Consider the following 40,967-nt stretch of genomic DNA (forward strand, 5'->3'; position numbering starts at 1 on the left):
ATACAATAGAATATCTTGGAATTTGGGAACAGTTAAATAATCCAGATTTTAACCCCCTCGAATTCGAGGGGTATTTAAAAGAGGCGGGTAGTAACGCTTTTACTTTATCACCTCAAAAATGGCAGAAAACCACTAATGCAGTAGGACTATTTGTAAAGTTGGGTAGATATGGTGGCACATATGCTCATAAAGATATAGCTTTTAAATTTGCTTCATGGATATCTGCAGAATTTGAACTTTATATAATTAAAGACTACCAAAGACTTAAAGAAGATGAAAACTCAAAATTATCTCTTACTTGGAACCTTCATAGAGAAATATCTAAAATCAATTATAAAATTCATACAGATGCCATCAAAGAGTATTTATTAAAAGACCTTACAGATGAGCAGTTATCATTTAAATATGCAAGTGAAGCAGATATGCTTAATGTGGCACTCTTTGATAAAAGAGCAAAACAGTGGCGTGAAGAAAATCCTGACTTAAAAGGAAATATGAGAGACTATGCAAGTCTTGATGAACTATTAGTACTTGCTAATATGGAATCCTACAATGCAATTTTAATTGAAAAGGGATTAGAGCAAAAAGAAAGAATGATAGAACTTAGAAATCTTGCAAAGACCCAACTTATATCTTTAGAAAAATTAAACCAATCAGATATAAAAAAACTACATAAGTAAGATGACAAAATGCATCGGTCATTTTCGAGACCACTCAGCCACTGCACGCTCTTGGCCGCTAGGGCAAATCGTCCTACCAGCTATGTCTAACGAAATAGGGTTAGGACTTCGCGTGGTGGGTCTTCCCAAAGCCAGAAGGGCTAGCACAAAACTAAGCGAGAAAACTCAGGAGAGTTTTCCAGAGGACACTGGTAAAAATGGTTAAATCGACTCATTTTGAATAAACTCATTGCCGCGTGACTCGTGTACGCCTCATATTGGATTTTTATTCTTAGTCTATTTCACCATATTTCCTCATAGATTATTTTTGAATATTATATAATTGATTAGTTTCTTTTAGAAAGTAATCGAAGATAGATTGGGGAAATAGGCAAGAAAATCACAAAGGATTTTTCAATTACAAAAAGGTTAATATACCATTTCATATTGGATAAAAATTGAGAATATGATAATATAGTTTTATAATCACAATATTAAAACAGGAGGATTGATGTATGTTGCCCAAAATTAAATTGTGGTTTTTTAATCATAAGAATTTTTTAAGGATGTCAAGATTTATAATTTTAACAGTGTCGCTTCTTTTAGTTACTTGGATTTTTGATCATCAATATATTGCCATCAAATCTTATATTCCCAAACAACTATTACTGTCGGTTGAAGTTTCGGTAAATTTCCTTTCTAATATATCTGGAATATTTTTGACTATAAGTACTTTTTGTTTTACAATTATTGTCACTGTACTTAATAAATATAGCAGTAGCATATCGCCTAGATTGCTTCAGAGCTTCATAGATAGGACAGGAGTCCTTGGTTTATATGGTATATTTGTAAGTGGTTTTTTCTATTCAGTAATCAGTATCCTATTATTGCAAGATATTGCTCCAGACCAACATGTTGTAGCTGGAAGTTTTGGAATAGCCTATGCTATAATTGCAATGCTTAGTTTTATAGCTTTCTCAAGACAGGTTCTTGATAATCTAAAAGTATCAAATATTATAGAATATATTTTTAATGACTGCGAAAAACTTATTGATAAAGAGGTCGAACTAAGGGAAAAAGCTAAGCATTATGAGAAAGGCGACGAATCTACAAAGTTATCAATTGTAGCTGAAAATTCAGGTTATTTATTTGAAATAAAAGCAGATGAGATTTTTAAAGAGCTTAATGGCACAAGAGCAGAACTTACTATAAATAAGAGGATTGGTGAATACACAATCAAAGGAGAAAGTATAGGAGAATTAAATATATTCCAGTGCGAGTTAGATGATAATGATAAAAACGAATTAAAAGAAAAATTAAGCCCATTGTTTTTAATAAATGTTTATAATAATACAGAAGAAGATTATCACCGTGGAATTGTAAACTTGACCGAAGTCGCGAATATGGCCCTAAGCCCTGGCACAAATGATCCAAATACTGCAATAATGTGTATAAATAAAATGTCATCATTGCTAGGGAAACTTTTATCTACAGGCAATCATTTTATAATCCTGAAAGAGGATGAGAATGTAAAAATAATTTATCAAAGTTATTCTGTGGAGGATGAACTATATCTTGGTTTCAGCCAGATAATTTCTTATTCAGCAGGTGATCCCTTGGTTACAAAAGCGATTTTGCAAGGACTTTATATCATATACACAATGGCAGATATAGGTGCTAAAAAAAGCATAAAAAAGTTTTTTGATGATAGCTATGAAATATTAATAGAAAATTTTACTCACGAAATTCATTTGGAAACTTTTAAAAGAATAAGAAACAATATGGAAGAGCAAGTAAGCTTATAGGAAAATACATCTGACTGGATTTAAATTTATATGCATAAAAAATAAATTAAAAATGCGATCAATTAGTGAACTGACCCCCAAAAGTTAGACCTACAAACTAACTAAAGGAGGTCAGGTCATCTATCTGGTCGTTTTCTTATGCTTAAGAACCGAAATTGTATGAGAGATTGGTTATAATATTTTGTTAAGCAACTTCTCTATACCTAGTATATACATATTCATAAATTTTTTGACGGTACATAGAGATACTTAGCTCATCGTAACAGTCTGGCAATTCTTTCCAAAGAGTATCACGGATAAGATTATCAATAGCTGATTTTGTTTCTTGCTTATCTGTCCAATGGTCGAATTCTGCAATTTTTGTTTTGATTTTCTGCAAGAGTGACATTGCCACTTCTTTGAGCTTCTTGATGTCCGCCTTGCTTAAATCTTCACGGAACAACATATCATAAAGAGAAAGTTCTTCATCATTTTTAAAACCTTCACGGACATAGCGTTGTTCTTCTTGATTCATTTTATTTGCCAAATCCATCAATTCCATGAAAGTCTTCTCAATTGCGGCCCTGTCCTTTTCACTATTATAATCATCGATAATTTGCTGATAGCGTTCGTAGTAGTTAATTCGATCAGGATTAGCAAAAAGCATACTATCAAGCTTTTCAAGGATTACTTCCTTTAAATCCTTTAGAATAAGATTTTTTTTCTTAACCCTTGCGAACTCCCTGCGAAGAAGGTCGAAATTAATTGCACTGATATCAAATCTGCGTGGGTCTTCATGCGCCATAGTAGGTGGATTTTCAATCATAACATATTCGCTTATAATTTCATTGATTTCAACCATAAGGTCAGTGGTATTGGTGTGCTTACGCTTTTTCTGAAGCTCGGCATAAATAGCGTAAATAGCTTCATATTGCTTACGTGTGTGACCAGTGATATCATCTCTGTCAGTATATTTCATTAGGCGATTCAATTCAGATGCATAGGTAGTATATGTTTTTTTATCCTCAATTGAACCACATACTGCATTTGCTGCTTCCTTTAGGTATGATAGTTTCCTAAAATTAGTAGCATTGATAAGCATTTCTAAATCAAAATCATTTTCACTTAAGAACGCATCTGCTTTACCTATTATTTCTATAATACGACCAATAAGTTCGTCCTTATCTATAGTAGGGTCTGAACCGTCAGTTCCACCAACATTAGCTGTATAATCTGCAAGAGCCTTTCTTAAAGCTTTTACGATTCCAATATAATCTATAATCAAACCATTGCTTTTGCCTTCGCTTACACGGTTGGCACGTGCTATGGCTTGCATAAGAGTATGAGCTTTTAATGGTTTATCCAGATATAAGCATGAAAGGCATCTAACATCAAAGCCTGTAAGCCACATTGCACATACAAATACAACACGAAGGGGATTGTTTGAATCCTTAAATTCTTTATCTAAGTCACGCTTTTCCATCTTGGTACGGTGGGTCTTTATGTCTAAATTCCATTTTTTGAATGTTTGGATTTCGTTTTGTTCCTGACTGATTACAACAGCCATTTCAGTTTCTTCCATCCATTTGATTTTTCTTTCAAGCTCAAGATCCTCTTGTTGGCTAGCATGTTTTAAGCTTGCCTTTAGGGATTTGATTTCTGCTTTCCAATATTGTTGAACATAATTATACATACGGACGCAAGTAACCTTGTTTAAGCAAACAAACATAGCCTTTCCACTTGTCCACAAATCAGAATAGTGTTTCACAAAGTCTTGGGCAATAGATTTTAGTCTAGGTTCGGCTGTGAGTAGATGGATTTCTTTTGCAAATTCAGCTTCTAGCTTATCTTGCTGGTCAACATCAAGGTCAGCCCTTTCAATAGCATCAAGAATTTGATTTGTGATTTCAGGATTGTGTAAGTCAACAATTTTCTCTCCACGATTTTCGTAGTAAAGAGGGACAGTAGCACCATCTTCAATAGCTCTTTTAAAGTCATAGACCGATACATAACCACCAAAAGTACGAGCAGTAATATTATCGCTCGAAAGTAAAGGTGTACCTGTAAAGCCGATACGAGCAGCAGTAGGCAACAACTTCATCATATTTTCGGCAAAGATACCATACTGGCTACGATGAGCTTCATCTGACATAATAATTATGTCGTGATCAGGGAAGATTGGCTTTTCATCCGGTTTATTAAATTTTTGTATCAAAGTGAAGATAAAGCTTGGATTTGCTTGTAGCTTCTTAATTAGGTCATCACCACTTGTAGCAATATATTGAGAAGCCTTTATATCTTTACCAAGAAGTCCACAATTCTCAAAGGTATCACTAATCTGCCTATTAAGTTCATCACGGTCTGTGAGAACAACAAAGGTAGGTGTTCCTTCCATTTTTCTTCGCACTTTTTTTGCAAAAAATACCATTGAATAACTTTTGCCAGAACCTTGTGTATGCCAAAACACGCCTAGCTTACCATCATTAAGCTTTCTGTCCTCATAAGCCTTCACAGCTTCGTTTACACCGAGGTATTGGTGGTTACGAGCAAGTATCTTTGCAGTGTGACCATCAGAATGGTCATAAAGGATAAAATTCTCAAATAAATCAAGGAAATTTTCCTTCTTACAGATACCACGAAGCATGGTTTCAAGAGCTACACTTCCCTGGTCCTCTTCTGCAAGACGCTTCCATTCATGGAAAAATTCATACTTACTGCCAAGGGTGCCAACCTTAGCCTCTGTTCCATTTGAAAGCATAAGAAAGGCATTGTAATAGAATAAGTGAGGGATAGTATCCAGATAATCGGTGTAATTATCTTCATAAGCATTTTGAATATCCACAGTATTCTTCTTTAGTTCTACAAAGAGGAGAGGAATACCATTTACAAAGCCTACGATGTCAGTTCTTCTGCGATACAAATCTCCATGAATCTTAAGTTCCTTAATTGCAAGAAAATAGTTACTATCAGGATTATTAAAATCAATCACTATAGCCTTTTTTGTTTCAGTCTGTCCATTTGGCTTTTTGACAGTAACAGGAATACCATCACGAATCAAAAAATATTTTTCTTCATTCACATGGAGGAGGGAAGAAGTAGATAGTCTCTTTTCTAAAAGCTCCTGAGCCTCTCTTATTTGATTTTCATTGATCCACGGATTGAACTTTCTAAGAGCCTCGTAGAAATATCGGGTTAGCAAAATATCTTTATAGCTTTCTCGACCGAAAGACCCATTTTTACCAATCACTTCTGTATTATAGGCAAAGTGAACATCCCAGCCTAGTTCATCATGCAATAAATTACCAGCACTTTCCTGGACAAGGATATTCTCTGAATACTCATAGCTCATAATTTTCCACCTCTCTCATTAATTCGTTATTTGAAACTGACAATAATTTTAACTTAAACATTCTTTCTTGAATGTTCTTTCGAGAGTTTACGTTATTAATAAACAGTGGGGATTTTTCATCAGATTTACTGATAAGCATCCACAGTAATATAAAATTATTTAACTGATCATCATTTAAATTCATTGAAATAGAAACTATATTAATTAAAGGATTCTCATCTAAGAATACAAACAATTTTCTTAACAGACCTGCCATTAAATCAGACACTTGAACATATATATTCTCGTGTGATTTTACGAACTGCCAGTTATTAAGTCGAAGACCATGCTCATATAATTCTAAATTAGACATTTGTTTTTGTACTGTCATTTCTTCATCAAAAATATGATGTGACTTGCTGAAGATTTTGCATCTATTTGTATATAAGATGTAGTATTCTTCAATAAGTATAAATTCTTCATTATCCTGAACAAAAATCAATTTATCAAGTTTTCCAGCAGTCTTTAGCATTTGTCTTAACAGTTCTAAAAAGAAACCTGGATAATATTCACTATCGTCATTATATTCCCTTATCAATGAACATATTTCATTACAAAAATCAGATACATATTTGACATCAGGATAAGTATTATTTATTAAAATAGCTATTACTTCGTCTTGATGCTCAATAACAAAATCATAGAAAGCATTTTTGATATCCCACATATACATGATGATCTGTGGATGTGTTTCCAATAATGAGTCCACAAGGTCAACCAATGAATAATAAAGGTTGTTCAATGCACTGTAGTGAATATATAAACCACTTTTGCTTAACCATTTTAAAAATCCTGTGGCTCTCTTACTACCTATAAAAGATAAGAAATCTTTAGAGTTGTGGAATAGGTGTTTGAACTTCAGTTCCTTTTGACCTTCCCTATAATCAAGAGCTGAGTATAGAGTAGGAACATCAATATAAAAAGACCTACCTTCATGTGCGACACCAGCCAACACAAAATCACTTTTCAGAGCATCAATATTATTAAATCCTGTATCTGTAAGAGAAAACTTCCTACAGTTACCACTTTCATCATAATAGAAAGTCATTTCTTCTTCAAAAGGTTTGATAGCATTCAAATCAAAGATTACTTTCTTTTGGTCTTCAACATTGATTCTAGCCATACCTACACCTCGATTTCTCCACTCATTAGTTTTGGTAAAAAGCGGTCACGGGCTTCTTTTGCAGATGCAATTTGTTTTTTTAGTATTTCTATCTTCTTTTGAAATGATTCGCAATATTTTGTAAAAGTTTCCAAGGTATTATCATCAGGAATATATATCATTATTTCTTCGAGTATATGCTTTGTTAAAAACTTTATAGTTGACCCACTTGCTCCCTGAAACAATTGACGCATATTATTTTTAACAGAATAATACAACAAATACAGATTGTTTGATTCATAAGGTGAGAACACATAAGTTCTTTGGTAAGCTTCAAATTTTCCTCTGTAGAGTTTAACATTAAAATCTCCATTGCCAGCTAAAATTACTGCATCACAATCAAAAGAATAAGATTGAGCTTTAATTGGTTCTTGAGCACATGTGAAAAACAAATATTGCCCATTTTCAGTGGCGAAATTCGCATCTTTTTTTCCAGTAACTATCGGCGCAATCTTCGGTAAGGGTAGTTTTTTCCAGCCCTCAGGCACACCATCGACAATCTCCACATCTTCATATCCTGGAAAATGCAAATCGACAAACCATTCCTTATAAAGCCTCTGCGCTGCTTCTTCGAGAAGTTTTATTTGTTTTTGGTTATTTTCTATTAGGTCATCATACACAGACAATTTGGAGACTATATTATCTTGTATTTCAATATCCGGTGCAGGAAATTTAATGGTTGATAGTTTTTTCCATGAAAGGTTATCTTGAGCTGTTCCCTGTGATATCTTTTTGCAGTCTCTTTGAAGAATATCGAATGCATATTTTACAAATTTTACGTTTGATATATCTTCATATGGAGTGAACCCCATTACACTATCAGGGAAACAAGCATCGATTCCTAAAATAGCTGTATCAGCAATATTTGCAGCGATAGTAATGCACAGAGTTCCAGCAGGCCATAGTTTACTTTGAGCTAACCCTTTGTCATTGTATGTTTCGTTATAATCAGTCAGATATAAACCTGCAGCTTTAACATCTGCAGTTTGTATAAATGGATATTTACCACCAAATAATGTTTTATCATTTCTGGGTCTATGTTTTGATTTTCCTCTTGAAATAGACCCAAGTTTATCTAGTGTTACATAGTCCCAACTCATAACCCCATCTCCTTAAAATTCTGTGAGATGGCATCCATGAGGTCGTTTGATTCTTTCTGTAGAGTAAGAAGTTCCTTGTGGATTTCGGTCATACGTTCTTCAAAGTCCACCCCATCGTCTTCTATAGGTGCTACTCCTACATAAGCCCCTGGAGTAAGCGACCAGTCCTTTTCTTCGATTTCAGCAATGGATGCTAGCTTACAAAGACCAGGTATATCGGCATAGACGCCTTCGCCAAATTTTTCATAGAGCCAGTTTGCTTCCTTAGCTATTGTGTGAATTTTTGTAAGGTCTTTTAGCTTTGTATCATAGGATTCTTGAGTCTTTTTCTTTTCTCGCTTTTCAGCCGATTTGACTGCTTTTTTTGCTTCTGATCTAAGAGCTTTTGTTTTTTCTGATAAATCATGTATTTGGTCTGCAAAAGCCTTGTCACTGCCTAGAGCAGAGCGATATTCATCAAGTAGGGCAGAGTATTTATCAAGCTCTCCACGATATAGCCATACAATAGCATTCAGATTTTTAAGTTGCCAATCAGTCCACTCGTTAAGGGTACGGTCGACAACTGTATAATAATTTCTCGCATCGATGAAAAGTACCTTGTTCTTGATAGGCTCAGCTTTTGCCTTATCAAAGAACCAAAGAGAACAAGGCAATGATTTGGTATAGAAAAAGTTATTCCCAACACTTACCATTGCATCGACATGACCAGTCTTTACAAGACTTTCTCTGATGGTTTTATCCTTGCCTTGACTATCTGTAGCAGATGAAGCCATGACGAAACCTGCACGACCCTTTTCGTTGAGGTAACTATAGAAGTAAGAAATCCAAAGATAATTAGCATTTCCAATTTCTTTATTTTTATTAATGCTTGGCAGACCAAAAGGCAAACGCTTTGCACTTTCACATGATTCTGCCTTTACCTTGTCCACATTGAAAGGTGGATTTGCCATTATATAATCGCAAGAGCCATCAAGGTTGTGTGCATCGTAATAGAAAGTATTAGCCTGGTCACCAGATTTGATAAGGCCTGTCAGTCCGTGAACTGCCATATTCATAAGGCAAAGCTGAGCATTATATTCAACCTTTTCCTGGCCATAGAAAGTCATAGTGCTGTTGGCATTCATTCCTGTAGAATTTACAAAATCACCTGATTGAATGAACATACCACCTGAACCACAGGCTGGATCTAGTAAGACCCCACTTTTAGGTTCAATTATATTAACAATCATCTTTACAAGAGATTTAGGTGTAAAGAAAACACCATCATCTGATGCGATATTCTTGGCAAATTTATTTAGAAAGTACTCGTAGATTCTTCCGATAATATCTCCGTCGACTTCTTCAAGAGCGGAGTTATTAAAGATACGAAGAAGTTCTGCTAAAATCTCATCTGAGAAATCAGTATAGCTTTGGGGAAGGACTCCGACTAATTGGTCGCTTTGATCTTCAATGAGCTTCATAGCATTGTTGACCACTTCTCCTAAACTGTTCATCTTGTGGCCGTCTTTATTAACAAGTCCTGATGCAGAGATATCTTCAGGAAGATTTAACAAGAAATCATACTGGGCCTCTTTGGGAAGATATAAGGCACTCTTAGCTGAGAAGTCACTTGCCTCAACAGGCAAAACTCGCCCCCCACGAGATGGACGTTCTTTTAAGATTTCTCTTTCAACCATCTTGTATCTGCTATAGGCGTATCGTAGGAATATAAGTCCAAGCACAGGCATACAATATTGATTTGATGTAAGCTTTGAACCAGCACGCAACAAATCCGCAGATTCCCATAATTCAGTTTCAAGTTTTCTTATATTAATCATTTAGATTCTTCCTCCGATTTAAATCCTATAATATCATAGGGCTTTAAGTGTAAGTCTTACATATGACTTTCACTTTTTTAACTTAGTATTGCCCTAGGTGAAGTTTAGTAGTAATGTTGGCGAAAATATTGGTGATTCTCATTAAGTTATGATTGGAAATTTATTTATCAATCATAAAATGCAAGATTTTTTATAAGTAAGAGCCATATTTCCTTCTTATTTTATGAATTAATATTATCATACTTTTGTGAATATATCAATGATTAAAAGGGTAACATATTGTAGTGTGGTTTTCTTTAATTTTCATAAAAGTTGCATTATGGTCTTTTTTCTTTTTTGAAACTTCCCAATGCCCCTATTTTATATGTTAGGGCTTTTACAAGAGCCCCATTTTCAAGACCACTCCGTAGGTGGGAAGGATGAGTTGTTAATTTTAGTTGACAAGTATTTGGAAAACTTTATTATTGAAATTAATAATTTTTTTGATTTTAGAAAGATGTTTGGTATTTATTTTTATTTTTAATAGATTACTTTTAATAGCAATTTCAATGTTTTTGTGATATAATATTCCTAACTAGAAGAATTTTATTATATATAATTATAAGTTTAAATATATTGAAAATAAACTTTTAAAACTAGCTTTATATTATTTTCCCGATGGCGGATTGATTGCCATTGTTTTAGATTTCTGGGAGGAATTATGAAAAATATACTGAAAAGTAGGTACATATCCTTTATCTTGGCCTTGTTTATGGTTGTGGGAGTTTTTCTTCCTCAAGGGAGAGTTTTTGCTGATAATAGTGGCAAATATACTATTAATTTGCGAATTGATGTAAATGAAAAAGAAAAATTAAAAGAAGAGATTAAAGGTGGAGGAGTAATTCAATCTTCTGTAAGACAAGTAAAAGTTTATAAATTAAAACTTGATGAGCATATTACAGATAGTAGATTGATTGAACTTGCTCAGAGTTTTTATAGATCAGCTGATAAAGAGTTAAATATTGCTGATGTTGAAAAAAAAACTTAATCATGATAAAATTCTTATCCAAGACATGGGTAAGTCTAAGACAAGCAAGCTTGTCTATGATAATGTCGCCTATGATGAAATAGACACTAGGAAGATTGAGAATTTTGATGTTGATAAATTGTCTGAACAAATTCTGATTGATAATCTTGATAAGGGATTTTATTTAATAAAGGAAACAGATGAGTCCAAGAAAATATTAAATAAACAACTTGTTCCGATTATAGTTAGACTTCCAGATGATGAAACTAATAATAATATTAGAACAGTTATTGCCAAAGAAGTTAAAAAGGTTAAGACCAATAATATAAGCCTCATAAAGGTTGATGCTGATAATAAAAATATTAGAATTAATAAGGCTCAGTTTAAACTTTATCAAAAAATCAAGGATGGAAATGAAGTTAAAAGTATTCCTGTAAAAGTTACTGGAGAAAAGGGCAAATATACTCGCGACGATGAAAAGGGAGCGGATATTAATTTAGAAACATGGGATAATGGTGAAATCATTGTTAGGAACTTGCTTGAAGGGGTTTACTATTTTAAAGAAGTAGCACCAGCTCCAGGATATGATAAAGCAAATGTAGGTAAGATTTCTGAAGATTTAAAACCAGGTGGGGAACCATTTGTTATCAAAAATAAAATCACTCCAATTCTTAAAAAAATAGATGCTGCTGATAAAAATAAATATCTAAAGGACGCTGTTTTTAAATTATACAAAAAAGACGGAACTGTTCTTAAGTTTAAGAAGTCAGGCGTTTATTATGAATTAGATAATAGTGGCAAGGAAGAAATTGTTACTGATGAGAATGGCTTGATTTATATTTCTGATCTTAAGGATGGCGATTATTATTTTGAAGAGACTAAGGCTCCAAAGGGTTACCAATTATCAAAAACAAAGATAGAATTTAAGGTTAAGGATGCAAGAGCAGTTAATGACAAGGGAGATATTAAAATATTAATTGTTGAAAATACTCCTGATAAGCCAAACCCAAAGACCCCAACAGGTGGGTTTAATTTTGTTAAGATTGATGATTCTAAGGATGAGAAGAGGCTTGCTGGTGCTAGATTTGTTCTTATGAAGCTCGATGAGAAGACTAATAAATATGAGAGGGTTGTTAGGGACGGCAAGCAAATTACTCTTGAGTCTGGCAATAATGGTGAGTTCAGGGTTGATGGTCTCGAATATGGCAGATATGCAATAAGAGAAGAGGCAGCGCCTACTAATTACTATATCGACAATCCATTGACATATTTTGATGTTGATGCGGCGAGCATTTCGCTTCCTGCCAAAAAAATTGTCAACAAGCCTTACAAACCTGTAATTACTCGTAGGGATAATACTACTGTAACTAAATATGTACCTACTAATGCAACTACTGTTATAAAGAATATCGTTAAGACTGGTGATGTCAAGATTATTATTATGGCGATTGCTGGGTTGATTCTTTTGACAATGGGTATCAAACTTGTTAATAGCAGTGAAAAATTACAGATGGCATAAATATGAAGGATCCTTCATTTGAGGGGTCCTTATTTTACATTTGCTAGCTGATGAGGATTTTAAATCATATAGTAAAATATAACTGATAGCTAAGGGCATTGGTGCCCTTTTTATATGAAGGATTAATATGGCTAAGAAAAAAGCTAAGAGAAAAAAAGTTAATAAGAAAAAATCACGTTGGCTCTTTAGGCTGATTTTCTTGCTGGGATTTTTGGTAATGGTTTATCCGTTGATTTCAAGATTCTATTACCGAATCGAGTCTAATGAGAAGGTTGAAACTTTCTCTAATGAAGCGAAAAAGCTTGATACTAAGGAAATCGACAGGAGGATAAATCTTGCCAAGGCCTTTAACGAGTCTTTGACTGGAAAGATTGCATCAGATCCTTACACTAGAAAAAAGCAAGAGGAGGGCCGCAAGGAATACGCTCGTATGCTTGAAGTTGAGGAGATGATTGGTACAGTTGACATCCCAAAGATTAACCAAAAACTGCCTATATATGCAGGTACGAGTGAGGATATTTTGCAAAAAGGTGTCGGTCACTTGGAGGGAACCTCCCTTCCTATTGGTGGCAATTCCACCCATACAGTTTTGACTGCTCACTCAGGTTTGCCTGAAGCAACACTATTCACCCACCTAAACCAACTGGAAATTGGCGATAAGTTTTATATAGAAAATATTGAGGGTATCATTGCCTACCAGGTGGATCAGATTAAGGTAATTGAGCCATCAAACTTCGATGACCTCTTGATCAGTCCGGGCCATGACTATGCGACACTTTTGACTTGTACACCAATCATGATTAATACTCACAGGCTCATTGTTAGGGGCCATAGGGTGCCTTATGTACCAGCCGTTGATGAAGAATCTATAAGGGAAAATAGGAATAACTGGATTTTCAGAATGTTATTCTTTGCATCACTTATTTTAATTTTGATTTTACTAATCCTAATTTTGAAATTAAGGAGAGATAATAAAAAGTATTTCAAGAAGATTAGTGAGTTTACCAAGGGTGGATTCATAAAGTCTAAGCTAAGAAATCCAACTGGACAGGGTGACTTGTTCGAAAACTTAGCTGGTGAGGATGATGATTATGTCTAAGAGGACCAGGGATAGGATAGTCTTTATGGGAATCTTTATCCTGGGACTTTTGATTTTTTCCTACCCACTTATAAGTCAAAAGTATTACGAAATCAAGGCGGAAGATGATGTTATTACTTTCGTCAAGGCAGCCAAAGAGCTTGCTCCTGAGGATTTGGATAGGAGAATGGCCTTGGCAGCAGCCTATAACCGTACCCTTGACCCATCAAGGCTTGCCGACCCTTATACAGATATGGAAAAGGCAGGTCGTGCAGAGTATGCGAGGATGCTTGAAGTTGAGGAGATGGTTGGCCATATAAAAATTCCAAAAATAAAGGTCGATATTCCAATTCGTGCAGGTACGAGTGAAGATGTTTTGCAAAAAGGTGCTGGCCACTTGGAGGGTACATCTCTACCAATCGGAGGAAATTCAACCCACACAGTTATCACAGCCCACAGGGGTCTACCTAATGCCAAACTTTTTAGAAACCTCGACCAACTTGCCTATGGCGATGTATTTTATATTACTAATATCAAGGAGACTATTGCCTATAAGGTAGATAAGATTCAGGTTGTAGAGCCTTCAGACTTTGAGCCGGTCCTTGTAGTAGAAAATAAGGACTATGCAACCCTACTAACCTGTACACCTTATATGATCAATTCTCACAGGCTTTTGGTGCGTGGAGTAAGGATTCCCTACCAGGAAGCTATTGATGATGGTGTGGCTAATATGCCTAGAGCGAGAGTGGACTTTTTTAGGATGGTTTTGGTGCTTATACCAATTATAATTATCCTGACTTTGACACTTTTTAGGGAAAAGAAAAGGACTGATAGTCTAAGCAAGGAGCTAAGAGAAATTGAAGAAAGAAATCAAATTAACTAAAAAATCCTTTTTAGGATATATTTTAATTCTGGTGGGTTTAGTGCTCTTGACAAGCCCCTTGGTCTTAAGGAGCTACCACGACTTTATGGCAAAAAGCGAAAGAAAATCTTTTGAAAAAATACAAGCTGCCAAGACCGATGCAGAAATTGCTGAAGAAAATAAAAATGCACAAACTTATAACGAGATGATTAAGGGGACTGATCCAAGTGTTGAAGATCCATTCACAAGCAAGGATTATGAGAATAAGTACGAGATGTTTAGGACAACCAACACACCTTTTGCTTACTTATCCATACCAAAACTCGATAAGTACTTGCCCCTATACCTAGATGCAACCTATGAGCATATTTCAAAGGGTGTTGCCCAAGTTGCTGGAACAGCTATACCTGTTGGCGGAAAAGGCACAAGGTCAGCCATCGCCGGCCACAGGGGTTGGTGGGGCGATACCATGTTTTTGTATGTTGATGAACTTAAAAATGGTGACTATATCTATATAGAAAGAGCTAATCAAACCATGCGTTATGTGGTTAGTGATAAGGAAATCATTGGACCATATGATTGGGATAAGCTTGCTCCAAGGGGCGATTTAGATATGATTACCCTCTTGACATGTAGTCCATTTCTGCCACCAAGACCTAACAGGCTTTTGGTAAATGCAATCAGGGATGATTCAGGACCAGCAGAAGAATTTAAACTACCTTCCGGTGACTTCGTAGCAAGTGCTAATGATGCCAGCAAGGGAAATATTTTAGTAAAAGTAATGAAAATTGCCACCTTAATTGGAGCAGTAGTAGGAGTCTTGGCAATAGTTTATACAGGCCTTAGGTTTGTAAAAAGATTAAAAGCAGGATTTTGCTAACTATAAGAAGCTTATAGGGATTATTTCTAAAAGATGATAGAAATATACCTTATAGGCTCTTTTTTTATCTCGATTTTACATCAGCTTTGCTATACTAGGGAAAAAGGAGGACGTATGAAAAAAATATTAAATAAAAAAATAATTGGTCTTAGTTGTCTTGTATTTGTATTTGCTGCCTTTTTCCTAGTCAAGGCCTATGCAAATAAAGCTTATGGTTACGAGATAAGGATGGATATAAAAATGTCAAAAGGAGAAGAAAAGTCACTGATTTTGCCAAGCAAAAGACAGGTGGCTTATTGGAAAATAGAAGAAGGAAAGATGGGACCTTGGGATGTGATGCGACTTGCTAAGGATTGCGACTCAATGAGTCTGGGTGATATAAGCAAAAAGTTGGGTCAAGAGCCAAAATATTCTGACAAATCAAAAATAATTTACGATGGCAAGGCCTATGACAAAATGACAAGCGCCATGTATGAGAAAAACAAGGGGAAAATAAAAGAAGAAATAAGAATTAGACATCTCGAAGAAGGGGCTTATCTAATCAAAGAAACTGACGAGTCTTTTAAGCAAAGCAAGGCTAGGGAAAAATTAACAACCAGGATAGAATATGTAGGCAAAGAATCAGCTCCAGAAGGTGTGCTGGAATTAGAAGATAATTAAAGAGGATAGGCCCTTAAAATTTGAAAATTTAAGGATAAAGGAAAAACAAACGTAATCTTGCGTTTGTTTTTTTATCTTTAATATAAAATAGGCTGGATAAAACTCTAGCAAGTTTAATCCAGCTTTAGAAACTTAAAAATTTCACCTAAAAGAAGGTCCTAGCAAAGAAAGATTATTAATAACTCTCTATAATAATAAATTGACAAGAAAATAAATTTAAAGTAAATTAATTAAAGTGATACTTTAGTGTGATAAGATGATGTATAGATACACATATGCATTGATGATAAAAAAGCGCACTTAGTTAGCTAAGTTAGCTTGTATATAAAAAGGAGAATGTATGGAAATTTTTAAAAATATTTTATCGACGGTCAACGGATATCTCTACTATCCAATTTTAATAATTATCCTCTTAGCTTGTAGCTTTTATTTTACAATCAGGACAGGCTTTATCCAACTAAGTCTTTTACCAGATGCCATAAAGGTTATCGGCGAGAAACCTGCTGGCAAAGATGATGTATCAAGTTTTCAGGCCCTAATGGTATCTACTGCATCTAGGGTAGGAACTGGAAACATCGTAGGCGTGTCAAACGCTATTTGCCTAGGAGGACCTGGAGCTGTTTTTTGGATGTGGATTATAGCTGTAATCGGTGGGGCATCTGCCTTTATAGAATCGACTTTAGCACAAATTTTCAAAAAAAAAGCCAAGGATGGGTCAAGCTATGGTGGACCTTCTTATTATATAGAACAGGGTCTAGGATCTAGAAAACTCGGCGTGGTTTTTGCTCTAGCTTTAATTTTGACCTATGCTGTTGGTTTTAATATGCTTGCCTCTTTTAACCTCCAAGATTCCTTTAGGGTTTATGATTTTTATCAAAAAGGCAAAACTTCTTGGATTATAGGTGGTATCCTTGCTATAATTGCAGGTTATTGCATCATAGGTGGAGGTAAGAGGATTATAAAATACACATCTATAATCGTTCCAATAATGGGAATAATTTATGTTCTTATGTCTATATTTATGATTGGTATTAATTTTTCAAATATAGGAAAAATGATAAAGATGATTGTAGAAGATGCTTTTAACTTCAGAGCGATTTTTGGTGGCGTGGCTGGTTCTGCCATGGTAGAAGGAATCAAAAGAGGACTTTATTCTAACGAAGCAGGTATGGGTTCTGCACCAAACGCAGCAGCAAGTGCAATGGTAAGCCATCCTGTCAAACAAGGTCTGGTACAAATGGTGTCAGTATTCATAGATACCCTAATAATTTGTACAGCAACAGCCTTCATGGCCCTTGTTTCTGGTGTTGCACCAACAGAAGATCTCGCTGGTGCAGGTTTTGTCCAAGAGGCCCTAGCAACTGTTGTCGGACATTTTGGTTATGTCTTTATCACAATTTGCCTGGCCCTATTCGCCTTTACAACTCTTTTGGGCAATCTTTATTATTGTGATTCATGCCTAGCCTACCTAAGAAAGAAAGAACCATCTAAAAACTTCATGCTAGTCTTCAGGATAATAGCCACCCTCTTAATATTTTTAGGAGCAGGAATGGAAATGAAATTCGCCTGGGACCTTGCAGACCTCTTCATGGGAATCATGGCAATCATCAATATATTCTCAATCTTCGCCCTAGGAAAATACGCTATAAAAGCATTAGAAGATTATGAAAAACAAAGAAAAGAAAACAAAGACCCAGTCTTTAAAGCCAACCACATCGGACTTGACGAAAATAGACTAGATTTTTGGAAATAAAAATAAAACTCGTTTGCAAATAAGACTTGTAAACGAGTTTTTCTTTTATGGGAATTTAATTGGTTTAGTTTTAAAAATTGAGCAGGGGTAGATTTTTTATTATTTTTTTAATCTATACTGTAATACCCTACTCCTTCTATTACTTCTTCTTTTATTCTACCTTGCTTTACAAGGTGTTTTAGGTGGGCGGCGGCTTCGGCTACGGCGAACCATTTTTGACTGGCAGGGAAGTCGGTCCAGTCTTTGGCTTTGATGTCCCATTGCATTTGTTGGGTGATTTGTGTTGTGTTGGCTCTTTTTAATTTTTTTATTATTTGTAGGCAGTCGGCGAGCCTTTCTTTGTGGTGGGCGATAAGTTCGTCTATTCTGGCGTTGGTGTCTTCTACCAAAAACCTATGGGCGGAGTAGAGGTGTTTTATGTCTAGGTCTTTGATTTTTTCTAAATTTTTTAAATAAATGCCGAGGCTATCTCCAAATTCATCACCCCAATAGGTTATGTTTGGGGTGATTTTTCCTAAGATATGGTCACCACAGAATAAAATTTTGTGGTCTTTTTCATACAGGCCTAGCATGCCGGGTGTGTGACCTTCTTCGTCGATGGCGACAAAGTTATAGTCTCCTATGGCGATTTCCCAGCCTGGTTTGATTTTTGTGTTGGGAAAAGCTTCCTTTGGTCTATTTTTGTAGCCAGGGTGGTCTTCGATTTTTAGATTTTCTGGGCCGAGTCCTTGGAAGTGGGCATTTTTTATGATGTTTTGCCATTGGAAGTCTTCTTTATTTATGCCATTTTCGACCATTTTTCCGTCTTTTTCCGAAATGTAAATGTCTCCAATCCCCTTATCTTCTAGCCATTTGGCAAGACCTACGTGATCTGAGTGGAGGTGGGTAAGGAAGAGCTTGGTTTTTGTTAAATTTAGGTCTAGTCTTTGGATCAATTCTTCCATGTTGACCCTATTTTCTGGATTATTAAAGCCGGTGTCGATTATCATAGCAAAATCATTTGCCTTTATGACATAGATGTTGATTGATTTGAGTGGATTTCCTGTTAGGGGAAAGATTGCTTGGTATATATTTTTGTAAACTTCTGTGATTTGCATTTTTTCTCCAATCTGTAAAAGGTTTCTTATTTGATACTTACCCAAAATTTTTTAAAATACTATTTAAAAAGCTAATTTAGATGGGCTTATATTTTTTATTACAATTTAACCTATCTTGTGATATAATATATGTATTAATTTAAGTGGGCTTAGGACCTATTTGGAAAGGATTTAGTTAATGAAAAAATTTGGAAAAGTAATTTTGTCAGTTGTTCTTATTGGGGCAATTGGTTTTGCTGGTTTCATGCTTGGCTCGAATGTAGATTTAGGCCAGGGTGGGACTACTAGAGATAAAGAATTAATTAGCGAGATGGATTCACTAAAGGGACTTTTGGATAAGAATTTCCTTTTTGATTATAAGGATGAAGACCTTTATAATGGAGCTCTTAAGGGGATGTTTGCCAACCTTGGCGATCCTTATACTTCCTATTATCCAAAGGAAGAGTTTAGCAAACTTATGGAGAATTTGGATGGCAGGTATAAGGGAATAGGTGTGACTGTTTCTCCTTCTAAAGAAGGACTTATTAAGGTTGTTCAAGTTTTTGAAAATTCTCCAGCCAAGGAAGCTGGTATGAAGTCAGGCGACTTTATTAAGAGTGTAGAGGGAAATGTTTTTGATGCCACCCAACTTGATAAGGCTGTAGCCTTGATTAGAGGGGAGCCAGGTACTAAAGTAAAAATCGAGGTTTTAAGGGTTAGCGATGATAAGCCTGAGGGTGAGTTAATTCCTATGCTTGTCGAAAGACGTGATGTGACTGTTGATACAGTTTATACAAAGACTCTCAATATTTCCGGTAAAAAGATTGGTTACCTAAGGCTTTCTGCTTTTGATGACATAACTTGGGATGACTTTAAGGAGAAATATTCTAAACTTAAAAATTCAGATATAGAAGGGATGGTTCTTGATTTGCGTAACAATCCAGGAGGAGCCCTTGATGTGTGCCTTGACATTGCCGATACCTTCCTTGATGAAGGAGTCATAGTTACTACTGAAGATAAAAACGGAAATGTAATTACAGAAAAATCTGATTCCAATAAGGATGATATACCAATGACAGTCCTTATTAATGAAAATTCTGCATCTGCTTCTGAAATTTTAGCTGGAGCCTTTAAGGATAGGGGCAGGGCTAAGATTGTCGGAACCAAATCTTTCGGCAAGGGTATAGTACAAAAATTGTTCCCACTTGAAAATGGCGCAGGAGCTAAGATTACAATTAGTGAATATAAAACTCCAAATGGCAATAAAATTAATAAAATTGGTGTTAAACCAGATATAGAAGTTGAAAATAAAAATCAAGAATTAGATTTGAATAATAATAACTTTAAAAAGGACCAACAATTCCTAAAGGCCTTGGCAGAGTTATTGAAAGAGATTAAATAGGAAAGAGGGCAGGTTGCTGCCCTTTTTTGTTAGGAGACCTATGGATTATACAAAAACCTACAAGGTTAGGTCTATGTTTACAAATGAAAATGGAATAATTACCCTCAGAAGCCTTACAGGTTTGATGGTCGATCTTGCCTTTAGCCAAGCTAGGGAAATCGAAAAAGACCTAGCTGAGATGGATGACAAAACTTGGCTACTTTATAGTTGGGATATTGAAATTATAAAGCAAATTAGAGAAGGATTTGACATTGAAATCACAACTATTCCCACCCACATGAAGAGGTTTTATGCCTACAGGAATTTTTTGGTAAAAAAAGATGGGGAGATTTTTGCAAAAGCCAAGGCCACCTTTATCCTTTTTGACAAAGAAAAACAAAGGGTAGGAATAATTGATAGCAAAGTCTTAGAGGCCTATGGGCAAAGTGATGAAACCTACTCCGGAAGAGCTTATAAAAAGCCAGATGTTTACGAAAAGGTAAAAGAAATTGCTATTAGAAGGGCAGACTATGATGGAAACCACCATGTAAACAACGGAGTTTACTTTGATTATATCAAGGAAATACCTGGGTTTGATGAGGGTAGGATTTCCTATGTAAAAATGATTTATAAAAATCAGATAAGGTCTCAACAAGGAGTTGGACTTTATTATAAAGAGAGTGAAAAGCAAGTGGATTTTAAAATTGGGTCAGAAATTGACCATGCATATGGGATGGTGGACTATGTATAAGGATGGATTTGGGAATATACCAAACAAAGACAAGGTAAGAAATATGTTGGACGAGGCTTTTAAAAAATGTCCAGGTGAGTGGATAATTCACAGCCACATAATTGGCAAAACCAGCGAAAAAATTGCCAGAGAGCTTGGCTTGGATCCTGAAATAGCCTATGCAGTTGGTTGTCTGCATGACCTAGGCAAGGGTTATGGATATAGGGATATGGCCCATATGATGGAAGGATATAGGATTTTGAGGTTTGAGGCTTATTTCTATCCAGCAAGGATTGCCCTTGGTCATGGTTTTGTAACAGGTGAAATTTCTTCCTACCATGGCAAGAGAAATGTAAGCAAGAGGGATGAAGACTTTATTATAGCTTATCTTAAAAAACGTGAAATTGATGAATACGAGAAGCTAATAATCCTTCTTAATAATTTAATCAAGGGTAGGTATCTTGGCCTAGATGAGAGAGAGGCTTTGAGAAATATAGCAAAAACACCTGAAAGGGAAGAGAGACTTAAGATATTAAAAGGCTGGCAAGATGACCTAGAAGCCAAACTTGAAAATCCTATAAAAACCTACCTGCCAAGACCTCGTTCCTATGAATTTCCCTATAATTTGCTAAGAAATGAAAAATAATATTGCAAAAAGGGAAGTTTTGGGTATATTATAGATGAATTTATTTTACCAAACCCGATGGAGGTCCTATGACCTCCTAATTTTTTTACCAAGAAGAGGGTCATATGAGAAAAAGAGAAATTAACCACATAGATGACGAAACTTTAAAAAAATGGATAGAAGATGAGTCCATGACCGATATTTTAGCTCAAAGGGCTGATGTAATTCGCAGGCAAGTTTACGGCAATAAGGTCTACCTCAGAGGCTTAATAGAGGTTTCTAACATTTGTAAAAATGATTGCTACTACTGTGGGATAAGAAAATCTAATGCCCATGTGAATCGCTATAGGCTTGGCAAGGAAGAAATCCTAAGTGCAGCTAGCTTCGGTTATGAGCTTGGTTTTAGGACCTTTGTTATGCAAGGTGGGGAAGATCCTAAGTTTAGCCAAGACTTTATGGTTGATGTCTTAAAATCTATCAAGTTAAGGTACCCAGATGTGGCGATTACCCTTTCTTTGGGAGAGAGATCTTACGAAGACTATAAGGCCTTTTTTGATGCAGGGGCTGATAGGTATTTACTAAGGGAAGAAAGTTCAAATCCCGCCCATTACGATAAGCTTCATCCAAAAGAAATGAAATTAAAAAATAGGCAAGAATGTCTTTACAATCTCAAAAAAATTGGCTACCAAGTTGGGGGTGGGTTTATGGTTGAAAGCCCTTACCAAAAGACAGAGGATTTGATTGCAGACATCAGATTTCTTGAAGAACTGGAGCCAGACATGGTAGGCATTGGGCCATACCTCGTAAGCCACGATACGCCCTTCATGGATTTTAAAAATGGGTCGTTTGCAAAAACTCTAAGGCTTGTTGCCATATTGAGGATAGTTTTCCCCTACGCCTTAATCCCAGCAACTACAGCCCTAGGTACAGTAAATCCTAAGGGCAGGGAATTGGGCTTAAAGGCAGGAGCTAATGTGTTGATGCCAAACCTAAGTCCCAAGGAAGCCAAAAAAGCCTACAACCTTTACGATAACAAGTTGAACACAGGTCTTGAAGCAGCAGAGGCAAAAAAACAGCTCGAAAAAGAAATCGCATCCTTTGGCTATCAGGTTGTGGACGATAGGGGAGATGTATCTGATTTTGGGAAATGATAATTAAACCTATATTTAATGACATGGATTAAGAGGTATAATGTTCACATGAAGTTGAACACTTTCATAGAATCAAGAAAAGACGAGTCCCAACTCGTCTTTTCAAATTAATAAGGAATTGAAAATATACGATTAGTAGGTATAATGATGGTAACCATGAAGTCAACTATAAATCATGGAATTACCAAACAAAAAAGACGAGTCTGCAGCTCGTCTTTTTGTTTTCTTGGGCTAATTATCATCTTCTTTAGTTCTCTTAGAGCTTAGCCACTTGTACAAATAGTTACCAACTCCTCACTGAGCCGGAGGGGCTTGCCTTGCACCGAAACTTCAAGAATGAAGTCAACTATAATTTTCATAGAACCACCTCCCTTCACCCTGAGGGCAGATGATAACATGACTATTATACCTTATTTTATAAAGATTCTTTATTGACTTCATTAGAATAAATCTAATTTTTTTCTGATTTTATTTTAAATTTGACCAAAAAAGTATTATAATTATAAATGGACATAGAAAAGAAAGAAGGAAAGAATGACAAAATACGATCCTGCAAGTACACATGCAGAAGAATTTATAAATCACGAAGAAATTTTAGAGACCCTTGCCTACGGCAGGGAGAACGCTCACAATAGAAAATTAATCACAGAGCTTCTAGAAAAGGCTAGAAAGGCCAAGGGCCTTAGCCACAGGGAAGCTTTTGTGCTTTTATCCTGCAAGGAAGATGACCTAAATGGGGAAATATTTAAACTTGCCAAGGACTTAAAACACAAATTTTACGCTAATAGGATAGTGCTTTTTGCACCCCTTTATTTGTCAAATTATTGTGTAAATGGTTGTGTATATTGTCCTTATCATGGTCAAAATAGGAGCATTCCAAGGAAAAAACTAAGCCAAGAAGAAATCAAAGAGCAGGTAATTGCCCTCCAAGACCAAGGCCACAAGAGACTAGCCCTTGAAGCTGGAGAAGACCCAATAAATAACCCAATTGACTACATACTTGAGTCTATCCATACAATTTATAATATCAAACACAAAAACGGGGCAATTAGGCGTGTAAATGTTAATATAGCAGCTACAACTGTAGAAAATTATAGGAAGCTTAAGGAAGCTGAGATTGGTACCTATATCCTCTTCCAAGAAACCTATAACAAGGAAAACTACGAAGCCCTCCACAAGTTTGGACCAAAATCAAATTATGCCTACCACACAGAAGCCATGGACAGGGCTATGGAAGGTGGTATTGATGACGTGGGCATGGGAGTGCTTTACGGACTTGATTCTTATGAATATGAATTTATCGGCCAACTCATGCACGCTGAGCACATGGAAGCTCGTTTTAATGTTGGACCTCACACAATTTCTGTGCCAAGAATCCAACCGGCTGACGATATCGACCCAGATGATTTTGACAACTCCTTGTCAGATGATATGTTTGCAAAACTTGTTGCCTGCATCAGGATTTCTGTCCCATATACAGGCATGATTGTCTCAACTCGTGAGTCAGAAGCTATGAGAAATAGGCTTTTAGAATTAGGAATTAGCCAACTTTCTGGTGGATCAAAGACATCTGTTGGTGGCTATACAGAACATGAAACCAAGGGAAGTGACCAATTTGAACTAGCTGACAACAGGACTCTTGATGAGGTTGTAAACTGGCTAATCGAAAAAGATCACGTTCCATCCTTCTGCACAGCCTGCTATAGGAAGGGCAGGACAGGTGAAGTCTTCATGGGCATGGTCAAAAAACATGGTATAGGTAATATCTGCCATCCAAACGCCCTTGTGACCCTAAAGGAATACGCTGTTGACTATGCGAGTGAAAAAACAGCAGCAAATGCTGATATGCTAATAAAAAGAGAACTAGAAAATATCCCAAATCCAGAAGTGAGGGAGAATACTAGGGAAAATATCAAACGTGTTGAGGAAGGTCAACGTGACATCTATATCTAAGACAAGCCTTAGTGAAAGAGTCTATATAGGCATTTTTGGCAAGACAAATTCAGGCAAATCTACCCTTTTAAATTACCTAACAGGCCAAGATACAGCCATAGTTTCTCCGATTGAAGGAACAACTACAGACCCAATTAGAAAGGCCATGGAAATAACCGATTTTGGGCCAGTCGTTTTTATCGACACAGCAGGAACAGCTGATGAAACTCAGCTCGGTAAGGAAAGATACGAAAAAACTCTTGCAGAAATAGACAAGGTGGATGTTTTTCTTTACGTTTTAAGTCCTGGTGATGATCTAGAAATTATTCCAAAATTCAAAGACAAACCCGTAATCTACTTGGCAATGAAGATAGATACTGGGGATGGAGAAAAAATTCTAAAAGACTTTGCTAAGAAGAATCCAGTTGGTGTAGACCTTTCATCCACCAAATCAAGGGATGAAATTTTTTCTAAAATAAAAGCCCTTTACAAAAAAGAAGACCTTACTATAACCAAAAATTTGGTCAAAAAAGGTGACATGGTAGTCCTTGTCATGCCCCAAGATGCGGCAGCACCTAAGGATAGGCTTATAAAACCCCAGGTGATGACTATCAGGGAAATTATCGATAAGGGGGCAAGCGCTATTTGCACTGACCTTTCTAATTTTGAAACAACCATTAAGAGCCTAAATAAAATTGACTTAATAATTACCGATAGCCAGGCCTTTAAGGAAGTCTACGAGAAAAAACCAAGCGATGTAAAACTTACGAGCTTTTCAGTTTTATTTTCAGCCTTTAAGGGCGATTTGGAATATTTTGTAGAATCAGCCCAGGTTTTGGAAGGGAATATAAAAAATATTCTAATTGCCGAAGCCTGCAGTCATCCTCCGGTAGATGAAGACATAGGAAGTGTGAAGATTCCAAAGCTTATAAAGAGAACTCACCCAGATATAAATATAGATTTTGCTAGGGGAAATGATCCAATAGCCTATGAAAAATATGACCTAATTATAGCTTGTGGCTCATGTATGTTTAATAGGACCCATGTTTTATCTAGGGTGGAAAAAGCAAAAGAAGCCGGCACTGCCATGACAAATTATGGAATTGCTATTGCCAAGCTTAACCATATCCTTGATAAAATCAGCCTTCCAGATGAAAAATAAAAAAAGATTTGACAGGAAAATTTTTAAATGGTATTATACCATTATCAATGAGATAAAAGTTTTAAAAAACCATATGACAAGAAGAGTAGTTTAGAAGAATCTTTTTTAGAGAGCTCCGGTTGGTGAAAAGGAGCAAAGAGGCGACTAGATGAAGATGGCCTTGGATGGGATGGGTCGATATGAGATCCGTACGGGAATTCCCGTTATAGAATTAGAGTATGTTTGTACTTGATGAGTGTATGTTTGGGTGACCAAGCATAAAATAAGGTGGTAACGCGATTTAAACGTCCTTATATTCCTATGTGGAATATGGGACGTTATTTTTTTACGAAAAAGGAGCAACAATGACCTTAGGAGACAAAATAAATCAAGCAATAAAATTAAATAAAGAAGATATAATAAAAACTCGCAGATACCTCCACGAAAACCCAGAAGTGTCAAGCAAGGAGTTTGAAACAAGCAAGTACCTTAAAAAAAGGTGCGAAGAGTTGGGCTTTGTTGTGGAAGATGTGCCGGGTTCAACTGGTTTCACAGCCTTATTTGATACAGGTAGGCCTGGCAAGACTCTTGGAATCAGAACCGACTTAGATGGTCTTGCCATCCAAGAAGACCCCTACAATCTCAAAGAGAAAAAGCTGGTTGTATCCAAAAATCCTGGCGTATCTCACGCTTGTGGTCATGATAGCCATATGACTGTGGCAGTGATTGCAGGGAAAATCCTCAAAGACTTGGCAGATGAAATAAGTGGTAAGATTTATCTTATTTTTGAAGAAGCTGAGGAAACTGGAGCAGGCATTGATGCAATGCTAGAGCATTTAAAAGATAAGGGCCTTGACGCAGTTTACGGCAACCACCAAAGTCCAGCCCTAGATGTTGGGAAATTTTCTATTATAGAAGGCCCTGCCTATGCAGGGTGTGCAGGAGTTGACTTTGATATAATAGGAAAGGGTGGTCATGGTTCAAGACCTGACAAGGCAGTCAATCCTCTAATAGCAACAGCCCACATTATTACGGGCCTAAATTCAGCTTGGAATAACCAGTTGGATTTGGAAAAGCCTGTGAGTTTGGGAATTGGAGCTATCAATGGAGGCTCTGCTGCCAATGTGATTTGCGATAGGGCAAATGTTAAAGGAACTTTAAGGTTTTTCGACCTAGATGAAGGCAAAAAGGCCCTTGAGCTTTTAAAAAACATTGCAGACCTAACTGCAAAAGCCCACGGTTGTTCTGTAGTCTTTAACGACTATAGCAAAATTGTGGCAGAACCAGTTATCAATGATGAAAACTTGGCGAAGAAAGTTAAGGAAAGTCTTAAAAGCTTGTATGAAGATGCTTTAATAGCAAGTCCTAAGCTTTGGATTTCAGAATCATTTTATGGTTATTCCAAGCTTTGCCCCACAATTTTCGTAAATTTCGGTACTAGAAATGAAGCGGAGGGAAAGGCAAGCGACCTTCATACAGCAAAATTTGACCTAGATGAAAGGGCGATTGACTATGCACTAGGTCTTGCAATTAAGTTTGCTATAGATTTTTTGAAAGAGAGCGATAAATGATAGAATTAAAAAATATAACAGTTGACTTTGATGGATTCAAAGCAGTAGATGATGTTAGTTTGACAATTAAAGAGCAAGACACCTTTGGGATTGTAGGTTTTTCGGGAGCTGGCAAGTCAACTCTTGTTAGGACCATAAACCTCCTCCAAAGACCAAGTAAGGGCCAAGTCCTAATTAACGGAGAAAACCTCCTAGACTTATCAAATAAGGACTTAAGGGCAAGAAGAAAAAAGATTGGCATGATTTTCCAACATTTCAACCTTCTAAACAATCTTACAGTTATAGATAATGTAATATTTCCAATAAAAAAAGATAAGTCTTTGAGTAAGGAAGAAAAAAGAAAAAAGGCCTTAGACCTCTTAGAAACAGTAGGAATCAAGGATAAGGCTAATGCTTATCCAAGTGAATTATCAGGTGGCCAGCAACAAAGATGTGCCATAGCAAGGGCTTTGGCTTCTGATCCAGAAATCCTACTTTGTGATGAGGCTACAAGTGCCCTAGACCCAAAGACAACCAAGCAAATATTAAAATTGCTTAAGGACTTAAACGACAAGCTAAGGTTAACTGTAGTAATAATCACCCACCAGATGGACGTGGTAAAAGACCTTTGCAACAAATGTGCAGTGATGCAAGATGGCAAGGTTATAGAAAGTGGTTCAACCTTAGACATATTTTCAGATCCAAAAAACAAACTCACAAAGGAATTTGTGGAGACTTCCACAAATATTTCTGAAACTATAGAAGAAGTTAAATCCAATTTAGGCATCCTCAAGGATGATGAAATCCTAGCCAAATTATCATATCTGGGCCAATCAACTACAGAACCAATCATCAATGAATTATTTGAAAAATTTGGAGTTAGGACCAATATCCTAGCAGGAAATATAGAATTTATCAATGGAACACCAGTTGGTAACTTAATCGTAAGCTTTAAGGGCGATGACGATAAGTTGGTAGAAGTAAGCACTTATCTAAAGGATAAGGGTACAAACTTAGAAATATTAGGAGGTAAGGATGGGATTTTTTAGTTATTCCCTATCAATAAAAGACAGGATTATAAGTGATTTTAAAGTAACTTTATATATGCTAATTATATCTGCAATTTTTGCAGGACTACTGGGACTAATCTTGGGCGTAATAATGGTAGTTACAGACAAGGATAGGATTTTAGAAAATAAGATTCTTTACAGTATCTTAGACAAATTAACCAACCTCTTTAGGGCCATCCCCTTTGTAATCTTATTAGCCCTTATAGCTCCCTTTACCAAAGCTATAATAGGAACAAGGATAGGAGCTACAGCAGCTATTGTGCCTTTAACATTTTCTGCAGTTCCATTTTTTGCAAGACAGGTTGAACAAGCCCTTGCAGATGTTAATAGTGGAAAGGTTGAAGCCGCAGAAGCTATGGGACTTAGCCCTGTAGAAATTATTACAAGAGTTTACCTTAGAGAAGGACTTCCAAGTTTAATCAGGGTTTCATCTATCACCCTAATTTCACTCTTGGGCCTTACTGCTATGGCTGGTACTGTTGGAGCTGGTGGTATAGGCGATCTAGCTATAGCCGTTGGCTACCAAAGGTACAAAGACGATGTCGTAATAGTATCAGTTATACTAATTTTAATTGTAGTTTACCTTATCCAAGGTATAGCTAATTACTTAATTAGAAAGACAAGTCATTAGGGAAATCATCTTGAGAGAGATTTCATATAAATTTGTTGGAATGTTGCTAAATAAAAAGGAGAAGAAAATGAAATTAACTAGCAAAATAGCCCTAGCACTAGGCTTGATAGTGACTTTAACAGCTTGTGGAAGCGGAGCGGAAAAGAAGGAAGAAGCTCCAAAAGAAGAAGCCAAGACAGAAAGCAAGGACGCAGGAGAAACAGCAAAATCAACTGACCCAGTCCATATAAAAATAGGTGTTGTTGGTGAATACAACGAAGTATTAGAAGAAGTTATCAAAAGATATGAAAAGGGAACAGGCAATACTGTTGAATTAGTAAAATTCTCAGACTATGCTCAACCAAATGAAGCCCTCCTTGCTGGAGATATAGACTTAAATGCCTACCAACACTATAAATTCCTAAAAGAATTTAATGAAGATAAGGGAAGCGACCTTGTATCTATAGGAGATACCATGCTTGCACCAATAACCCTATATTCTCATAAGGTTAAAAAACTTGAAGACATAAAAGAAGGGGCAAAAATAGCTATACCAAACGACCCATCAAACGGATCTAGAGCCCTATTCCTACTTCAAGATGCAGGCCTAATTAAAGTTGAAGGCGAACCTGGAGATACAATTGGAGTAGATAAGATAAAAGAAAATCCTAAAAAGCTTGATATTGTAGAAATGGACGCATCTCAAACAGCAAGAAGTCTAGATGACGTAGACTGCGCAGTAGTAAACGACACCTTCGCCCTAGACGCAGGCCTAGACAAAAACGAAGGAATCTACGTAGAAAATCCAAAGAGTGACTCAGTAAAACAATACATCAACCTAATAGCAGCAAGAAAAGAAGACGAAAACAACGCAGCCTACAAGGAATTTGTAAAATACTACCAAACAGAAGAAACAAAAAAAGACTTTGAAAGAATAACCAAGGGAGCATGGATACCTGCTTGGTAAGTCGGCATACCGACTTGCAAATTAGCGAAGCGATTTGCAATTTATTGCCTCACTTGTTTTGAAAAAACAAGTGAGGTTTTATATGAGCGTTAAATCCCCTCGTATGGGGATTTATAAGCGGTGTAAGGAAAATCCAAATACCCAAACTTTGAAAAACAATTTAGGGTAAAAAAGTGGGTCGCAAAGTAGCGCAGCGCTTTGCGATTTATTCCCAGACTTGTTTAGAAAAAATAAGGCTGGCTTTATATGAACGAGAAATCCCCTTGTATGGGGATTTCGCAGTGGTGTTATAGAAAAGAAAAGAACAAAACTTTGATATTTTATAATAAACAAGATACCGACTTGCAAAGTAGCGAAGCGCTTTGCGATTCATTGCCCCTTGTTTTTAAAAAAGTTAGAATAAGAAAAGAATAAGTTAAAAAAGAAAAGAATAAGGAAAAAATATGAAAAAAATTAGCAAAATTTTAATAGCAATACTTGCTTTAGCAAGTTTTACAGCTTGTGGAGCAAAAAACCAAGAAGCAAAGGCTGAAAAGGCCTCAGAACAAACCAAGACAGAAGCAGCTAGTGAAGATAAGTTTAAGGATAAGGATGTAATAAAGCTTGGACTTATTGGTGAAAACAATGAAGATTGGGATGATGTTGCCAAAAGATTTGAAAAGGCAACTGGTAAAAAATTAGAAATAGTTAAATTTTCTGAGTACAGAGAACCTAACGAGGCCCTAATTGCTGGAGATATTGACATAAATGCCTTCCAACACAAAAAATTCCTAGAAGATTTCAACCAAGCATCTGGTTCTGATATAGTTTCTATAGGCGATACAGCTATAGCTCCACTTGGTATCTATTCATCTAAAATAAAAGATATAAAAGATCTCAAAGACGGAGCTAAGGTTACCATACCAGATGACCCATCAAACGGAGCTAGGGCCCTATTCCTCCTCCAATCTGCTGGCCTAATTAAAGTTAACGGCAAGGAGGGAGATGCCATAACTCCTGCAGATATAAAAGAAAATCCAAAAAAACTCGAAATTATAGAATTATCAGCAGCCCAAACAGCAAGGAGCTTGGATGATTCTGATATAGCAGTTATAAACTCAGGAATGGCAGTAGATGCTGGCTTTATCCCAACTAGAGATGCTATTTTCCTTGAAGATTATAAGGATCCAGCTAAGGCAATTTATGTAAATGTAGTAGCTTGCCTAAAGGAAAATGCCAACAGCGCTACCTTAAAAGACTTGGTAGAAAATTATTACCAAACAGCAGAAACTGCAAAAATAATTGAAGAAACAACAAAAGGTTCATCAGTACCAGTCTTTGATTATTAAACATGACCCAGGCTTTAACCTGGGTTTTTTATTATAAAATATATAAACTGAATTTCATCTAAAAAGCTGTATAATGCTTATATAAGGTGAGGAGTTATTATGACAACAATTTATGATTTTACAGTTAAAAATGATAAGGGCGAAGACGTTAGCCTAGACAAATATGCGGGCAAGGTCTTATTAATAGTAAATACTGCGACCAAATGTGGTTTTACCAAGCAATATGATGGTTTAGAAGAACTTTATAAAAAATACAAGGATAGGGGTTTTGAAATCCTAGATTTTCCTTGCAACCAATTTGCAGGCCAAGCACCTGGCACAATCGAAGAAATTAACAATTTCTGTGAATTAAACTTCGGAACAAGCTTTGATCGTTTTGATAAAATAGAAGTAAATGGAGAAAATGAAGCTCCACTTTACACTTATCTAAAAGATCAAATTTCTGGTAAAATATCTAAAAAAATTAGGTGGAATTTCACAAAATTTTTGATAGGCAAGGATGGAGTGCCTGTCAAAAGATACGATTCAATGAAAAAACCAGCCAATATTGCGAAAGATATAGAGGGACTTTTAGATGCTTAAGGATAAGTTTGTAGATTTAGCCTACGACTCATTGAGATATTACCTTGAAACAGGCAAATACCTTGATGAGTACGACGAGGAATTTAAGGATAACCACAACGGAGTTTTGATACAAATTAGCAAGGGTGATAGGCACGAAAGGTCAGGTTCAATTTACCCAACCAGGGCCAATATCGCCCTAGATATTATACACGAAGTGGTAAATTTAGGGGTCTTTGACAATGCTTTTGCCCTTAAATTATCTGACCTTGATGATGTTTATATCCAGGTTTTAGAAATAAATAAGGTAGAGCAAATCGAAAATATCGAAGATTTTGGAGTTTATTCTGGACTCCTTCTTTCCTATGCCAATAATCCTGTGATTGTTTTTAGGGAAGAGTACGAAACAGACTACCAGATGTTTGAAGATGCCAAGGATTTGGCAAATGTAGATGACTTTAATATCTATACACTAGAAAAATTTAAGATTATAAGACATATTTGACAAAAATCGGGTAAAACAGTACATTAGAGTAAGAATAATGACTATATAAAGAAGAGTAATTTATAAAAAACTTTCAGAGAGGCATGGTTGGTGAGAATGCTAGGTGGATATAAATGAAAATCATCTTTATTGTTTGCTGGGTGAATCAATTAGCCTAGCAGGAATGCCAAGCCTTAAGAGCAAACTAGGAAATAAGTGGACCGTCTGTATGGACGGTCCTTTTTTATTAGAAAGGAAAAAATATGTGCGACTTAAAATTTGAAGAAGTCAATTCCAAAGATGTTAAATCTAGGGAAGCGAAACTAAAAGATTATTGGAATGAAATTGACCTTTTAGGAGAAACCTTCAAGACACGTGAAAATGCGGATGAATACGTAATATACGATGGACCTCCAACAGCTAACGGCAAGCCAGGTATCCACCACGTTATAGCAAGGACCCTAAAAGATATGACCAGCCGTTATAAAAATATGAAAGGATACAAGGTTCTAAAAAAAGCTGGTTGGGACACCCACGGTCTGCCAGTTGAAATCGAAGTTGAAAAGCAATTAGGTTTTCACGATAAAAACGATATTGAACAATATGGTATAGAAAAATTCAACCACCTATGTAAGGAATCTGTTTGGAAATATTCTGATATGTGGAGAGACATGTCAGACAGGATGGCCTTCCTTTACGATATGGACCACCCATATGTAACTATGGATAATAATTACATAGAAACTGAGTGGTGGCTATTAGACCAAGCCTTCAAGAAGGGTTATATTTATGAGGGTGCTAAGGTAATGCCATACTGCCCAAGATGTGGTACAGGTCTTGCCAGCCACGAAGTTGCCCAGGGTTATGAATTTGAAAAGACACTCACCCTTACAGTTAGGTTTAAGAAAAAGGGAGCTAGCAATGAATATTTCCTAGCTTGGACAACTACACCATGGACTCTTCCATCAAACCTTGCCCTTGCTGTTAATCCTGACCTTGACTATGTAAAAGTCTTTGACAAGGAAGATGATTGTTATTACTACATGGCAAAATCTTTGATGGCAAAACTCATGGATAAGAGAGACTATGAAGTAGTAGAAGAAATGAAGGGAACAGACCTAGAGCTTTTGGAATATGAGCAATTGATGCCATATGTTAAGACTCAACCAGGCAAGGCCTTTAAGGTTATCCTTGCTGATTATGTATCAGCAGAAGACGGTACAGGTATAGTTCACATCGCACCAGCCTTTGGTGAGGATGACTACCAAGCCTGCAGAAAATACGATCTAGACTTTATCCAACCAGTTGACCTTGAAGGTAGGTTTACAGAAACTCCTTGGAAGGGTGAATTTGTTTTTGATACAAATGAAAAAATCTGGAGACATTTACAAGAAGAAGGAAAAGTTTTTGCCAAGGAAACAATGGAACACAACTATCCACACTGCTGGAGATGCCATACACCTTTGATTTATTATGCAAGACCATCTTGGTACATCGAAATGAGCAAGTTCTCAGGCAAGATGGTAGAAAATAACCAGACTGTAAACTGGTTCCCACAAACTATCGGTGATAAGAGATTTGGAAACTGGCTAGAAAATGTAAAAGACTGGGCAATTTCAAGGTCAAGATATTGGGGAACACCTCTAAATATCTGGAGATGCGAGTGTGGCCATACAGACACAGTTGCAAGTCGTGCTGAACTTAAAGAGCGTGCAATCGAAGATATTTCAGAAGATATTGAACTTCATAGACCATATGTAGACAATGTCCACATCAAGTGCGACAAGTGTGGTGGCACTATGACTAGGGTACCAGACGTATTAGACGTTTGGTTTGACTCTGGAGCTATGCCTTTTGCCCAACTACATTATCCATTTGAAAATAAAGAGCTTTTTGAAAAAGGATATTACCCAGCAGACTTTATCTGCGAAGGTATCGACCAAACTAGGGGTTGGTTCTATTCATTAATGGCAATTTCAACCATTACCATGGGTAGGGCACCTTACAAAAATGTCCTTGTAAATGACTTAGTAGTAGACAAAAATGGTCAAAAGATGTCAAAATCAAGAGGCAACACCCTTGATCCTTTTGCACTTTTTGATAAGTATGGGGCAGATGCAGTGAGATTTTATTCTCTCTATGTTTCTCCAGCTTGGATGCAAACTAAGTTTGACGAAAAAGGCCTTGTTGAAGTTAAAAACAACTTCTTTAGGACTTTTGAAAATGTCTATAACTTCTTTAGTCTCTATGCAGGCACAGATGGACTCACTTTAGCTGATATCAAATCATTTGAGGGAGTAAAAGTAGACGGAATTGACCGCTGGTTATATTCTAGATTAAATTCCCTAATCAAGTCTTATTATGAAGAAATGGAAAACTTTGAATATAATAAGGTAGTTCACGAAATTTCTGACTTTGTAGTTGAAGATCTTTCAAACTGGTATATCAGACGTAATAGAAAGAGATTTTGGTCTCAAGAATTAACAGATTCTAAGAAGAGCGTTTATAAGACAACCTATGAAGTTCTTCTTGCCCTATCTAAGTTAATTGCGCCAATTACACCATTCTTGGCAGAAGAAATCTACCAAAAATTAACTGGAGGAAAGACTGTTCACACAGAAATCTTACCACAAGTAGATGAAAGCCTAATAGATACCAAGTTAGAGGCTGATATGGACCTTGTAAGAAAGATTGTAAACCTTGGTCGTGCTTCTAGAGAAAAGGAATCAATCAAGGTACGTCAACCACTTTCAAAGATAATTGTAGATGGATCTTATAAGGAAAGACTTGAAAATCTTCTTGGTTTGATTAAGGAAGAATTAAATGTTAAGGAAGTTGATTTCGAAGATGATCTTTCAGCTTTCATGGATTATTTCCTAAAACCAGACTTCAGAGTTGTAGGTAGAATTTTCCAATCAAAGGTAAATGACTTTGCTAAATACCTTGCCAATACAGATGCTAAGTCCTTTATAGACCAGGTAAATGAGGGCCCTGTTAAGGTAGAAATCGGTGGGGAAGAATTTGAAGTTAGCAAAGATTACCTAGATATAAGAATAACAGCCAAGGAAGGTTTCGATGTAGAAATTGACGGCAATGTCTTTGTTATCCTTGATACAGAAATCACCGAAGACCTAAAAGACGAAGGTTATGCTAGAGAATTCATCTCAAAAATTCAAAACCTAAGAAAGGATTCTGGCTTTGAGGTAACTGATAGGATAAATATTTCCTATGACGCTGACGCAGACTTAGCTAAGTCCCTTGATAAGTTTGCAGAAGATATCAAAAAAGAAACTCTGGCAGATAAGTTAGAACAAACAAACTTAGATGTAAATCCAATCGAACTTAACGATAAGGAAATTAAAATTAGTCTAGAAAGACTTTAAATATAAAAAAAGCCTGTGACTTATTGACCCCAACTTCCATGTGTTGGGTGGGGTTATACTTGCAGGCATTTTTCTTTTGCTATATAATCTCACAAGGAGTGCGATATGAAAACAGTTTTAATGAATATGGTAAAAATTTATAATAAAAAGACCGGTCAAGTTTTAGTTCTTGATAAGGTAAAAAAATACGGTTGGGAAGGACTTACCTTTCCTGGTGGTAAGGTTGAATTTGGGGAATCTTTTGTAGACTCTGTTATAAGAGAGGCCAAGGAAGAAACCAACCTTGATATAAAAAATCCGAAGTTAGTCGGAATCATTACATGGATTTCTGATGAAGGAAAAGATGTGGGTCTTATCTATGAAACTACTGATTTTGATGGAGAATTGGTAGAGGAAAATAGGGAAGGCAAACTCTTCTGGATGGATTATGAAGAATTTAAAAATATACAACCCAAATCCATGTCCATGGATAAGATTCTCGGCATCTATGAAGGTGATTATAGGGAAGTCTTCTGGGATTTTAGGAATGGGAAGGAAGAAATATTTTATTTTTAACAATGACTTGGTTAAACCAGGTCTTTTTTCTATCAAAACTTACATAAATAAATGTAGATTTAATAAATTTCATGATATAATTAAATTAGAACTATTGTAAAGGTATGGGGCATGTGATAAAATAATGGTAAGTGTTAGACTATATACCAAACACTGAATTTAGAATGGAATACAAATGATATTAGATAAAGATAATAAAAATTTATTAAAAAAATATAATAACTTTATTAAAAATTCTCCATATGGTCATTTCCAACAGGATATTAGATGGGCAGAGCTTAAAAGTGGCTGGGAGAGTGTATATTTTTATATAGAAGAAGCAGGCGATATTAAAGCAGGCTTATCTGTTATATACATCAAGGATAAAAGTGTAGGTAAAAACTTTTTCTATGGGCCAAGGGGACCAGTTTGCGACCCTAAAAATGTTGAGGATTTCTGCAAACTCATAGAAGAAGCAAGCGACTTTGCTAGGTCTAATGACGGATTTTTACTAAGGATAGACCCTTACTTGCCACATGATGAGGGTCTAGAAAAATCTTTTGAAGAACATGGCCTTAATTTTAGACGAGATAAGACCAGGTCCAGCCAACCTTTGCTAAACATGGTATTAGATATAGATGGTAGGAGCGAAGAAGAGATTCTATCTAGCTTTAGTAAAAATACTAGAAAACATCTTAAAAAATCTTATAGGGATGGGATTTTTACAAAAACCCTAGCAGAAGATGGTATAGATATTCTCTATAAACAAATCGAAGATACAGCTGTAAGGGCAAAAATTGGCCATAGACCTTATGAATATTTTAAAACTCTATACGAGCTTTTCAAAGATGAAATTAGACTATCTGTCGGCTATTACCAAGAAGAACCAGTTTGTTCGTCCCTTCTTTTATGCTACGGCAATAGGGCCACATCGCTTTATGGCGGGTCTAATGATGATTACAAGAGTATGGGTCAAAATTACCAGCTTAACTTTGAGGAAATCAAATATTGTATCGACCATAATATCAGCTACTATGACATGGGTGGAATATTTGAAACTGACGGCAGCGATGGCTTATATAATTTCAAGAAAAAATTCACCGAAGATAATGTATTCGAAAGCATTGGAGAGTTAGATGTGGTTGTTGATCATGAAAAATATGAACTCTATATGGAAAATTTAAACCCACATTTTAAGAGAGAGGAAGAAGAGCTTAACAGAAATTCTTGATTATAAAAACAACAAGTAGGGAAGGCTCTGATTAAGTCTTTGGATGGTGTTCATTTTGGAAGTGGTAAGGAAAGTAGCGAGCAACAAAGTTATCAGCTATAGAATCTTTAAGGAGTGACTAATGAAAAAAATACTTATTTTAACTTTGCTAGCCCTAGGGCTTGTGGCTTGTGAGGGGAAAGATTTAGATGACCCAAGAGTGAAGGATGCTTTAAATCAAGCCAAGTTAGATGTGAACACAGAAGATGATCAAGCTTCAGATGAAGAAGATAAGCAAGATGATCAAAAAGAAAATGAAGACGAAAATGAAAATGAAGATGAAGATATAAATAGGACCTACCCAGAAGATGAGATAAAAAAAGACGTAATTTCTGTCGAATCTTCACCAAAAAAAGATGAAGAAGATTCAAAAGAAGATGGGAAAGAAGACTTAGAAAAATCCAAAAAGGAGAAGTCCAAAAAGAAAAAAGATAAGGCAAAGTCTGGCAAGGATGAAAAAGAGAAAAAGAAAGCCCTCACAGCAGATGATTATTTCTTCTCCTATTATTCTTTAGTAACTGTAAGAAATGGCAAAGTTATCAGCGCTTTGGATGACAAAGATGATGATAACAACGGCTATTATATTGACTACGTTCCATTTTCAAACAATATTTTTGTGGTAGGCTCAGCCATAGACAAGAAATTTTCTATAAAGAAAATTAACGGTCAAGACCTTACACTCATGTATGATTTTAAGGAAGGCGAGACCTTCTATCCATTAGCCATGATAGATGATAAAATCTACGGCAGATACCAGTATTACGAAAACTACGATATGAAGAAAAATAGTGATTTTGTATCAGAAAAATCTGGTATTGGGGTTGTTGACCTTAAAACTGGCAAGCTAGAAGTTTTCAAAGCGACCCATACAAAGTCAAACGAAAGTTTGCTTGGTCAGGGTATAAGTGATAAGGAAATTTTATTTACAAAAATGAAAGATGATCAAAAGATTAATCTCTATAAACTAGATTTAGAAAAAGGCTACGACCAGAAAGCAAAACTTGTAGAAGAAAATACTGAGGCAAGCTTCTTTTTATCATCTAAACACTTTGAAAAAGACAAAGCTATTTATGAAATATTCAAATCAAAGGGCAATGAAATCGAAATAAAGGGTGAAAAATATACAATTAATGATGACAAGAGGATGACCCTAATTGGACAAAATCTAATAATCCAAGAGCCAACAAAATTTGACGACACCAAATACCTCTTTAAAATGGATATAATAAACTATCTAACAGGAGATGTCGTAGAAAAAGATCTAGAATCCTATGGCTATAGGGTTTACAAGGGCAAACTTTATTATATAGACTACGACAAAAAAGTCCAAAGTTTGGATATTGGTCTATAAAATTACAGATAAAACGAAAAAAATCACAGCTATGCTGTGGTTTTTTATCTAAGAAATTTGATATAGGGGAAGATTATGAATGAGAAGGTAATTAAAGAAAAATTAGTAGAATATTTCCTAAGATATGTGGCTATTCCAAGTCAGTCCAATGATAGAAATTTGCAAGTGCCATCAAGTGAAGGACAATTAGCCTTGGGCAAGGTACTCGCATCTGATCTTAAAAAACTTGATTTAGACGATATTAGCATAAACCAATACGGGGTTGTCCAGGCGAGACTTCCTAAAAGAGGAGATAAAACAAAAAAACTTGGTTGGGTTGCCCATCTTGATACTGTGGATGTCGGTCTTTCAGATGAAATCCACCCACAAATTATTAAAGCTTATGATGGCAAGGATATAAACTTAAGGAGAGATGTGGTTTTTTCTACCAAGGATAATCCCGAAGTCCTTTCTTATATCGGCGATGACATAATTTTTACAGACGGGTCGTCAGTCCTAGGAGCTGATAACAAGGCGGCTATAGCAAATATCATGACAGCTCTTTGGTTTTTAAAAGAAAATCCAGATATAGACCACGCAGAAATATATATAGCCTTTGTACCAGATGAGGAAATTGGACTTAGGGGTTCAAGAAAGATCGATTTTGACAAGTTTAAGGTAGATTACGCCTACACTATAGATTGTTGCGAGCTTGGAGAACTAATTTATGAAACTTTTAACGCAGCAAGTGGGACTTTAAAAATAAAAGGCGTACCTGCCCACCCAATGTCAGCAAAGGGAAATTTAGTAAATCCAATCATGATAGCTCATGACTTTATAGCCATGCTTGATAGGGCAAAGATGCCAGAAAACACTGAAAATAGGGAAGGCTATGTGTGGGTTACTGATATAAATTCTGATGTTTTGAATCTAAGCCTAGAACTTAATATAAGAAATCACAGTAGGGCAAAATTTGAAGCAAGTAAGGATTATTTATATAAAATTACTAATCTCCTAAAGGAAAGGTATAAAAAAGCTGAAATTGAAATTGAGATAAAAGATGTTTACGCCAATATAGCCGACTCAATGGATGAAGGAAATAAAATTGCAGTAGAAAGGCTAAGGGAAATCTTCGATAGACTAGAAATAGAGCCAAAAATTATTCCTATGCGTGGGGGCACTGATGGGTCGTTCTTATCTACAGTAGGGATTTTTACTCCAAATTATTTCACAGGAGCCCATAACTTCCACTCAAATAAAGAATTTTTGCCAATATCAAGCCTCTATAAGTCCCTCCAAGTGACCCTAGAGCTGATGAAGGATAGGGATTATATATAGTAAAAGAGGATATTATGTATTACGTATATATCTTGCTTAATAAAAGCAATGACAGAACTTATGTAGGCCATACTGATGATCTAAAAAAGAGAATTTGGGAGCATAAGAACCATGTAAATCCATACAGTCATACAGCAAAATATAATATTACAAAGTTGGTTTACTATGAATGTGGGGAAGACTTCTATGAATCAAGGGCTAGGGAAAAACAGATAAAAAAATATAGTCGATTGAAAAAGTATGCGCTAATAGAAAAAGAAAATCCGTACTTTAGAGAATTGTACTATGATTTGTTTTAGTGCATAGGGCCAGATATAGGTGTTAACGATGTATTGACGGAACCATTCATGTTGAGAACTATGGAGATGTCTCGCGATGCTCGACATGGCAGGTGACACCCACCACGAGTGATCGAAGCAACGAGAGGTCTCCATAGTCATCTTTATTATGGGATTTTGTATTTGCATCGGGATATTGTTTTAGAAATGATTTTTATTAAGGTTATAACGATGTATAGACGGAACTCTTCATGTAGAGAACTATGGAGATCTCTCACTTTCGTTCGAGATGGTTGTTGTAGCTTTAGATTAATAAATGATAAAACAGAAAATCATAATTTAAACAGGTAAAGCTTCATCAATCAACGTACAAGTGAAATCACAACACCCACCACGAGTGATCGAAGCAACGAGAGGTCTCCATAGTCGCCTTTGTCGGGGGATTTTGTGTTTGCACCGGGATATTGTTTTAGAAATAATTTTGCTTAAGGTGTTAACGATGTATAGACGGAACTCTTCATGTTGAGAACTATGGAGATGTCTAGCGATGCTCGACATGG

General features: G+C 36.0%; 33 protein-coding genes and 1 other annotated feature (1 of these 34 only partly in view). Of the genes, 28 read left to right on the top strand and 5 right to left on the bottom strand.

Features of this window, described 5'->3' with window-relative positions; genetic code table 11:
- Both HMPREF1630_RS04100 and HMPREF1630_RS04110 read left to right on the top strand, forming a co-directional pair.
- Positions 1 to 680 carry the 3' portion of a KilA-N domain-containing protein gene (locus tag HMPREF1630_RS04100; protein WP_037327354.1) on the top strand. Its footprint begins 160 nt before the window's first position, so the window shows 680 of its 840 coding nt (coding positions 161-840); the start codon falls outside the window, past its left edge; its stop codon occupies positions 678 to 680.
- A 545-nt stretch (positions 681 to 1,225) separates the two neighbouring features.
- Complete coding sequence (locus HMPREF1630_RS04110; protein ID WP_231549507.1) at positions 1,226 to 2,464, top strand: DUF2254 domain-containing protein; 1,239 nt, start codon at positions 1,226 to 1,228, stop codon at positions 2,462 to 2,464.
- Between the two features lie 184 nt (positions 2,465 to 2,648).
- Here the strand turns inward: HMPREF1630_RS04110 and HMPREF1630_RS04115 are convergent, their stop codons facing one another.
- Genes HMPREF1630_RS04115 through HMPREF1630_RS04130 form a run of 4 tightly spaced genes read right to left on the bottom strand, consistent with a single transcriptional unit; the run spans position 2,649 to position 9,910 of the window.
- Positions 2,649 to 5,792: a type I restriction endonuclease subunit R gene (locus HMPREF1630_RS04115; RefSeq protein ID WP_037327356.1), complete on the bottom strand. Its 3,144-nt coding sequence runs from the start codon at positions 5,790 to 5,792 to the stop codon at positions 2,649 to 2,651.
- A complete protein-coding gene (locus HMPREF1630_RS04120; RefSeq protein ID WP_037327357.1) occupies positions 5,782 to 6,954 on the bottom strand; it encodes a DUF3800 domain-containing protein in 1,173 nt (390 codons plus the stop codon). The genes HMPREF1630_RS04115 and HMPREF1630_RS04120 overlap by 11 nt, the downstream gene beginning before the upstream one ends.
- Before the next feature lie 2 nt (positions 6,955 to 6,956).
- Complete coding sequence (locus HMPREF1630_RS04125) at positions 6,957 to 8,093, bottom strand: restriction endonuclease subunit S (protein WP_037327358.1); 1,137 nt, start codon at positions 8,091 to 8,093, stop codon at positions 6,957 to 6,959.
- Positions 8,090 to 9,910 carry a class I SAM-dependent DNA methyltransferase gene (locus tag HMPREF1630_RS04130; protein WP_037327359.1) on the bottom strand — a complete coding sequence of 607 codons (1,821 nt, stop codon included), beginning with the start codon at positions 9,908 to 9,910 and terminating at the stop codon, positions 8,090 to 8,092. The genes HMPREF1630_RS04125 and HMPREF1630_RS04130 overlap by 4 nt, the downstream gene beginning before the upstream one ends.
- A 700-nt stretch (positions 9,911 to 10,610) precedes the next feature.
- Here HMPREF1630_RS04130 and HMPREF1630_RS04135 point away from each other — a divergent pair.
- The 7 genes from HMPREF1630_RS04135 (at position 10,611) to HMPREF1630_RS04165 (ending at position 17,668) form a co-directional block, all read left to right on the top strand.
- On the top strand, positions 10,611 to 10,937 hold the full coding sequence (locus HMPREF1630_RS04135) for a hypothetical protein (RefSeq protein WP_037327360.1): 327 nt from the start codon (positions 10,611 to 10,613) through the stop codon (positions 10,935 to 10,937).
- Positions 10,918 to 12,435, top strand: coding sequence for an MSCRAMM family protein (locus tag HMPREF1630_RS04140; RefSeq protein ID WP_037327361.1), 1,518 nt, complete (start codon positions 10,918 to 10,920; stop codon positions 12,433 to 12,435). The genes HMPREF1630_RS04135 and HMPREF1630_RS04140 overlap by 20 nt, the downstream gene beginning before the upstream one ends.
- Positions 12,436 to 12,562: 127 nt before the next feature.
- Positions 12,563 to 13,534, top strand: coding sequence for a class C sortase (locus tag HMPREF1630_RS04145; RefSeq protein WP_037327363.1), 972 nt, complete (start codon positions 12,563 to 12,565; stop codon positions 13,532 to 13,534).
- A complete protein-coding gene (locus tag HMPREF1630_RS04150) occupies positions 13,527 to 14,396 on the top strand; it encodes a class C sortase (protein WP_037327365.1) in 870 nt (289 codons plus the stop codon). Before HMPREF1630_RS04145 ends, HMPREF1630_RS04150 begins: the two co-directional genes overlap by 8 nt.
- The gene (locus tag HMPREF1630_RS04155) at positions 14,371 to 15,255 is read left to right on the top strand and encodes a class C sortase (protein WP_052039361.1); all 885 of its coding nucleotides are present in this window, start codon (positions 14,371 to 14,373) and stop codon (positions 15,253 to 15,255) included. The genes HMPREF1630_RS04150 and HMPREF1630_RS04155 overlap by 26 nt, the downstream gene beginning before the upstream one ends.
- A 114-nt stretch (positions 15,256 to 15,369) precedes the next feature.
- Complete coding sequence (locus HMPREF1630_RS04160) at positions 15,370 to 15,915, top strand: hypothetical protein (protein ID WP_037327366.1); 546 nt, start codon at positions 15,370 to 15,372, stop codon at positions 15,913 to 15,915.
- A gap of 340 nt (positions 15,916 to 16,255) precedes the next feature.
- On the top strand, positions 16,256 to 17,668 hold the full coding sequence (locus HMPREF1630_RS04165) for an alanine/glycine:cation symporter family protein (RefSeq protein WP_037327367.1): 1,413 nt from the start codon (positions 16,256 to 16,258) through the stop codon (positions 17,666 to 17,668).
- 107 nt (positions 17,669 to 17,775) lie between these two features.
- Here HMPREF1630_RS04165 and HMPREF1630_RS04170 read toward each other — a convergent pair whose 3' ends face one another.
- On the bottom strand, positions 17,776 to 18,765 hold the full coding sequence (locus tag HMPREF1630_RS04170; protein WP_052039362.1) for an MBL fold metallo-hydrolase: 990 nt from the start codon (positions 18,763 to 18,765) through the stop codon (positions 17,776 to 17,778).
- 178 nt (positions 18,766 to 18,943) lie between these two features.
- Here HMPREF1630_RS04170 and HMPREF1630_RS04175 point away from each other — a divergent pair, with 178 nt between their 5' ends.
- The 19 genes from HMPREF1630_RS04175 (at position 18,944) to HMPREF1630_RS04265 (ending at position 40,428) form a co-directional block, all read left to right on the top strand.
- The gene (locus HMPREF1630_RS04175; protein ID WP_037327369.1) at positions 18,944 to 20,146 is read left to right on the top strand and encodes a S41 family peptidase; all 1,203 of its coding nucleotides are present in this window, start codon (positions 18,944 to 18,946) and stop codon (positions 20,144 to 20,146) included.
- Positions 20,147 to 20,186: 40 nt separating this feature from the next.
- Entirely contained in the window at positions 20,187 to 20,876 is a 690-nt protein-coding gene (locus tag HMPREF1630_RS04180) for an acyl-[acyl-carrier-protein] thioesterase (RefSeq protein ID WP_037327370.1), read from the top strand.
- Positions 20,869 to 21,501 (top strand): HD domain-containing protein, encoded by a 633-nt coding sequence (locus tag HMPREF1630_RS04185; protein ID WP_052039363.1) that lies wholly within the window; start codon positions 20,869 to 20,871, stop codon positions 21,499 to 21,501. The genes HMPREF1630_RS04180 and HMPREF1630_RS04185 overlap by 8 nt, the downstream gene beginning before the upstream one ends.
- Positions 21,502 to 21,605: 104 nt before the next feature.
- Positions 21,606 to 22,631, top strand: coding sequence for a [FeFe] hydrogenase H-cluster radical SAM maturase HydE (hydE, locus tag HMPREF1630_RS04190; RefSeq protein ID WP_037327371.1), 1,026 nt, complete (start codon positions 21,606 to 21,608; stop codon positions 22,629 to 22,631).
- Between the two features lie 534 nt (positions 22,632 to 23,165).
- Positions 23,166 to 24,584 carry a [FeFe] hydrogenase H-cluster radical SAM maturase HydG gene (hydG, locus tag HMPREF1630_RS04195; protein WP_037327372.1) on the top strand — a complete coding sequence of 473 codons (1,419 nt, stop codon included), beginning with the start codon at positions 23,166 to 23,168 and terminating at the stop codon, positions 24,582 to 24,584.
- Positions 24,568 to 25,725 carry a [FeFe] hydrogenase H-cluster maturation GTPase HydF gene (hydF, locus tag HMPREF1630_RS04200; protein WP_037327374.1) on the top strand — a complete coding sequence of 386 codons (1,158 nt, stop codon included), beginning with the start codon at positions 24,568 to 24,570 and terminating at the stop codon, positions 25,723 to 25,725. The genes hydG and hydF overlap by 17 nt, the downstream gene beginning before the upstream one ends.
- Positions 25,726 to 25,789: 64 nt before the next feature.
- Positions 25,790 to 26,020, top strand: a binding site (T-box leader).
- Between the two features lie 49 nt (positions 26,021 to 26,069).
- Positions 26,070 to 27,275 (top strand): M20 metallopeptidase family protein, encoded by a 1,206-nt coding sequence (locus HMPREF1630_RS04205; RefSeq protein WP_037327376.1) that lies wholly within the window; start codon positions 26,070 to 26,072, stop codon positions 27,273 to 27,275.
- Positions 27,272 to 28,303, top strand: coding sequence for a methionine ABC transporter ATP-binding protein (locus HMPREF1630_RS04210; protein ID WP_037327377.1), 1,032 nt, complete (start codon positions 27,272 to 27,274; stop codon positions 28,301 to 28,303). Before HMPREF1630_RS04205 ends, HMPREF1630_RS04210 begins: the two co-directional genes overlap by 4 nt.
- Positions 28,290 to 28,955, top strand: coding sequence for a methionine ABC transporter permease (locus HMPREF1630_RS04215; protein WP_037327378.1), 666 nt, complete (start codon positions 28,290 to 28,292; stop codon positions 28,953 to 28,955). Before HMPREF1630_RS04210 ends, HMPREF1630_RS04215 begins: the two co-directional genes overlap by 14 nt.
- 67 nt (positions 28,956 to 29,022) lie before the next feature.
- Positions 29,023 to 29,901 carry a MetQ/NlpA family ABC transporter substrate-binding protein gene (locus HMPREF1630_RS04220; RefSeq protein ID WP_037327379.1) on the top strand — a complete coding sequence of 293 codons (879 nt, stop codon included), beginning with the start codon at positions 29,023 to 29,025 and terminating at the stop codon, positions 29,899 to 29,901.
- Positions 29,902 to 30,344: 443 nt separating this feature from the next.
- Complete coding sequence (locus HMPREF1630_RS04225) at positions 30,345 to 31,229, top strand: MetQ/NlpA family ABC transporter substrate-binding protein (RefSeq protein WP_037327382.1); 885 nt, start codon at positions 30,345 to 30,347, stop codon at positions 31,227 to 31,229.
- 99 nt (positions 31,230 to 31,328) lie between these two features.
- Positions 31,329 to 31,811 carry a glutathione peroxidase gene (locus HMPREF1630_RS04230; RefSeq protein ID WP_004826741.1) on the top strand — a complete coding sequence of 161 codons (483 nt, stop codon included), beginning with the start codon at positions 31,329 to 31,331 and terminating at the stop codon, positions 31,809 to 31,811.
- Positions 31,804 to 32,295, top strand: a complete 492-nt coding sequence (locus tag HMPREF1630_RS04235) for a hypothetical protein (protein ID WP_037327387.1) — start codon at positions 31,804 to 31,806, stop codon at positions 32,293 to 32,295. The genes HMPREF1630_RS04230 and HMPREF1630_RS04235 overlap by 8 nt, the downstream gene beginning before the upstream one ends.
- A 242-nt stretch (positions 32,296 to 32,537) precedes the next feature.
- On the top strand, positions 32,538 to 35,657 hold the full coding sequence (gene ileS / locus HMPREF1630_RS04240; RefSeq protein WP_037327389.1) for an isoleucine--tRNA ligase: 3,120 nt from the start codon (positions 32,538 to 32,540) through the stop codon (positions 35,655 to 35,657).
- Positions 35,658 to 35,762: 105 nt separating this feature from the next.
- Entirely contained in the window at positions 35,763 to 36,212 is a 450-nt protein-coding gene (locus HMPREF1630_RS04245; protein ID WP_037327390.1) for an 8-oxo-dGTP diphosphatase, read from the top strand.
- 175 nt (positions 36,213 to 36,387) lie between these two features.
- Positions 36,388 to 37,422, top strand: a complete 1,035-nt coding sequence (locus HMPREF1630_RS04250) for a lipid II:glycine glycyltransferase FemX (RefSeq protein WP_037327393.1) — start codon at positions 36,388 to 36,390, stop codon at positions 37,420 to 37,422.
- A gap of 121 nt (positions 37,423 to 37,543) precedes the next feature.
- On the top strand, positions 37,544 to 38,812 hold the full coding sequence (locus HMPREF1630_RS04255; protein WP_037327395.1) for a hypothetical protein: 1,269 nt from the start codon (positions 37,544 to 37,546) through the stop codon (positions 38,810 to 38,812).
- 75 nt (positions 38,813 to 38,887) lie between these two features.
- Positions 38,888 to 40,129: a peptidase T gene (pepT, locus tag HMPREF1630_RS04260; protein ID WP_081931868.1), complete on the top strand. Its 1,242-nt coding sequence runs from the start codon at positions 38,888 to 38,890 to the stop codon at positions 40,127 to 40,129.
- A gap of 14 nt (positions 40,130 to 40,143) precedes the next feature.
- Positions 40,144 to 40,428 carry a GIY-YIG nuclease family protein gene (locus HMPREF1630_RS04265; protein ID WP_004826730.1) on the top strand — a complete coding sequence of 95 codons (285 nt, stop codon included), beginning with the start codon at positions 40,144 to 40,146 and terminating at the stop codon, positions 40,426 to 40,428.
- The last annotated feature ends 539 nt before the right edge of the window (positions 40,429 to 40,967 follow it).

The sequence above is a fragment of the Anaerococcus lactolyticus S7-1-13 genome (assembly GCF_000758765.1).
GTDB classification, from domain to species: Bacteria; Bacillota; Clostridia; order Tissierellales; family Peptoniphilaceae; genus Anaerococcus; species Anaerococcus lactolyticus.

Coding starts and splice junctions, on each gene's coding strand:
- HMPREF1630_RS04130 (WP_037327359.1), bottom strand. CDS start 9,910: ATGATTAATATAAGAAAACTTGAAACTGAATTATGGGAATCTGCGGAT.
- HMPREF1630_RS04255 (WP_037327395.1), top strand. CDS start 37,544: ATGAAAAAAATACTTATTTTAACTTTGCTAGCCCTAGGGCTTGTGGCT.
- HMPREF1630_RS04230 (WP_004826741.1), top strand. CDS start 31,329: ATGACAACAATTTATGATTTTACAGTTAAAAATGATAAGGGCGAAGAC.
- HMPREF1630_RS04115 (WP_037327356.1), bottom strand. CDS start 5,792: ATGAGCTATGAGTATTCAGAGAATATCCTTGTCCAGGAAAGTGCTGGT.
- HMPREF1630_RS04160 (WP_037327366.1), top strand. CDS start 15,370: ATGAAAAAAATATTAAATAAAAAAATAATTGGTCTTAGTTGTCTTGTA.
- HMPREF1630_RS04165 (WP_037327367.1), top strand. CDS start 16,256: ATGGAAATTTTTAAAAATATTTTATCGACGGTCAACGGATATCTCTAC.
- HMPREF1630_RS04235 (WP_037327387.1), top strand. CDS start 31,804: ATGCTTAAGGATAAGTTTGTAGATTTAGCCTACGACTCATTGAGATAT.
- HMPREF1630_RS04220 (WP_037327379.1), top strand. CDS start 29,023: ATGAAATTAACTAGCAAAATAGCCCTAGCACTAGGCTTGATAGTGACT.
- HMPREF1630_RS04170 (WP_052039362.1), bottom strand. CDS start 18,765: ATGCAAATCACAGAAGTTTACAAAAATATATACCAAGCAATCTTTCCC.
- HMPREF1630_RS04150 (WP_037327365.1), top strand. CDS start 13,527: ATGTCTAAGAGGACCAGGGATAGGATAGTCTTTATGGGAATCTTTATC.
- HMPREF1630_RS04205 (WP_037327376.1), top strand. CDS start 26,070: ATGACCTTAGGAGACAAAATAAATCAAGCAATAAAATTAAATAAAGAA.
- pepT (WP_081931868.1), top strand. CDS start 38,888: ATGAATGAGAAGGTAATTAAAGAAAAATTAGTAGAATATTTCCTAAGA.
- hydG (WP_037327372.1), top strand. CDS start 23,166: ATGACAAAATACGATCCTGCAAGTACACATGCAGAAGAATTTATAAAT.
- HMPREF1630_RS04210 (WP_037327377.1), top strand. CDS start 27,272: ATGATAGAATTAAAAAATATAACAGTTGACTTTGATGGATTCAAAGCA.
- HMPREF1630_RS04140 (WP_037327361.1), top strand. CDS start 10,918: ATGTTGAAAAAAAAACTTAATCATGATAAAATTCTTATCCAAGACATG.
- HMPREF1630_RS04120 (WP_037327357.1), bottom strand. CDS start 6,954: ATGGCTAGAATCAATGTTGAAGACCAAAAGAAAGTAATCTTTGATTTG.
- HMPREF1630_RS04185 (WP_052039363.1), top strand. CDS start 20,869: ATGTATAAGGATGGATTTGGGAATATACCAAACAAAGACAAGGTAAGA.
- HMPREF1630_RS04180 (WP_037327370.1), top strand. CDS start 20,187: ATGGATTATACAAAAACCTACAAGGTTAGGTCTATGTTTACAAATGAA.
- HMPREF1630_RS04175 (WP_037327369.1), top strand. CDS start 18,944: ATGAAAAAATTTGGAAAAGTAATTTTGTCAGTTGTTCTTATTGGGGCA.
- HMPREF1630_RS04215 (WP_037327378.1), top strand. CDS start 28,290: ATGGGATTTTTTAGTTATTCCCTATCAATAAAAGACAGGATTATAAGT.
- HMPREF1630_RS04125 (WP_037327358.1), bottom strand. CDS start 8,093: ATGAGTTGGGACTATGTAACACTAGATAAACTTGGGTCTATTTCAAGA.
- HMPREF1630_RS04265 (WP_004826730.1), top strand. CDS start 40,144: ATGTATTACGTATATATCTTGCTTAATAAAAGCAATGACAGAACTTAT.
- HMPREF1630_RS04250 (WP_037327393.1), top strand. CDS start 36,388: ATGATATTAGATAAAGATAATAAAAATTTATTAAAAAAATATAATAAC.
- ileS (WP_037327389.1), top strand. CDS start 32,538: ATGTGCGACTTAAAATTTGAAGAAGTCAATTCCAAAGATGTTAAATCT.
- hydE (WP_037327371.1), top strand. CDS start 21,606: ATGAGAAAAAGAGAAATTAACCACATAGATGACGAAACTTTAAAAAAA.
- HMPREF1630_RS04245 (WP_037327390.1), top strand. CDS start 35,763: ATGAAAACAGTTTTAATGAATATGGTAAAAATTTATAATAAAAAGACC.
- HMPREF1630_RS04145 (WP_037327363.1), top strand. CDS start 12,563: ATGGCTAAGAAAAAAGCTAAGAGAAAAAAAGTTAATAAGAAAAAATCA.
- HMPREF1630_RS04110 (WP_231549507.1), top strand. CDS start 1,226: ATGTCAAGATTTATAATTTTAACAGTGTCGCTTCTTTTAGTTACTTGG.
- HMPREF1630_RS04135 (WP_037327360.1), top strand. CDS start 10,611: ATGAAAAATATACTGAAAAGTAGGTACATATCCTTTATCTTGGCCTTG.
- HMPREF1630_RS04225 (WP_037327382.1), top strand. CDS start 30,345: ATGAAAAAAATTAGCAAAATTTTAATAGCAATACTTGCTTTAGCAAGT.